The 57671-nt window shown below is 41.1% G+C and carries 50 protein-coding genes and 1 pseudogene (1 of these 51 running past the window's edge); 13 read left to right on the forward strand and 38 right to left on the reverse strand.

The features are described 5' to 3' along the window. From IQ230_RS11625 to IQ230_RS11635, 3 genes and pseudogenes are all read right to left on the reverse strand, one after another. Window positions 1-139: pseudogene (locus IQ230_RS11625) on the reverse strand (NAD(P)-dependent oxidoreductase); the annotation flags it as partial. Window positions 140-224: 85 nt separating this feature from the next. Next, window positions 225-1940 (reverse strand): GDSL-type esterase/lipase family protein, encoded by a 1716-nt coding sequence (locus IQ230_RS11630; protein ID WP_193932156.1) that lies wholly within the window; start codon window positions 1938-1940, stop codon window positions 225-227. Window positions 1941-1988: 48 nt separating this feature from the next. After that, entirely contained in the window at window positions 1989-3014 is a 1026-nt protein-coding gene (locus IQ230_RS11635) for an NAD-dependent epimerase/dehydratase family protein (RefSeq protein ID WP_193932157.1), read from the reverse strand. 145 nt (window positions 3015-3159) lie between these two features. On the opposite strand from IQ230_RS11635, the gene IQ230_RS11640 reads away from it, so the two are divergent. Both IQ230_RS11640 and IQ230_RS11645 read left to right on the forward strand, forming a co-directional pair. After that, entirely contained in the window at window positions 3160-3657 is a 498-nt protein-coding gene (locus IQ230_RS11640) for a helix-turn-helix domain-containing protein (RefSeq protein ID WP_193932158.1), read from the forward strand. An 11-nt stretch (window positions 3658-3668) separates the two neighbouring features. Further along, window positions 3669-4226 (forward strand): IS630 family transposase, encoded by a 558-nt coding sequence (locus tag IQ230_RS11645; protein WP_228054796.1) that lies wholly within the window; start codon window positions 3669-3671, stop codon window positions 4224-4226. A gap of 82 nt (window positions 4227-4308) precedes the next feature. Here the strand turns inward: IQ230_RS11645 and IQ230_RS11650 are convergent, their stop codons facing one another. The 3 genes from IQ230_RS11650 to rfbF all read right to left on the reverse strand — a co-directional run bounded on the left by IQ230_RS11650 (window position 4309) and on the right by rfbF (window position 7773). Beyond that, the gene (locus IQ230_RS11650) at window positions 4309-5556 is read right to left on the reverse strand and encodes a glycosyltransferase family 61 protein (RefSeq protein WP_193932159.1); all 1248 of its coding nucleotides are present in this window, start codon (window positions 5554-5556) and stop codon (window positions 4309-4311) included. A 143-nt stretch (window positions 5557-5699) separates the two neighbouring features. Continuing rightward, entirely contained in the window at window positions 5700-6932 is a 1233-nt protein-coding gene (gene lhgO, locus IQ230_RS11655) for an L-2-hydroxyglutarate oxidase (protein WP_193932160.1), read from the reverse strand. Window positions 6933-6999: 67 nt separating this feature from the next. Beyond that, a complete protein-coding gene (rfbF, locus tag IQ230_RS11660; protein WP_193932161.1) occupies window positions 7000-7773 on the reverse strand; it encodes a glucose-1-phosphate cytidylyltransferase in 774 nt (257 codons plus the stop codon). Window positions 7774-8487: 714 nt separating this feature from the next. Here rfbF and IQ230_RS11665 point away from each other — a divergent pair. Beyond that, window positions 8488-9885, forward strand: a complete 1398-nt coding sequence (locus IQ230_RS11665) for a heparin lyase I family protein (RefSeq protein WP_228054785.1) — start codon at window positions 8488-8490, stop codon at window positions 9883-9885. Window positions 9886-9911: 26 nt separating this feature from the next. Here IQ230_RS11665 and IQ230_RS11670 read toward each other — a convergent pair whose 3' ends face one another. The 10 genes from IQ230_RS11670 to IQ230_RS11715 form a co-directional block, all read right to left on the reverse strand. Continuing rightward, window positions 9912-10862, reverse strand: a complete 951-nt coding sequence (locus IQ230_RS11670; RefSeq protein ID WP_193932162.1) for a glycosyltransferase family 2 protein — start codon at window positions 10860-10862, stop codon at window positions 9912-9914. Window positions 10863-10911: 49 nt separating this feature from the next. After that, window positions 10912-11406: a glycosyltransferase gene (locus IQ230_RS11675; RefSeq protein WP_193932163.1), complete on the reverse strand. Its 495-nt coding sequence runs from the start codon at window positions 11404-11406 to the stop codon at window positions 10912-10914. A 129-nt stretch (window positions 11407-11535) separates the two neighbouring features. Continuing rightward, window positions 11536-11985, reverse strand: coding sequence for a PssD/Cps14F family polysaccharide biosynthesis glycosyltransferase (gene pssD / locus IQ230_RS11680; RefSeq protein WP_193932164.1), 450 nt, complete (start codon window positions 11983-11985; stop codon window positions 11536-11538). A 150-nt stretch (window positions 11986-12135) separates the two neighbouring features. Beyond that, window positions 12136-12996, reverse strand: a complete 861-nt coding sequence (locus IQ230_RS11685) for a heparin lyase I family protein (protein ID WP_193932165.1) — start codon at window positions 12994-12996, stop codon at window positions 12136-12138. Window positions 12997-13135: 139 nt separating this feature from the next. Further along, window positions 13136-13990, reverse strand: coding sequence for a sulfotransferase family 2 domain-containing protein (locus tag IQ230_RS11690; RefSeq protein ID WP_228054787.1), 855 nt, complete (start codon window positions 13988-13990; stop codon window positions 13136-13138). A gap of 82 nt (window positions 13991-14072) precedes the next feature. Next, window positions 14073-15197, reverse strand: coding sequence for a glycosyltransferase (locus IQ230_RS11695; protein ID WP_193932167.1), 1125 nt, complete (start codon window positions 15195-15197; stop codon window positions 14073-14075). Window positions 15198-15221: 24 nt separating this feature from the next. Continuing rightward, window positions 15222-16400 carry a glycosyltransferase family 4 protein gene (locus IQ230_RS11700; protein WP_193932168.1) on the reverse strand — a complete coding sequence of 393 codons (1179 nt, stop codon included), beginning with the start codon at window positions 16398-16400 and terminating at the stop codon, window positions 15222-15224. Beyond that, window positions 16393-17775, reverse strand: coding sequence for an O-antigen ligase family protein (locus IQ230_RS11705; RefSeq protein ID WP_193932169.1), 1383 nt, complete (start codon window positions 17773-17775; stop codon window positions 16393-16395). The genes IQ230_RS11700 and IQ230_RS11705 overlap by 8 nt, the downstream gene beginning before the upstream one ends. Before the next feature lie 4 nt (window positions 17776-17779). Beyond that, the gene (locus IQ230_RS11710) at window positions 17780-19846 is read right to left on the reverse strand and encodes a GumC family protein (RefSeq protein WP_193932170.1); all 2067 of its coding nucleotides are present in this window, start codon (window positions 19844-19846) and stop codon (window positions 17780-17782) included. Window positions 19847-19858: 12 nt separating this feature from the next. Further along, window positions 19859-20878: a glycosyltransferase family 2 protein gene (locus IQ230_RS11715; RefSeq protein WP_193932171.1), complete on the reverse strand. Its 1020-nt coding sequence runs from the start codon at window positions 20876-20878 to the stop codon at window positions 19859-19861. Between the two features lie 1437 nt (window positions 20879-22315). On the opposite strand from IQ230_RS11715, the gene IQ230_RS11720 reads away from it, so the two are divergent. Continuing rightward, window positions 22316-23218 (forward strand): DUF5677 domain-containing protein, encoded by a 903-nt coding sequence (locus IQ230_RS11720; protein ID WP_193932172.1) that lies wholly within the window; start codon window positions 22316-22318, stop codon window positions 23216-23218. Between the two features lie 58 nt (window positions 23219-23276). Here IQ230_RS11720 and IQ230_RS11725 read toward each other — a convergent pair whose 3' ends face one another. Further along, complete coding sequence (locus IQ230_RS11725; protein WP_193932173.1) at window positions 23277-23693, reverse strand: hypothetical protein; 417 nt, start codon at window positions 23691-23693, stop codon at window positions 23277-23279. A gap of 1834 nt (window positions 23694-25527) precedes the next feature. Between IQ230_RS11725 and IQ230_RS11730 the strand changes: the two genes are divergently transcribed. Continuing rightward, entirely contained in the window at window positions 25528-26757 is a 1230-nt protein-coding gene (locus IQ230_RS11730; protein WP_193932174.1) for a glycoside hydrolase family 10 protein, read from the forward strand. 144 nt (window positions 26758-26901) lie between these two features. On the opposite strand, the gene IQ230_RS11735 is transcribed toward IQ230_RS11730, so the two are convergent. Continuing rightward, a complete protein-coding gene (locus IQ230_RS11735; RefSeq protein ID WP_193932175.1) occupies window positions 26902-28380 on the reverse strand; it encodes a site-2 protease family protein in 1479 nt (492 codons plus the stop codon). 1176 nt (window positions 28381-29556) lie between these two features. On the opposite strand from IQ230_RS11735, the gene IQ230_RS11740 reads away from it, so the two are divergent. Then, window positions 29557-30861 (forward strand): ABC transporter substrate-binding protein, encoded by a 1305-nt coding sequence (locus tag IQ230_RS11740; RefSeq protein WP_193932176.1) that lies wholly within the window; start codon window positions 29557-29559, stop codon window positions 30859-30861. A 38-nt stretch (window positions 30862-30899) separates the two neighbouring features. Here IQ230_RS11740 and IQ230_RS11745 read toward each other — a convergent pair whose 3' ends face one another. From IQ230_RS11745 to IQ230_RS11765, 5 genes are all read right to left on the reverse strand, one after another. Then, complete coding sequence (locus tag IQ230_RS11745) at window positions 30900-32138, reverse strand: Zn-dependent hydrolase (RefSeq protein ID WP_193932177.1); 1239 nt, start codon at window positions 32136-32138, stop codon at window positions 30900-30902. 45 nt (window positions 32139-32183) lie between these two features. Further along, window positions 32184-32996 carry an ABC transporter permease gene (locus IQ230_RS11750; protein WP_193932178.1) on the reverse strand — a complete coding sequence of 271 codons (813 nt, stop codon included), beginning with the start codon at window positions 32994-32996 and terminating at the stop codon, window positions 32184-32186. A 5-nt stretch (window positions 32997-33001) separates the two neighbouring features. Beyond that, window positions 33002-33856, reverse strand: a complete 855-nt coding sequence (locus tag IQ230_RS11755) for an ABC transporter permease (protein WP_193932179.1) — start codon at window positions 33854-33856, stop codon at window positions 33002-33004. Between the two features lie 129 nt (window positions 33857-33985). Further along, window positions 33986-35158, reverse strand: a complete 1173-nt coding sequence (locus IQ230_RS11760; RefSeq protein ID WP_193932180.1) for an ABC transporter ATP-binding protein — start codon at window positions 35156-35158, stop codon at window positions 33986-33988. A gap of 250 nt (window positions 35159-35408) precedes the next feature. Next, window positions 35409-36362 carry a DMT family transporter gene (locus IQ230_RS11765; protein WP_193932181.1) on the reverse strand — a complete coding sequence of 318 codons (954 nt, stop codon included), beginning with the start codon at window positions 36360-36362 and terminating at the stop codon, window positions 35409-35411. A gap of 321 nt (window positions 36363-36683) precedes the next feature. On the opposite strand from IQ230_RS11765, the gene IQ230_RS11770 reads away from it, so the two are divergent. The 3 genes from IQ230_RS11770 to IQ230_RS11780 all read left to right on the forward strand — a co-directional run bounded on the left by IQ230_RS11770 (window position 36684) and on the right by IQ230_RS11780 (window position 38387). Then, window positions 36684-37394 carry a GntR family transcriptional regulator gene (locus tag IQ230_RS11770; protein ID WP_193932182.1) on the forward strand — a complete coding sequence of 237 codons (711 nt, stop codon included), beginning with the start codon at window positions 36684-36686 and terminating at the stop codon, window positions 37392-37394. A gap of 90 nt (window positions 37395-37484) precedes the next feature. After that, window positions 37485-37889 carry an allophanate hydrolase-related protein gene (locus tag IQ230_RS11775; protein WP_193932183.1) on the forward strand — a complete coding sequence of 135 codons (405 nt, stop codon included), beginning with the start codon at window positions 37485-37487 and terminating at the stop codon, window positions 37887-37889. A gap of 9 nt (window positions 37890-37898) precedes the next feature. Beyond that, on the forward strand, window positions 37899-38387 hold the full coding sequence (locus IQ230_RS11780) for a GNAT family N-acetyltransferase (protein WP_193932184.1): 489 nt from the start codon (window positions 37899-37901) through the stop codon (window positions 38385-38387). Window positions 38388-38514: 127 nt separating this feature from the next. Here IQ230_RS11780 and IQ230_RS11785 read toward each other — a convergent pair whose 3' ends face one another. From IQ230_RS11785 to surE, 10 genes are all read right to left on the reverse strand, one after another. Further along, on the reverse strand, window positions 38515-39267 hold the full coding sequence (locus tag IQ230_RS11785; RefSeq protein WP_193932185.1) for an aspartate/glutamate racemase family protein: 753 nt from the start codon (window positions 39265-39267) through the stop codon (window positions 38515-38517). Window positions 39268-39363: 96 nt separating this feature from the next. Next, entirely contained in the window at window positions 39364-40695 is a 1332-nt protein-coding gene (locus tag IQ230_RS11790; protein WP_193932186.1) for a flippase, read from the reverse strand. Between the two features lie 192 nt (window positions 40696-40887). Continuing rightward, complete coding sequence (secA, locus tag IQ230_RS11795) at window positions 40888-43683, reverse strand: preprotein translocase subunit SecA (RefSeq protein ID WP_193932187.1); 2796 nt, start codon at window positions 43681-43683, stop codon at window positions 40888-40890. 231 nt (window positions 43684-43914) lie between these two features. Next, complete coding sequence (locus IQ230_RS11800) at window positions 43915-44292, reverse strand: hypothetical protein (protein WP_193932188.1); 378 nt, start codon at window positions 44290-44292, stop codon at window positions 43915-43917. Window positions 44293-44408: 116 nt separating this feature from the next. Next, window positions 44409-44978 carry a diheme cytochrome C gene (locus IQ230_RS11805; protein ID WP_228054789.1) on the reverse strand — a complete coding sequence of 190 codons (570 nt, stop codon included), beginning with the start codon at window positions 44976-44978 and terminating at the stop codon, window positions 44409-44411. A gap of 95 nt (window positions 44979-45073) precedes the next feature. Then, window positions 45074-46201, reverse strand: coding sequence for a glycosyltransferase family 4 protein (locus IQ230_RS11810; protein WP_228054790.1), 1128 nt, complete (start codon window positions 46199-46201; stop codon window positions 45074-45076). After that, window positions 46198-46929: a class I SAM-dependent methyltransferase gene (locus IQ230_RS11815; protein WP_193932189.1), complete on the reverse strand. Its 732-nt coding sequence runs from the start codon at window positions 46927-46929 to the stop codon at window positions 46198-46200. The genes IQ230_RS11810 and IQ230_RS11815 overlap by 4 nt, the downstream gene beginning before the upstream one ends. 8 nt (window positions 46930-46937) lie before the next feature. Beyond that, window positions 46938-47843, reverse strand: a complete 906-nt coding sequence (locus IQ230_RS11820) for an AAA family ATPase (RefSeq protein ID WP_193932190.1) — start codon at window positions 47841-47843, stop codon at window positions 46938-46940. An 81-nt stretch (window positions 47844-47924) separates the two neighbouring features. Next, window positions 47925-48932: a bifunctional riboflavin kinase/FAD synthetase gene (locus IQ230_RS11825; protein WP_193932191.1), complete on the reverse strand. Its 1008-nt coding sequence runs from the start codon at window positions 48930-48932 to the stop codon at window positions 47925-47927. 74 nt (window positions 48933-49006) lie between these two features. Beyond that, entirely contained in the window at window positions 49007-49819 is an 813-nt protein-coding gene (gene surE / locus IQ230_RS11830) for a 5'/3'-nucleotidase SurE (protein ID WP_193932192.1), read from the reverse strand. Between the two features lie 159 nt (window positions 49820-49978). Here surE and pheS point away from each other — a divergent pair, with 159 nt between their 5' ends. Next, complete coding sequence (pheS, locus tag IQ230_RS11835) at window positions 49979-50980, forward strand: phenylalanine--tRNA ligase subunit alpha (RefSeq protein ID WP_099703955.1); 1002 nt, start codon at window positions 49979-49981, stop codon at window positions 50978-50980. A 155-nt stretch (window positions 50981-51135) separates the two neighbouring features. Continuing rightward, complete coding sequence (locus IQ230_RS11840; protein WP_193932193.1) at window positions 51136-51648, forward strand: phosphate-starvation-inducible PsiE family protein; 513 nt, start codon at window positions 51136-51138, stop codon at window positions 51646-51648. 5 nt (window positions 51649-51653) lie between these two features. On the opposite strand, the gene IQ230_RS11845 is transcribed toward IQ230_RS11840, so the two are convergent. Beyond that, window positions 51654-53075, reverse strand: coding sequence for a RecQ family ATP-dependent DNA helicase (locus tag IQ230_RS11845; protein ID WP_193932194.1), 1422 nt, complete (start codon window positions 53073-53075; stop codon window positions 51654-51656). Between the two features lie 421 nt (window positions 53076-53496). On the opposite strand from IQ230_RS11845, the gene IQ230_RS11850 reads away from it, so the two are divergent. Next, entirely contained in the window at window positions 53497-53751 is a 255-nt protein-coding gene (locus IQ230_RS11850; protein ID WP_193932195.1) for a DUF4212 domain-containing protein, read from the forward strand. Window positions 53752-53760: 9 nt separating this feature from the next. Next, a complete protein-coding gene (locus IQ230_RS11855; protein ID WP_193932196.1) occupies window positions 53761-55434 on the forward strand; it encodes a sodium:solute symporter family protein in 1674 nt (557 codons plus the stop codon). 121 nt (window positions 55435-55555) lie between these two features. On the opposite strand, the gene IQ230_RS11860 is transcribed toward IQ230_RS11855, so the two are convergent. The 4 genes in view from IQ230_RS11860 to IQ230_RS11875 are tightly spaced (at most 52 nt apart) and all read right to left on the reverse strand, a layout consistent with a single transcriptional unit that may run on beyond the window. Beyond that, window positions 55556-55942 carry a RidA family protein gene (locus IQ230_RS11860; RefSeq protein ID WP_193932197.1) on the reverse strand — a complete coding sequence of 129 codons (387 nt, stop codon included), beginning with the start codon at window positions 55940-55942 and terminating at the stop codon, window positions 55556-55558. Then, window positions 55939-56391, reverse strand: coding sequence for an NUDIX domain-containing protein (locus tag IQ230_RS11865; RefSeq protein ID WP_193932198.1), 453 nt, complete (start codon window positions 56389-56391; stop codon window positions 55939-55941). The genes IQ230_RS11860 and IQ230_RS11865 overlap by 4 nt, the downstream gene beginning before the upstream one ends. Window positions 56392-56443: 52 nt before the next feature. Next, window positions 56444-57232 carry a sulfotransferase domain-containing protein gene (locus IQ230_RS11870; RefSeq protein WP_193932199.1) on the reverse strand — a complete coding sequence of 263 codons (789 nt, stop codon included), beginning with the start codon at window positions 57230-57232 and terminating at the stop codon, window positions 56444-56446. Window positions 57233-57272: 40 nt separating this feature from the next. After that, window positions 57273-57671, reverse strand: the 3' end of a protein-coding gene (locus IQ230_RS11875) for a sulfotransferase domain-containing protein (protein ID WP_193932200.1). It continues 468 nt past the right edge of the window; 399 of the gene's 867 nt are visible here — the last part of the coding sequence; the start codon falls outside the window, past its right edge; its stop codon occupies window positions 57273-57275.

The raw sequence follows: 57671 nt of genomic DNA on the forward strand, positions 1-57671 counted from the left end.
CGTTTTCAATTCCGGCTTCGTTATAGGCGCGTTGGGCTTTGGCGACGTTGCGGTTGGCAATTGCTACCAGTTCCATCCCTGGCACCGAGTTGATGATTTGGTTGGCAATCCCCCTGCCCATGAATCCCGACCCAATCATCCCTACACGGATCGGCTTTCCTGCTTCTGCTCTTGCTTTTAGTGCTGTGTCTACTATGATCACTCTTAAGCTCCTTCAAAAATTATTAAGAAATATAGAATTGAGTAGCACTCAACGATGGCACGCCAGCTAAGGTTGCAATTGTTGTTGCCGAACCTGATCCCATTCCATCAGCATCAAATCTCAGGACACCCGTATTGATGTTATATAAAAAGTTGGCACTACTACCCAATGGTGTGGGATTCGTTCCGCTTGCAAAAACTCCCGTATCCACTGCTGTTGTGCTGAGTTTGACACCACGAACCAAACCACCAAAACCTGTGCTAGAAAATGTTAAGCGATCGTCAGCACCAAAATCGGTGATTAAATCGCTACTTTCTCTTGGTTCTTTATAAAAGAAATTATCTGGACCGCCGCCACCAGTTAGCGTGTCTCTACCAAGACCACCCCTAAGCGTGTTGTGACCAGCATCTCCGACTAACTTATCAGCAAAGTTAGAACCAATAATATTTTCGATACCTGTCAGTGTATCTCGCTTAACAAGTGTGTCATACCATGCGTCTCCTATCTTGTTGTATCCCGCAACATTAGGGTGAACGCCGTCTGGAACTAAGTCATTAAGGTTAAGACTGCCTCCAGCATTGACATAAGTAACTTTTCTACCTTGGGCAACTTTGTCTTTAACAAAATCGGGTAGCAAAGCATTAAAGTCTTTGGCAAGATTTGCTCGTGTAGTTCCTTTGTAAGCAGGATCAATTGGTGCAATTGAAGACACAAAAATACGTGTGTTACTTGAATCTTGACTGATGCGATCAATCAGATTGCTTAAATCGCCAGCGATCGTATTCAGCGAGTTACTACGAAGTACATCATTGGTACCAATCATCAATAAGACCATCTGTGGCTGATACGTTTTGATGATTCCCCGATCAACTAAGCTAGTAATTTGATCAATTGTCCAACCACCACGCCCTTCGTGGTTCTTGTCTCCTAGACTAGGTGGTCCATTAAATTGCGAACCAACAAAATCTACGCTTAAATTATCAGCACCTAGATTTTTCCATAGCTGAATTCGATAAGTTCCTGGAGTTGGCTCGACATTGTGTTCTCCTGCTGTAATCGAGTCACCTAAAGGCATTATTCTTGGCGTCGTAGTACCAAACACAGGTTTGAGGACAGTTCCATCTTTGAGGTTGGCAATAATACCGTTGAATGTGTAGGTATAATCAGCAGTATCTAAACCGGTACCACCATTGAGTTTGTTATTACCTCCTCGACCCTCAAGAATATCGTTACCAGCAAAACCGTTGAGTGTATCGTTTCTAGTATTGCCTACTAGTCGATCATTTCCGCTTGTACCATTAATAATTGCTGATATAGCAGGTGGTGTAACAGGAACGAAATTCATGAAGTCTATCCTGGCAGGTTCTCCAACATCCTCCACAGCTTTGATGTAGAATGTATCACCTTGGCTAATAGCTAACTGTGTAGCAATCGTGCGTAGTGTTCTAGTTTGCCTATTGGCTGAAGCACTACCTAGATTTTGGTTGGCACTCCAAGCATCTACGATCGCATGCTTTTGACGAACTTCAAATTGGCTAACACCATCATTTTCATCAAAGTAGCCGACAACTACGTTGTATAAACCAGAGGCACCTGCAAAATTGAACGAGGCAAAACCTGTTTCTGCTACATCACCATTGACTAAACTAATAACGCTTTGACCTGAAGCAGCGCTATTCGCTTCTTGACGAAAGCCTACCAAGGTCATATCTTCAGCTTCAATTCTAATTTCCGACACACTTGACTACCTTTATCTCTCAATCCTTAAAACCATCAGCATGGTGTTCTAATAAGTCCAAAAGAAGTTCTCATCGATTTGCTGGGTGTTAATTAGATACTCTAGTTGTTTGAGACGAGTGAACCCTCTAAATAGGAAGGTTTCTTTTGACATATCAATAAGAGTGAAATAATTGAATAGCTGTTGCGCGCCTAACAGAGCATTCCAGTCGCACTTAAATCCTGGCAGTGTTTTGTTAATTTTCTCAAACGAAACGCGATAGCTGCGATTGTCTGAACCATTCTCGCCGAAACTTAATTGACAATCTGGAAAAACATTGGCAACGATTTGTGCAACTTCTCGGACTCGATAATTGTTTGCGGTATCTCCCACATTAAAGATCTGATTGTGAATAATATCCCGTGGTGCTTCCAGCGCACAGGCAATTGCTTTGCAAATATCAAGGACATGAACCAGTGGACGCCAAGGAGTTCCATCACTTGTCATCTTAATTTCTTTGGTTGTCCACGCAAGTCCTGCTAAGTTATTTAACACGATGTCAAAACGCATTCTTGGAGAAGCACCAAACGCAGTGGCATTGCGCATAAATGTAGGAGAAAAACCATCATCTGCCATTGCCTGAACATCTCGCTCTACTAGCGTCTTGCATTCGGCATATGCTGTTTGTGGATTTACGGCAGACTCTTCTGTGACATCATCTCCAGTGGCAACACCGTACACACTGCAAGAAGACATATAAACAAAGCGGCGTACACCTGCTGCTTTTGCGAGTTCTGCTAAGCGCACAGAACCTTTGTGGTTGATGTCGTAGGTGATGTTGGGAGAAAGCTGTCCAGTAGGATCGTTAGAGAGTTCTGCCATGTGTACTACTGCATCGACATCTTGGAGATCTTCTGCAACGATCCGCCGGATATCTTTGTTGTAGGTTTTGGCAGTATATTCAGTACCATTGTATAACCAACCAACTTTGTAAAAACCAGTATCTACTCCTAAAACTTTGTGTCCGCGTTGGATCAGCATAGGAGCAAGTAAGGAGCCGATGTAACCTTCTGTTCCGGTGACAAGTATGTTCATAAGTTTGAAACTCTACACGTTAAAGGATATTTTCAGATGTGAGTAGGCGATCGTACTCTTGTTTCCTTCGCCTTTCAAGGTGTTATACCAATTCTCTAAAATGGAGTTACAAAAGAAGTCCCCCCTGCGTGTTGAGGACAAACTAATGACAGGTGTACTCAAACTAGACATTCAAGAATCAGCAGAAGAATTGAAAGCACTGCTAAGTCAGCAATCGAGTGCGGTTGAGCGCAGTAAAGTCCAAATTCTGTGGTGGCTGAAGCAGGAGCAGGTGAGGCAAGTCAACGAATTAGCCCAATTGAGTGGGTATCACCGCATCACAATCTCTCGGTGGCTGTCCCGCTATCGCCAGGGAGGACTAGAGGCTCTACTGGCGTGTAAGCCAAAACCAGGGCGTCCTCGAGCGATTGATGGAGAGGTGCGAGAGCAGTTAGCCCAAGAACTGGAAGACCCAGAGGGGTTTGCCAGCTATAGGGAGGTACAGCAGTGGTTGGCGGCAATGCATGACCAAGTTGTGCCTTACAAGACTGTGCATAAAACCGTTCGCTATGGTCTCAAAGGCAAGCTCAAGCGTCCTCGTCCTGTGTTTGAGAAGCAGGAGGTTGGGACTGTTGAGGCCTTTGAGGAAACCTTGGAGCACTAATTGACAAGCATCTGACTCAAGCGCAACGCCAGCAATATCAGGGACGGATTCACTACTGGTGTGAAGACGAAACTCGTCTGGGTCTATTCACAGTGCAGCATCGCCAACTGACGGGATTTGGCATCAAACCTGTCGGTGAGGTGCAATGGCAGTTTCTCTATCGGTGGCTCTACGGTTTCGTTGCACCTGAAAGCGGAGCCTCCTGGTTCATGGAGTTCTCCCATCTAGATCAAGCCTGTTTTGAGGTCGCACTCACGCAGTTTGCGGCTCAATTTCCTGACGACCTGCATGTGATCCAGGTGGATAACGCTGGTGCTCACCAAGCGGACGCCTTGACCCTTCCTGACAACGTCATCCTCTTATTTCAGCCTCCCTACTGCCCTGAGGTCAATCCGCTCGAGCGATTGTGGCAACAACTCAAGCGAGCGTTGGCTTGGATGCACTTTGGGTCTATTGCTCAACTCCAGCAAACGATTACCTGCTGGGTGAACCAGTTGTCGCCTGAGGAGGTGAAGTCTCTGACCCAGTGGGATTGGATAGTCGATGCTCTATGTGTAGCTGGAATTTAGAGAATTGGTATTACGTAGGTGATTTAATTTGGTACTGACCTGCAGATGTATTCCGTTCGAGAAATTGTTTATGAATTAGTATTTACTGGTTAACGGTTTTCAGTAGCATTCCAGAATTAGAGGTATCAAGAAGCTTAGTAACTAATGCCTGTAATTTCACAATATCAACTGATACTTCATTAAATTTCTTACTGTACTGAAATTGAGCTTTTTCACCTGATGTTAAGCATTCATAGTGAAAACCTAACGCTTTTGCTAATAGAAAATAGTTAGGAGCAGCAAATGTATCGAAAAGTTCGATAACGGTTAACTTCTGTGCGAATATCATGTTAACTAAACCAGCACCATGAGTCGCCACAACGATTTCTGCTTGTGAAAATAGCCGCACCTGGTCGGCAAAGCTTAAGTTTTCCAATATGTATTCCTTAAATCCATAAGGAGTCAAAGTTGCTATGACCTCATCCTCATTTGTTGCTTTTCTACCTACTGCTTTAGGCCGTGAAATGTAAATTCTTGAGGCAAAATTCTGTTTTTCACTACTGGTCGGAGGTAGATTATTGAGCATTCGCTCTCGGAGCCATAAACACGCCGCTGGTGAGGGTGTTCGCTGTTCACGTCGCGCCGATGCTACAATCAAATGCTTAACTTTTACTCTTGAGACTTTCCACTCAATACAATCGTTTGGCGCATATCCTAAAAGTCTCAGCGATTCTACTTGCCAACTCACTGGATTTGCTTGAATAACTAGTTTAGGCTTTCTTCCAGTTTGTTTTTGGTAATATTCAAGTGCCTCAAGTTGAATTAAGCAATCCGTAATCCAGTGATAATAATTTCGCGATCTCCAATTAATCAAAGAGTATGCTGTATCTAACTGCGGAACTCCCAATTGCGGCAAGCTCTTGAACAACAATGTTCGCGTTGGTAAATATCTTTTAAGATTACCGATACCTGGGAATGTTTGGGAAATTAAGTTTCCAGCACCATCAAAACCAACTGCGACTGATCCTATAAGCTGAGCATTAGCGACTTGGAAGACAAAGGGTTTGCTAAAATTAATAATGCCACTATGGCTTTTAATGACTTGAGGAACCTCATCGATATTTTCAGATGGTTCACTCGCGATCGCTGTTTCTTGAGAGCCGAAGCTCAAAACTTGGTATTTATCTCTCCTTTTCAAAACATCTTCCTGAGTCAGAATATTTAAGCCAACAATTTTCGTCAGAGGCGAAAACAACCACTGACGCAGCGTGTATTGACTTACTCCAGCAATTGCTCTCAAACGACCAACTAGAATTTTCTTCTTGATGATGTTGATTATAAATCGACTCATTATATTGCCTTATTAATTAAGGAAAACAGAGTAATTGCAATTCCATGTTTGTTTTGGTTATGTGTTTCCAGTTATTACGGAAATTACTAGTAGTCATCTTCCTAAGTAGATTTAAGGAAGCTGAAAAAATTGGTATTTTAGACTTAACTGTTCGTCGTAACTAAACAGCAATCGCTACTTGCAAGTAGCGATTGTTCAGGAATCTTTGAGGCAATTGCTTTACCAATTTCTAGCGAAGAAGTTGCCGCAGGCGAAGGAGCATTACATACATGCAGCGCATTTTGCGAAGATACTAGCAGAAAATCATCAACGAGTTGTCCATCAGGTCGTAAAGCTTGTGCTCGTACTCCTGCGTGGGTGGGTATCACATCAGCTTCTGTCACCTCTGGAATCAACCGCTGCAAGCTGCGCACGAACGCTGTCTTTGAGTAAGATCGAACCATCTCTTGCAGACCTTCCGAGGCGTGTTTTGCTGCCAACTTCCAGAAACCAGAATACGTCATTACCTCCGTCAAATCTCGCAAATTAAAATCTGTTTTGTGATAACCTTCACGCTTAAAACTAAGAACTGCATTAGGACCAGCATGTACCGTACCATCAATCATCCGCGTGAAGTGTACGCCTAGAAATGGAAACGCCGGATTAGGGACGGGATAAATTAAGCTGTTTACCAAATAGCGTTTTTCTGGCTTGAGTTCGTAGTACTCTCCTCGAAAAGGGACAATTTTTGCTTCTGGATTTGCCTTGGTTAATCGCGCAATGCGATCGCTATGCAATCCAGCACAATTAATCACAAACCGAGTTTCAAATGTGCCATTATTTGTTTCTAGTACCGTATAATCACTACGACTAGTAATTTTCTGTACCTGGGTATTTAGACGCAGTTCTCCCGCTTGTGCTTGAAAAATTTCTACGTATTTTTGACAGACTTGCTTATAATCAACAATTCCTGTCGAAGGTACTCGTAAACCAGCTAAGCACTGAACGTGTGGTTCAATTTCTTTCACTTGCTGTGCACTCAGTTGATTTACTTTCAGACCATTAGCCAAGCCACGTTGATACAAGTTCTCCAAAATTGGTAATTCGTGCTGTTCAGTTGCGACAATGACCTTGCCACATACCTCATGAGCAATATTATGCTGTTGACAAAACTCTACCATTGAGCGATTACCCTCGCGGCAGAACTGAGCTTTGTAACTACCTGGTTTGTAGTAAATCCCTGAGTGAATGACACCACTATTGTTTCCTGTTTGGTGGCTTGCCCAAGTTTGTTCTTTTTCCAAAACTACAATTCGAGCTGTAGGATAACGTTTCCCCACTGCGATCGCAGCAGCCAGACCAACAATCCCACCACCAATAACTGCATAATCGTACATAAGAATATTTTTGCCTTTGGAAGTTAAATCGCATTGTGATGATTGCTGTGAATTCTAATGGAGTTTCTTACCAGACCTTCCAAGGAGCCTGTCCTTTCTGCCATAAGTTGTCTAGGTAGTTTTTATCCCGTAAAGTATCCATCGGCTGCCAAAAACCATCGTGCTTGTATGCCGATAGCTGTTCTAAGTGCGCTAATTTTTCTAAAGGTTCTTGTTCCCATACTGTGCTGTCATCAGCAATGTAGTCGATGACTTCGGGTTCAAGGACAAAGTACCCACCGTTGATCCATGCACCATCGCCACCTGGCTTTTCTTTAAAGGAAGTAATCTTTGTTTGTTCTTCTGCTAGACAAATTGCACCAAAGCGTCCAGGGGGTTGTACCGCTGTTAGGGTAGCCTTGGTTTTTTGTTGTTTGTGAAACTCTAACAGCTGTGTGATGTTGACATTGCTCACTCCATCGCCGTACGTAAAGCAAAATGTACCATTACCTACATGTTCTCTGACCCGCTTTAGACGTCCTCCAGTCATGGTGGATTCTCCGGTATCTACCAAAGTTACGCGCCACGGTTCGGCATAACCACAATGCACATTCATCTGATTAAACCGCATATCAAACGTAACATCAGACATATGTAAGAAGTAGTTCGCAAAGTATTCCTTAATTACATAGCCCTTATAACCGCAACAGATAATGAAATCGTTGATACCGTGAGCAGCATAGATTTTCATGATGTGCCATAGTATTGGCTTACCGCCAATCTCGACCATCGGCTTCGGCTTGATAGCAGTTTCTTCACTTATACGCGTGCCCAATCCACCTGCCAATATTACTGCTTTCATGAGTTTTCCTCGTAGTTTTAAATTAGTAATTGCTTGTACTTACGTGAAATATTGAGCTAACAGTATTCAGCATCAATAAATAGCCATTTCATCAGGTGAAATAATGATAACAGTCTCTCAAATGACTACATTTTATAAACTTCTATGGGGAAGTATCTATATTAATTTTATTTAGTTTAATTAACATAATATCTCCATTTCTAAGTACTACTTTCATATCTTCTACTTTGCAATATACAAATATGTGTATTTACTGAATTTATATGTGTTGACAGTACTTTTCTTCTAAAAGAAAATACTGAAAAGAAATTATCTTTTCAAGATGAATCATTCACTAAATGTACACATCCTTCTACTAGAAAAAAACTGCTCGCGAGCGAAATGCTTATACAAGGCTATTATTTTCTCTGTGTATTTACTCTAGTAGTTTTACTGAGTTTTATAACTAAAAAACAACTCTTAAAGTGTAATTACAGAAATGTAAAAATCAGTAATTTCTCCCTTGGTTTTTAATTTTTTTAAAATTACTCTAAGTTGTACTTTAGTTTTGTAAAGCTGTATTAAAGTAGCGTGACTTCCTCAAGAAAGTTATTAGTTTACCTTTTCTGCTTTACTCAAATGCACTTTCTTGAAGACATCGTACAGTTAAAAGTAAAACTATCACTTTTTCAAAGGAATAATCTAAGTATGAAGGGTTGTAATTTTCTATATGCAATGCCTCAAAAGAACTTGTTTTTTCGCTTGTCCGGTTTACTTCTGAGTACAACTTTACTTCTATTGATGGGAGCAAATAAATCTGACGCAGCAATTATAGACTCAGTAAGAGAAGATATTGCCACAGCCCGATCGCGTGAGTTTTCAAAATCAAAGGGAGGATCTGCGTGCAACCGATTAGAAAACGTAACTACTTTCACAGGTAATACAGCTCATCCAGTTCGAGCAGGAAAACAAGCTTTTTTACACTGGGTAAATCGTTGTGGAGAACGTTCTGAGCTAGCAATGCAACGCACTGTTATTGGGAATACCTATTGGTACGGTTGGTCAATGTTTATTCCCTCGAACTGGGAAAACCCAGCGGATGATTACGATATTCTGACGCAATGGTCAATATATCCTAATGTTCCTGGTCGCAGAATGCCTTGCAGTGCAGTTGGTTCGTACATACTCAGAAGTGGTGACTCAATTAGCTTCAGACTCCAAAGGAAAGGCGAAAATTCTGACAGTGAATGTACTAGATACTCCTTAGCAAACCTCTCAGAGGTGCGGGGAAAATGGGTAGATTTCGTCATGCATACGAAATGGACTGGAAACAGCGACGGCTTTTTAAAGCTCTGGATGAAAGTAGGGAACGAACCATATGTTGAGAAGATCAACTACTCTGGGCGCACTTACTGGAATGACGAGGGCACTGGACCTTATTTTAAAATGGGCTTATATAAAGGCGATCCAAATTTTAAAGGTGCTGCTCCTCGCTATCTTTATACAGATGAATATCGCTTAGGTGATGCTAATTCTAGCTTTGAAGAAGTTGCACCCTCTGGCTCTTCGCAAGTACAGCCTCCACCACCTCCACCACCCCAGTTAATTTTTGAAGACTTTTCTACATCTGCTAACAATTTTACTGTTGATGCCGGTGGGAGTTGGAGTATAAATAGCGGTAAGTACTTACTGAGAAATACAAATTCAAGTTTGATAGATGTTCCTAACGGCAACATAACTGTTCATAAGACCTCAGTTCCTACTAACTTTACGCTTACAGCAGATGCAGGCGCAACCGCAGGCTCTAGTGATTGGGATGACTTCTCAGTTATTTTTAATTACCAAAACCAGCAAAACTACTACTATGCTAGTTTTAATGAAAGTGACAATGATGGCACTCACGGACTATTCAAAGTAGTAGGAGGAGTAGCAACCCAGATTGCTAACTTTGATAATACAATCAGGGGAGGAGCTACCTATAATATCAAAGTAGAAAAAAAAGGTAGTACGGTTAATGTGTACCGCGATAATGTATTGCAAGCAGCAGTTACAGACGCTACATTTTCAGGAGGTAGGGTAGGATTTGGTAGTCGAAATAATCCTGCAACATTTGACAATCTAAAAGTAGAGTAGCAATAATTAGCTTGTCTTAAATTTCCTCAAGTTTGAGCTTTCTTAGCAAGTTGTCTCTCAGAGTTGAAGTTTAAAAATAGCTGTAGTAAAGGCCAAATTGCAGCTTTAGTTAAATCTTTACTCAACCAAATTGAGTTCCAACGCATCCAGCGCAACATTTGTAGATAGCATTGCGTTTTCTCAGCAAAGTTGATTGGCGACCGCTTAATCGCAGCAAGATATTCTAAAAACCATTTCCACCTTGTCAGATGCAGCTTTCCTTCTTTAGAAGGATCATACCAAGCAATCCGTTGGCGGAAAGCACGATGCGCTCTTACTGATGTGTTTGGATGATCTCGTTTAAAGAAGAGATATTCAGGAATTTCATAAAACTCACCATTTAAAACGAGTTCTCCCAGCAAAACTAAGTCTGAAGATGGATAACTTCCCATGCGGGCTGTCTGTTTTAAGATGTCTGTTCTGATTAATCCGAAAAGTGGGTGACATCCATGCCCATACCGGACAATTTGATGATATTGCTTGAATCTTTTGTGGGGTTCTGGCGATCGCAGATTAAAATCATCAACGTATTTTTCTACTTGCTGTTCGTGTTCATTAATAATGATAGTTTTTGGATAGCAGAGAACTACTGCCGGATTACAATCTAGTATCTCAACACATTGCTGTAATAGTTCAGGAGCACACATATCATCGTGACATGCCCATCTGAAGTACTTGCTATTCGCAAGCTCTAAAACACGATTAAAGTTCCAGCCAGCCCCAAGATTTTGTTCGTTACGATAGTAACGGATGCGCGAATCTTGATCGGCATATGCTCGACAAATTTCTGCGGTTGCGTCAGTGGAGCCATTATCAGAAACGATAAGTTCAAAATCTTGGAATGTCTGAGCTAATAGTGAGTCTAATGCTTGTTTAAGATAGATAGCACCATTATATACAGGCATTCCAATACTGACTCGCGGTTGAGTATTGTTCATTATTCTCTCTCAGCTAAGGAGTCATGCAATGAAGCTTTCAAATTTAGAGTTATTTTTGCAGATTTAGAACTTTATACCTTGTAATCAAATGCTCTGCTAGTAAAGGAGCATCAAACAATTTGTCATGTAAGGGAGATGGTGGTTGTTTGATGTATCGAATTAACTGCTCAAGTTCGGTACAGTAATGTACACCAAATCTCTCGACAGCACGAGCAAATAGTAGCTGATGCTCGTCAATATGTTCTCCGTAACGTTTTAGTCTAGGGATGAGCACAAAACAAGCTCCCATCCCTGCTAACATTCGTGTGGAGCCTTGTCCTGCATGAGAAACAACTAAAGATGCTTGCTTCACTGCAGCTTGCATTTCAGCAGTCGTTAATGAAGATACGTTCGTAAGTAAAGGATGACTTAGTTGAGCAACAGACGTAGCACCATGCTGAAATAATACTGGCTCAACAATAATTTCTTCCTGTAAAAGAACTTGCAACCAATTAGCTGCTCGATCGAAAGGGAAGAATATCGTTCCAACTGTGAAGATAATCATGGCATAAACCTTTGCCGAAACCCTCCTGTAACTACCAAAACAAAATATAGATACAATCTCGTTTGCAACAAGTATTCCGGTAGTAGAAGTTCAATAGATATCGAAACGCGAAGTTCAACTGTTAGGCACTTAAGCAACAACACCTTTGTATTGAGCTTTGGGATAACGCTGTACGCATTCAGGCCATTGTACGTAAAATTCGTCTACGAGGTTGTAGACCATTTTCCCGCTTAGACTCAGTTCATTAGCACGAGTAATACTCTCAACAAATACCGTTTTTATGCCAAAAAACTTGCTAGCTAAAACAAAAGGCACAGCAAGACTTGCGCCAGTAGACATAACTAAGTCAGGCTTGCTTTTATCTAAGATAGTTAAAGCCTTAGTAAAGTTAACGCATGCTGGAAAAAGCATGCGAGCTTCTTGCATTTCTACCCAATTAACTACTTCTTTGTCGTATAAACTTTGCGTGTCCCATTTTGGATAAGTAACCCATTCTCGCGAATAAGCTGACCAAAAACTTTTGAGTCCCATCATAGTGGAGAAGTGTCCACCTGGGTTGCAAACCAATAACAACTTCATCTTATTTAACTCCAGCAGGAATTACGTAATGTGAATTAAGTGATCGACAACATTTTTCGACATAAAAAAGCAGGCAACTGCATCGCCTATTCAAATTTTTTTTACTACTAAAATGCAAAAAATGTTAACACAAACTCCTGCCAGTTCGCGTTAATTATGACACCTCAACCCTAACATTTCAGATAGTTTGGGAGCATACCTACAGGTAAGCAATTCTCTAGCAGGATTAACTGCTTGGAAGTTAGAAGTAGCATCTCCTAGGCGATATCCTCCGGTATACAAATATCGCGGAGCAGGACCTGGAAAATTTGGATTACCTTTGTATAATCCCATCTTGAAGTAAGGACCGGTTTTTGCATGGTTCCAATATGTAGAACCAATATGCTCAACCTTCAATTGATAAGGTTCATCGCCTATCTTCATCCAGAGTTTAAGATGACCGTCCTTGTTACCCGTCCATTTTGCATGCATAACAAAATCGACCCATTTCCCTCTCATCTCAGCGACTTTTGCTAAAGGGTATTTAGTACAAACGACTTCTTTTGTATCTCCCTGACGTTGAAACGCGAATGTCAACGTATCCTTGCTACGAGCAATGTAGGAGCCTGCTGCACCACAAGCTTCTTTGAAGCGGATCTGAGCCGGATAAACTAACCACTGATTGACAATATCGTATCCTCTTGAAGTATCTTGCCAACTGGGGGGAATATAAATTGACCATCCATACCAATATGTATTTCCCAGAACAGTTCGTTTCATTGCTAATTCAGAACGTTCTCCACAACGCGCTACCCAATGGAGAAATGCTTGTCGCCCAGCTATAGTACTATCAGTAACATTCTCTAACTTGTTACATGCATCTCCTCCCTTTGAATTTGAAAACTCGCGAGATCTAGCTTGACTAATGTCTTCAGTAACTGAATCAATGACTTTTGCCTGTGTTGTATATCCTGCTAAAGATAATAGAATAGTTGCACTGAAGACCAAACTGAACCAAGACTTGACTTTCATGACAGGTTCTTCTATGTAGAGCAATTGCTATTACAGTTTAGGTAAGCATGAGTGCATTATAGATAACTTCTAAAACTACTTATTAATGGTAGAAACTTATTGAAAGTATTGTTTATTGAAAAAATGAAGAAAACAACTTCTATGTAGCTTTTTTCACAAAGTTTTCTAACGCGTATTGATATACTTCAATATCTGGTTGACAAATTTCCCTAATTTTTTTTTCAATTTCGGGTGTAACAACAGCTTGTTGAATTTTTTTTGGTTTAGGACTTTGATTAAATCTCCTTATTTTTAATTTTTTGCCAAACTTTTTTTCAAATTGATTGAGAAAATCTGGTGTATATTCTAAGCAACCAACAACCTTAAATTTATGTAAATTCTCTTTAGCTCTAGCGATTGCTTTTTGGGAGCTATAATCTCCTGATTTATCCAAGCCACCAATACTCTTGACATATAAACATCCCCCTTTAATTGCACTATCTGATTTCAAAAAGTCAGAAAATTCTCCTTCTAGTTGGTGTTTCTTATATCGGTTATAAAAATAAGCTGAAATCCATCTTTTTACTGGTTCTCTCAAAACTGTAACAAACGCATACTTTTTAGCAAAATATTGATAAGCTGTATTACTAAAAGCAAAGTGTCCAGCAATATACTTAATATTTGGCTGACACATATAGTATAAAAGTAAGTCTTCGCGGAACTTAGCTATTAAATAATCGCTATATGCGGCTGTCGTTTCAGAAGACAGATCTATTTGAGAAATGATTTTTTGAGCAGCACTAGATGCGGCTTGCCCATTAAGATGAAATGTATTTTCGTCGAGAATGCTGCCTAGATGATGGTAACAAGACTTAATTGCTTGAGTAATTGATGTTCCTCCGCATTTATGGAGATGAACATAGACAATATTTTCTTGTAGAGAGCCGTCGAGGAAGTTATTGCTAATAGATGTTAGAACATCCAAGTATTTTACAGCTTTTTCAAAAGAAGGCATACTAACAAAGTTACTTACCATAGTTATTAATCAACAGTTACTAATCAGCTAAATGTGTAAGAAGATAAAATACTATTGCAGCTTAAAATTGTTGAATAAGTGAATCATAAATAGCTTCTAACTTAGAAGTTTGCTTGCGAATATCAAACATTTCGCAGGTGAATTGGCGTCCGTGCTGTCCCATTTTTTCACCTATAGCACAATCAGATAGTAGTATATCTAGCTTTTCTGCCAAAGCTACGTCATCTTTTTCTTGTACAAGAAAGCCTGTTTCACCATCTAAAATTGCTTCAGGAATACCACTATGCCAAGTAGAAACAACTGGTATTCCACACGCAGAAGCTTCGTTAATGACGATTGGTAGTCCTTCACAATCTCCATTTTTTGCAGTTTGGCTGGCTAATGCAAAAACTTCTGCGCCACGCATCAAATTTAATACTACTTCATGTGGTTGTGCGCCAAGAAAGCGTACCCGCTGCTCGATCCCAAGAGCTTTTGTTAAGCTATGTAGTGTATTACTTAAAGTACCTGTTCCTACCTGGATCAGCAAAACTTCAGGATGTTTGTTAGTAATTTTTGCGAAGGCGCGTAACAGGGTATCGATACCTTTTTTTTGTGTATGTCTACCAACACAGAGAATATAGCGTTCCTTAGATTTTTTACCAGGAGAAAATTTCTCTATATCTACACCAATATAGTGTTGGATAATTTTTTCTTTTGGGTATTTTTTTTCTAGAAGCTTATTTTTTATAAAGTTAGAAACAGCAAGAAACTTTGTAGCTTTTCTTTTAAGCTCTTCCTCATGAAAAATTAGCTGATAGTATAAGAACTTACCTTTGCGCCATAGTGCTGTACGTGAAATAGTAATATCATAGCCATGAAAAGTAACCATCAATGGAACTCTTAACTCTTCAGCTATGGACATAGCATACACACCATCGGGACCAAAATGGGCATGAATTAAAGCTAGGTTTCTTAAAGAATCAAAGTCTTTGAATAACTTGTGTGATCGCGTTAAAAGAAAAGCAGCTTGTTTAATACCTAATAAGTCATTTTGACTAACAGCAATGTTAGAAAATGGTATATCTTGCAAAAGAGTATTCGAGATGAAAGTAGGCTGATACCGCATCATATTGTAAGATTGCTCTTTGATAAAAGCTTCCGACGTAAGAGGAAAAACTCTTCGATAGATGCCGATAGTTTTCATACCTAGTAGCTCTCACCGCAACGATTAGTAAACTAGTTCAGTTTCAGGCAATTTAGTGGAATTTAGCCCTGTAATTTTCATTATTCGGCGCGTGTAACCGCTAATGCTGCAATGCGTCTCAACCCAACGTTGACCTTGAGCAAGAAGTTTTAAGGTGTTGGAAGTATGAGCAATATGTACAATTGTTTCAGCTGCTGCTGCTGGATCGTGCGGATTCACCGTCCACTCTGGAGCAAAATTATTAAGGATTTCCCCGATACCTCCGGTTCGGCTACCAACGACTGGTACACCACATGCGATCGCTTCAACCACAGTTCGTCCAAAAGGTTCTCTAGGAGCGAGAGTAACTACAACATCAGCATATTTATAGTAGTTCTCGATATCCAACGCGGGCGGTAGAATTGTAAAGCGGTCTGCAACTCCTAAATCTTCGGCTTGCGCAATCAAAGCACGGCTGCGAGTTTGCTCAGAAGATGTATCTTGTCCAATAATGACTCCGTGGTAGTGATGACCGGCAGCTTTTAACTGGGCTAGAACGATAGGAAGCAATCGCAAGTTTTTATCATTGACACGATCTTTGCTAATTCGCGAAGGTGTTAGAATAATCCGTGCACCTGAAGCTAGGATTGGTTGTAACTTTTGGGGAGGAGAACCAACTGGAGGGCGAGTGTTAAATAAGTCAAGATCTATTGGCGGATGTAGAATTCCTTGAACCTCACCCAATCTACCGCGAACATTTTCAGCCGTGAATTTTGAGTTACACAAGATGCGAGGTGCAAGACAAGCAAATACTGCATTGCGACTAAGGTTTCCCAGTGAATTGTGCGAAATTGCTAAGTCACGAAACATATAGTATACAGGACGACGACTCAAGCGTAGAGAAATAATGTGTAAGGCGATCGCAGGTAAAGTTTTACTTGTTGCACAATTTTCTAACAACAGTGGATAATCATGTGGTTGCTGACTCACCCAATTAAGTGCTCGTTGTACAAACTGGCGCTGATCTTGAGCAGGAATCGTTGTTAAACAATGCCCTAAATTTTTCTGCTGCAGATATTCCTCAATTAAAGAACCAGCTTGAGTCAGTATGCATATCTGGTTTGATTCACCGTATTGCTCAAATCCTTTGACCATCGCTAAGAGGGAAACCGTATTCCCCCCTAAGCTTTTACACCATCCTGGAATAACTAGAAGCTTATGCATAAGACATGAGCCTACGAGGGGCTTGATAGTCTTTACGACGAATAGCAACGCACAGTAGAATAATGAGCGCAGATATTTGCATATCGTAAATAATCGGTGACGTTGGTGAAAGCATCACGTAAAAGACTAGTATGCAAAAGCAAGTTATTGGTCTACCATTGCGTGTTTCATACAACCACACAAACAGAGACACCCAGAAAAATGCAAAAATGGCAGTGCCGATCATACCGTTTCTGTAAAGCAACGTTCCTAAAACAAAGCTGTGGGAACCGATAACAGCATTATCATTACCGCTCACACCAGCTATAACCTCACCAGGTGCTGGATGACCCCAAATCATCTCGTTTTCATTTTCTCTAATTCTCTGCAATGTTTGGCGATATATTTCAAATCGCACCTCACTTGAATTGTCACGTACTTCATTGATTGCTTGTGTTGACTGGGTAAACTGCGCTGTAATCAAGTTTGTTGCTTGCGGAACTGCAAGGGTTGTAAAACTCACAATCGCCATTAGTGCAAAAACAATTGTTGGTCCCCAAAGTTTTGTTAGATTACTGATGATGTAGTGTAAAATCAGCATCATCGGTAAAGCAACCCAAACTGCTCGCGTTCCACTCCAAAAAAGCAAAAACAGACAGCCAGAAAGTAAGCCAATTGACCACGCGCGATTTTTGACTTCTCGAGAAATTAAACCAATAAATCCTAGATAGATTGCGAAAAATTCTGGATAGATGAAAAAAAGACTATAGCGACGCCAACCATGGAGATTTCCGTAGTTTGCATAAGGTATCAAATAGTAAGGGTTGTTAATGACTTTAAAGCCACGAAGGTCTTCTCCAGTCACCATCGAGTGTATATTGCGAATTTGCAGTGGTAAGAAGAAAGATTCTGGAATCACAAAATGAGCAAGTAGCCAAAATGCGAGCATTTGCACAACACTCATGGTACATGCCCAAGCAACAACGTTAGCCCGAATTTTAATGTTGTTACTTTGGATATACCACAGCCACAAAGCTGGTACAAATGTCAAAATCAGTGGGGTAGAAAGTTTATCTCTTCCAGGTACTGAATAAGCAAAAAATATTGTTGCAACTTGGTAGACACCGAAGGCGATGAAAGCCATCACAGGAACCGTTGGGCGTTTGAGGCGAATTTCACCATGTTTATGCCATTCATAAATGGCAACAACCAACAGCAAAAGTGAGGACATATACCGATAAAGACCGGCAACCCACCAAATTGGTATCAGGAGAATATTAGCGCAAACAAAACGTTCTCCCAAACTTAGCGCTTGCCAACGAATCCAGACACCTGAAAACAAATAATTTGTTTTGGCTGGCATTGCGACAGATTTAGATGGGTAGAGATGAGACATGGTTTTATGCTTCAGTTTCCATTAATTCGCGTTGACGTCCATAGCGATAGCCAACATCTTTTGGTTCAACATAGTTAACTACCAGCCCCATAATTTGGGCATGATGCTGCACGAGCTGCTCAAAGCCGTCCATGACTGCATAGCGATCGCTCTTACCTGAACGCACCACAAACAGGACATTGCGCACAACTGAACTCATCAAATTTGTCTCGCTAGCTAAACCAATGGGTGGGCTATCAACAAGAACATAATCGTAACCACCTTCTGCTTGAATCTGGTCTAAATTCTGCTGAAATTTACCACGGGCAAAGTATTCGGGAATTTTGGCTTTTGATAAATTAGGTGCTGGCAATAAGTCTAATCCTAGACATACTGAAACTGGTGTTTGTTGACCATTCTTAGGTTGCTTCTGCAATTGTCCTAAGCGCCGACTGAGTTCAGCTTGTCGCAGATCGCCATCGACAATCAACACGCGAAAACCAAAGTTAACTAAAGCGAGAGCCAGTCCCAAAGTGATAGTCGTCTTACCTTCACCAGAGGTAGGACTTGTCACTAATAGACGTTGATGCTCTAACATCAAAACAGCAGAAGCAAGGCGTTGTAACTCGATTGCCACCTCACCCGACAAGTTGCGTTCCATATCGGTACGTTTGAGACGAGAAATCCGCCCCAATACAGGAAATTCTACTTGTTCGAGATCCTTCGGGCGCAGCATAGGATTGCGTGTTTCTAAGAAGAAAATTAAGCTGATACTGCCAAACAATGCTGCTAAGATGCCACCAAGGGCGATCGCGCGTTTGCTCGGTTCTTCGGGTTTAGGATCGATGACAGGAGCATCCAAAGTTTGAACGTTAGGATACACGCTGAAAGGATTTGTTTTTGTTTGTTCAACTTGACCAAGAATGCTCTTGTACACTCCCTCTGCAATCTCGTATTGCCGCTGCAAGTTGATCAGCTGCGATCTATTTTGAGTAATGTTGTTGAGTTCTGCGTTAACACGATTAATCTCGCTAGCAATTTGATTGGCTTGTTGCTGCAACCCAGCAGCATTATTTTGCGATCGAATCAGTTCAGCAATCATTTCGATGCGGCTGTCGCGAGTTCCATTACCACCCAGCGTCGGATCTATTTGATTGGCACTTGCTCCTGGAGCTGCGATCGCAATCTGTTGATTCATAATCTGCATCAACTCTTCGCGTTGAGACAGCAACGATTGTACTTGCGGACTTTCATCTGTATACCGACTTCTTGCTTCTGCCAAAGCAGTTTCAGCATCCGAAAGTTTTTGGCGAATTGCTTGGTATTCTCTGTTTTCTCCTAGACGAAGTGAATTCATTGCCTGTTGCGCGTTGATTCCCAAACGTTGAGAAGCTGCTTGTGCCTGAGCTTGATTCGCTTGAGCTTGTGATAACACATTGGTATATGTTGTTCTTAACTCGCGCTGTTGATTGATCAGCGATCTTGTTTGCTCCGTGACTTCAGTTAGCCCAGTTGATTGTTGAAAATTGGCTAACTCCGCCTGTGCTTTCGCTAATTGTGCTTGGGCGTCTTCTAAATCAGTTTGGGAAAACTGCTTGCGCACATTGGTATCTTGATGGCGCAGTTCGTTAAGGCGTAGTTGATAAACATTAATTAGGTTAGTTAACCGCTTTTGCGCAATTTCTGGACTAGAAGCTTTAACTTGTAAATTGATAATCGTTGATTGCTCTTGCGGTGTTGCACTAAATGCCAACTTGTAATCACTGAGTCGTGGATACAAGCTTTTTTCTGGATCAACAGCAAGTGCCCGTTCCATTACAGTATCACTGGTCAGAATTGTCATTTGAATCTGTAAAGGATTAAGCTCTCTTGAAAATCCTAGTGTCGTATTTTGCAGTTGACCTAAAGATCCTAAATTCGTATCCAACCGTGTTGTTGGTTGGGGAAGATTCAACTTAGCACTTGCTTTCCATACAGGAGCAACATTCGTCTTTGTATAGATGACAGCATACAATGTGCCAGCAAGGATGACACCATTCAACAGTAACAAGGGCATCCAGTGTCTACGGATGATATTGACTATGTGGTTCATATTCTTTCTCAGCTATTGACCGAATAACTTGAAACGCAAGTAGCCACGCAGTCCTAAACGCAGAACTGCTCTACCTTCAGAAGGAAATAGAGTACAAATGCCACGCCGTAACAATCGTTCTAGGGTATCCTTAGCGCTCCGCCCAATCTCCCTGCTTTCTCGCCATGAAAGCCAAATAATCTCCATTTTTTCTGTCCAAGGAACATTACCCTGCTGTAGTGCTGTGAGCGTGCGGTAGTCTACATCCTGTCGCATATTCAACCGGTCAGCTAACCCTACGTTTGCAGATGCCTGATTAATAAAATTGGCTGTATCTTCTCTTTCCTGAATCAAATACGACAAATTGTCATTGCGAGCTTGTTTGTTGTTACCGTGTATTCGATAAAACATCAACGGTTCGTTGATACAGCCCACCTCACCATAAAAAGGAACAACCACTGTTAAATATGTATCCGCTGCTGCAGCTTTTCGAGTAGGAATGGGTAGTGCTTTTTGCAATGCAGCACGGCGATATGCAAGTCCAGAGGTAATTCCCATTGCATATCTTCCCCATCGCAATAACAAAGGGCGCATATCTCCTTGGTTAAGCAAGGTAGAACCTTTACCAATGGGTAGCCCGTCTGTATTTACGGACGTCCAACAGTGGGAAATTTGAACCCATTCTGGATGTTCGTAAAAGCCTGCAACGACCTTCATTAGTTTGTCTTGATGAAAGTAGTCATCAGCATCGAGAAAACAAATTATTTCTCCATGCGCATGAGCAATTCCAGTGTTTAATGCCTCCCCCTGTCCAGCGTTCTTTTGAAAGATAGCTGTGAGGTTTTCTGTGTAAGCTTCTATAATTTCACGGGAATTATCTGTTGACTCATCATCAACAACGATCAATTCCCAGTTTTGATACGTCTGGTGTAAAACACTTTCAATGGCTTGATTTAAGAATCGACCGTAGTTGTAGTTGTTTATAATGACACTTACCAGCGGTGTCTTGTCAATGCTAGAAGGTGTTGATTGTTGTTGAAGTGTTTGAGTCATTGTCTTACCCGCAATATGAAAAGTAGAGGCAGGCAGTATTTTTGTGTAAGCGTTTAGCGAATACAAAATTCTCACACAGCAATGCTGAAGATAACTTCATGCTTTAATGTGGCAAATTAAGAAATAAAAGTGACAACATTTTGCCGTATTCATACGGTAATGCGATTAACTTGCTCACGACTTACTGCAAGATGTTTCGGTTTGATGAATTTGTGTAAGTTGGCAACTTACGGATGAGTTCTCGCAAAACATCTGTTTTTGTTCTTTCTGTTCGTTGGCAATAAGCTTCTAGTGCGCTCATTTCCATTTCTGAAACTTTAAAAGTAATCCACTGCTTCTGTTTGTTTGACACATCTATATACATGAAAAAGGGTTCCGAGTTCCTATCGTTTCGTTGTCTGTGTTAATGCGCCAGCAGGAAGCCGCTAGCAATCAACGCGGCAACTTTTCTGAACAAGCAAGAAACCCATGACCTATAAAATGTGAGGTCATGGGCTACTGATAAGTGTTATGACAATTGAATTCAATTATCTATTTGTCACTGGAAAGCTCTCCAGTCAGGTGAGGCAGTACTAGTTTATTTCTTTGAAACAAACGTTGACGCAAAAAGTCACACTTTTTCTGTTGACTTGGTCTGCTTAAGTGCACTCTTGGTGTCTTCTTCAACAGGCCACAACGTAGATGCTCCGCTGGCAGTTCTTATACGTATTAGGGTATTTACTACCCTTCCCAATTTTAAATTCTAAATCAAAATTATATACGTTTAATACTTAGTATGCTGTATGTCATGCTACAAAAAACTAAACTTTACTTAAAATTTCAGAACTCAATCATTAATTGTTCATTATTTATTTGACGAAGTTTCGGTCTAGTGATAAGCTCCTGAGCATTTAAGTTGCCTACCATAGTCATAGAGGAAAAGGAAACAAGCCCAAAGACAAAATGCAAGATGTCACCTTGAATTTGTACTTAGGTCACAATACTTATCAGAAGGATACTTGAAAATGAGATCAAATATTGTTGGCGTAGCCTAATAGAATTGGTAGCTAAGGCTTTTTTATCCAGAGAGGTTTTAGCTGAACGCTATACCTATCTTTTGATAGAAGTTAAAGAACATAAAACTGGTTGATCGTAAAAGAGAGACCTAACTAAGTAGCAGTAAATTACTTTAAGTTTTCTGCTTGTCGCCTATCTTAGGTAAGATACTAATAGAGCTAATGTATTTAAGAGGGATAGCCCTATCTGTTGTATAAGTGTTGTACATTTCAAACTTCACATTTGTGAACTAAGCTTTGACCAATTAAGTCTGTAGATTTGTCCTCATGTGATCTTTGTTAGCGATAAGATGTGATCCTGATCAAAGGCGGGATCGTCTCCCCCTCATATCATCTTTGGCGTGTGCTGCACAGAATGTAAAGTAGCTGAGTTGTGGCTTTGATGAATACAAAACTGCCATCTAATCAAGTTCAATTTTATTTGCCGAACTTAGACTCGCTTGAGAGTTCTGAGCAAGCTTTTGCTGATGCCTTTCTGAGAACTGCCCAAACGCTACACCAGTACTTGGCACAACTTCAGTCAGCTGTCAGAGCAATTCAAGGTTTTACAGACGAGCCTTTTAGCTCGGCTATCTTAGGGTTGTACTCCAAAGTGTGTAGCCACTACTATTCATACGTTCTACTGGAAATATACCAACAAGATCAAATCGGAATTAATTTTTTGGTAGAACAGTTATGTGAAGCTACTATTACGCTGATGTATTTGCTAGAGGAAGCAGATCAAGCTCTGTTTTATGAATACATTTCTGCTTCAATTGAGCAAGCTTGCTCCCTCTTGGTTGACGTTAAAGAGGAGCTAAAAGAGTCTCCTAAACACATAGAGTTACTAAGGCTAAAAGAAAAACTAGAGATTTTTGTTTCGACACACCAAGAATATCCTACTCGATACTCATCAGGTGCAAAACCAAAAAAATGGGGTTTTTCTACAGCAGATACGACAAATAAGCGTGCAGAACTTCTAGGATTCAGTTTTATTTGTAATCCAGCTCGGCAGTTTAGCTCGAAGGTTACACCAGCAAGTTGGTTAGATCTCTACCTCAATTATGCTCAACCCTCTCTTACTAATGCTAGTAACCAAGACAACCTATGTATTAACTTTACACGTCTGCGAGATACTTCCCATCTTTGTCTACATACTACCCAAAGTTTTTTAGAAGAAATAGTGCACCGCAATAACTTTAGTAGTTCAAGTTTGGCATCACAGCAAAATCGCCTTACTTCACTTTATGAATGGTTTCACAATGCTCACCGACTGTATCAGTTGCATCATTCACGCAATCGCTAAAGTAAATTGTGTTACTCATTTATTTGAAATTTGTGTTTTTACCAAGTGAATAGAAAGTCTAATCTCTACTGTAAATCAGCTTTGTTGAAGCCTGACGACTCATACGGTAAGTAAACTCACCAACAGAAGGATTAGGTGTTTCTGGATTAATTGTTCGAGTTGTTTTTCGCCAATCTTGGTTAGTTGCTAGTGAGACATTTAATTTACCATCAGGCTTTCTACAAAGTTTCATCCATAACTTGCCGTGTTCGCCACACAAAAACTCTTCAATCCAGACATTGTTATCAACGTATACGCCTTTTGCAGCTAACTCAATTGCACTTTGACGTGGCATATTTGCTACATTTTGTTGGATCTCTAATGCTCCTGTATAAAATAAAAAATATTTTGGGCTGCCTAAACGCCACAATCGCCGCTCGCAGTGCGGGCAATAAAAGCGTGGTACATTTTTACGACTACTACGTTTGCCAGGCATTAGAAACCTCTTACAACAACTACTGCTCTAGAAAAACTGATTTTTATACTGCAAGCTCAACACTAAATTTCACACCACTTCACAACTAAATAAGCAACAATACATATTTTTTATTCTTCGCTCTTTATACTACTTCAATACCAAGAAAGAATTTCCAGGAAATATGGGAAATTACAGCATTAATTTAGTAAAAATCAATTTAACTGGAAGTAATCAGGTTATGCAAAGTCACATAAAAATAAATTTTGCGGTCGTTATCTAGCTAAGATAGATAGCTTAATTTTTTCTACAAAATTTACATAAAAACCTCAAGTAAAGAACTAGAAATTAGACCCTTACTTTCGCTACTCACTATAATCACAACAAATCCTTATAAGGAAGCTGCTGTCAATACGTATTCTTACCCTCTTCCGAATACGTTACCTATGAATTCTGTTCGCGATCGCAATCTTAAAATAATAACTCGGTATACCCAAATATTACTTAGAACTTACTTTCTGCCACAACTAGTTGTTAAAAACTACCCCTTAATTTATTGTTTCTAATAACTTGCAACGTACTAAAAGAAATCAAAAGATTCTGCACCCTAAGTTAAATTTACGCAGATCTATCCCTCTTAACTAGGGTTGTTTAAGTGCACTCTAATGGTGTCTTCTTCAACAACCCACAGCGTAAAAACGCTGGGTAAACTGTCTAGCAGTTAGGACTTAGTTTTTTTGTAGGCAGGAAATATACTGAAATATTCTGTTTTTTTCAGGTGTTATTTACAGTATGTACATACCAACGCTAAAAAATCTGTATTCTGTTATACAAAATGCTTCTTGTATTCAATAACTCTTTTTTATTTAAGTACAAAACTCGCTTCCGTTCTGTACAAATAGCGGCATTTGCCCAGAAAAGCCTGCTATATTTTTCTTTTTTCAAAGTTGTTTCTTGATCGTGAGAAATAAATTCCCTTGTATATCTAACATCTGTGGTTCTCATAGTACTTTTTTGATTGACTCTGCTTCAAAATTAAGTTTGATGAGAAAAACTTAATTTTAAAAACTATATGAACTTCTCAGCACCAGTGTAGATATTTATGCAGCCAGTTTCAAAGCACTATTTAAAGTTTTGATGAAGTTGCGTTTAAAGATTTTATGAAGGCAAGATAATACTTTTCTTAAAGAAAAGTCTCTGATTAATATCTTGTAACGGAAAAACTCGATTGCGATTACAAGACTATCTTACCTAATTTTGTTAAAAGTAAGTTAAAAAAAAACAAATTTTAAAAGATTTGCTCTGGATTAGTGTATAGAGAGTTACTTTTAAGTAGTACTATTATCAAAGCAGTAGTAAGCAAGCAGCAATAACTTGTGCTCAACACACCGGTTAGCTTTAAAGAGTTGAGTAGTAGTTTTCACTCATTTAATTTTGAGTAAGAGAATAAAAGTAGAAGGTGCAGGGCTTGTAGCTAATGACAGACTTATTTATCGCTGTTAATTCATTTGGTTTTTGCTCTATAACTGTGACAGCTACAATGAAAATGCTAAAAACTCGCAATTTATGAAGAAAGATAAAGATTGTAAAAAACTGTAGATAAATTAACTTAAGTAAAGCTAGGTAAATAAGGTACTCAGTACTGTCGCCAGAGATTCTCCAACTCAGCTACACGCAGTTATCTTTAACTGCGCTTGGGTATGTATTTTTTAGAACTCAACCCTTGTCTACTTCAGGCATTAAAGACAATAGGCTTGTCATTTTCATGTGTAGTCACAAACCCTAACTTGAAAGCGAGTAGCAGCAATGAATCAAGTGTGACTCATGATGCTTATCTACTGATATCAATTGAAAAATGTTTAAGTTGTACCATCGATCGCAATATTTATGTGTCTTACTGTGTATTGTGAGCTTGACCGCTACTTTAATACTTACTCCTACATTCCATCAAAAGACTATTGCTAGCACTCGCACTCATTCTGCGGCTGAGTTACGAGGTGTCTGGTTAACAAATATAGATAGTGATGTTTTATTTGAGAGCGATCGCCTCAAAAACGCAATTGAGCGTCTGCATCAACTTAATTTCAATACAATCTATCCTACTGTGTGGAATTGGGGCTACACACTTTATCCTAGTCGAGTTGCCCAACGTGTCATTGGGCGATCGCTCGATCCTACACCAGGGCTACAAAGACGCGATGTTTTAAATGAAATCGTGCAACAAGCGCATCAAAAAGGGATGGCAGCGATTCCTTGGTTTGAGTTTGGCTTTATGGCGCCGGCTGATTCATTTCTTGCCCAACGCCATCCGCAATGGCTGACGAGTCGCCGCGACGGCAGTAGAAATTGGCAAGAGGGAACTCACGAACGTGTATGGTTAAATCCCTTCCGCCCAGATGTACAACAGTTTATTTCGGACTTAATTGTCGAAATTGTTGGTAATTACGATGTAGATGGTATTCAATTTGACGATCACTTTGGTTTACCGTCAGAGTTTGGCTACGATGCTTACACTGTAGCTCTCTACCAAAAAGAACACCAAGGTCAAAGCCCTCCCAGCGATCCCCAAGATGCAGAGTGGGTTCGTTGGCGCGCTGACAAAATTACAAACTACATGCAACGAGTCTTTCATACCATCAAGGCTAGGAAGCAGAAGTGCTTAATTTCTGTATCCCCAAATCCGCAACGAGTTTCTTATGACTTATTTCTAGCAGACTGGGAAAAATGGGAACGCAAAGGATTCATTGAAGAACTTATCTTACAGGTATATCGTAACGATATTAATGTTTTTATTAGTGAACTACAGTACCCAGAAGTCGTTGCTGCGCAACGACACATCCCAGTTAGTGTGGGAATTTTAAGTGGGCTGAAAAATCGTCATGTTCCCATCAAGCAGGTTCAAGAGCAAGTTGCACAAGTGCGCCGACGCAAATTTGCCGGAGTTTCCTTCTTCTTTTATGAAACTTTGTGGAATCTTTCTCAGGAAAAATCAAGCGATCGCCAATCTGTCTTCCAAAGACTTTTCTCAGCCGCAACACCGCGACCAAATATTTACAAGGGGCGAGGGGTGAGGAGTGAGGGGTGAGTGGCTATTGGGAACGTTGTAGAGTGGGAGTGTTGTAGAGATTGAGAGATTTGATTACTTTACTATTGTTCTCTCTTACCCAACTACCCCCCTACTCAACCACCCAACTACCCTACTACTTGCCTACCCTCTGCTCTTCTTCCCTCAACCACCGATCCCCAGGCGTCCTGCTAAAGCGGGAGTAAGAGGTAAAAGTGTAGCAACCATTAAAAATAAAGCCAATAGCCCTAAAGCTGCACGGGCGTCGTCGGGTTCACTCAGTTCATTTTGGCTGGGGCGTTCTAAGTCGCGTTGTAAGAAAACAATGACAACTGCCCAGTACAAAGCTAGGGGATTAGCAAAAGAGGCGATCGCCAGTACAATTAGTGTTGCGATCGTCGTGCGTCCAGCAGTTTTACGTCCATAAATTGCTTGCACAATTCGACCACCATCGAGTTGTCCTGCTGGCATTAGGTTTAACGCTGTAATGACCAACCCTAACCAACCAATAACGGTTAGTGGGTGAACTGCGACGACATTTTGTTGCAGTGCCGAACCTAAAATGACACGAGCAATTGTGCCTACTAAAATCGACCCTTGAAAAAACTCGGTCGGCACTTGAAATAAACTTTCGGGACGAGACAGGATCAAACCAAGAATTAATAAAGTAAACGATAAAATTCCACCAAAGGCAGGTCCAGCAAAAGCAACATCAAACAATATTTTCCGGTTAGGTAAGATTGACTGAAATCGAGTAATTGCACCGAAAGCACCAATTTGCAGAGTTGGGAGAAAAAATGGTGGACTTAGCCGCACTTGATAACGCTGTGCGAGTAACCGATGTCCGAGTTCGTGTATTAGTAAAACTGCTAAGATACCTGCTGCAATCGGTAATGGTTCTTGAAATCGCTGGATATTTGTCAAGAAATCAAAGCCTAGTAAAATGCCTCCAGCTTCCAGACAGGTTGCGATCGTAGCGATGAGTAAGACAACTGCTAAAATTGTTTGCGCTATGTTAGTAGGCTGGGGATCGTTGCGGCTAGGAAGAACAATGACAACAGGTCTACCATCAAGGTTCTCAACTAAAAATAAACGATAGCGATCGCCTAATTGCTGGTGTAGATTACTGCTTAATTTCTGAAAAACAGCTTCTGGTTCTCCCCGAAGATTACCTTTAAAGATAATTCCTTCTTGGTAAGGAATGGTTTCTGTCGCAAAAAAAGTATCGATCCCAAAAATACTACGTATTGCTCCCAAGTCTTCTTCAGCAATTGAAACTGCCTCAGGTTGTAGTTGTGGTGGAATATTTGATGCTTGATCGTCTTGAGTTGCATTAGCAAGGCGTTCACTTGCCCGCGATCGCAAGATGGCATCTTGACCAGCTGCTCTCAATTGCCTTCCCAAAAAAATATATACCACGGCTGAAGCAACTAACAAAAACAAGATCCCGACAATATTGATATAAATTCCAGTAGCAAATAAACCAAAAAATAACAGCCAAGGAGCCATTAACACTACTGACTGTAACCAAGCTATGACTCCTAGTTTGCCGTAAGGTCTAGCGCGATAAAAGCCCCAGCCTAATATGGTGAAAGCTGCTAATACAATCAGCCCGACTATAGAAGTTTCGGATGTTATGGACATTTTCTCCACCTTCGCTTCAACCTGCGATCAGCTCTAGACAGCTAGCTGTTGCCGATACTCTTAATAATTTACAGGACTTCCTTGCTTAGGAGTGAAGAGCTAGTAGTTGATCTCGATAGGTCATGTCGGTAAGTGCCTGTGGCTATTTGATTGAAAGCGTTTACCAGATTTCAATTTTGGTTCACTGCACAAGGCGAAATTGAGTGAACGAATCGCCATCGCATTCTTTAACTAGCAGCAGTGCAGTAATTGTCAAATGAGGAAAATCAGACATTGAGGCATTAAGTTTGTTATCTGCTATGACAGTGCATAACGTTTTGTTGCAAAATTAGTCACCAGAGGAAGGGTTCTCTGTATTCTGGATCGTTGGTACTGAAAAATTATGCTTTTTTCAGGTGTGTTATCAAAAAGCTGTTTTTCAGAGGTAACAATGTCATTAAGAGTAGTTATAGAAAGCAATATTGAAATGAAACTTCGTACTATCTGCTTGAGGATGCATTTTTAAGTTCTGACAATTGAAGTGTGCAGTGTAATAAGCTTAGAAATTGTTTAACGAACTTGAGAGCCAAACCTACATAAGATTAAATATTACGTAATGTAATGCTCATCTATCTTTTTAACTTGTGCTGGAATATTTCCATCATCATATAGATACTATGGGCGATCGCTACTTCTATCAAAAAAGATAATGACATCCAGCTCGCAAGTATTGCTACTTCAGTTACAAGTTGTCAAAGCACTTTATCCGTAGCACTTAGGTATAGTTCAAACACAAGCATTATGCAAGAATTGGGCAAACAATTTAGTCATTTGCCTGCAAATTGTTAATTGGCGGTTATTTCTAGAGTATGGCATTCAAATGTATATATATATACAGTTATTTGAAATAGAATAATTTTAGATAATATTTACCTGAACTCAAATTATCAAGGGTAAAAATGAACGTAAGTTAATGGGTTGATGATGAATGGTGAATTGCTATTAACTATGAACCAACCTAAATGTAATAGATAATTCTGCCCAGCTACGCATTGGTTATTTTTTAAAATTAAGAAAATCTTTAGATCAAACAATGTTAATTAGTTTGGCAAAGCTTCTTAGAATTAGCTTGTCATTGGTTTATATAAATTATTGTCATTAATAAAATTTTTCAGATAGCTTGCAATATCAACAACAATGAGTAAGATATCTCGGCGTCAAGTGCTTAGAACTGGGTTGGCTGCTGGTGCAATGCTAACTGCAACCCAGTGTGGTGGTAATAATACTAGTCAGCAGCCCACAACAGGACCAACAATTATTACAAATCAAATCAAAGATGTAACTTTACGCTTGATTGGAACAGGTGTTTCTCAAATTAATGAAATTCGAGCGCAAGCTGAGAAAGATTTAGGGTTTAAGCTTAGTATGCGTGCTCTAAGTACTGAGGAAAACAATCAAATTGCAATTACTCAGCCAAAGCAATATGACATTTTCGATGGAGAATATTTCAGTTTACCCTTAGTTATTCCTTCAGGGAACTTACAGCCAATTGACGTTAAGAGAGTTCCAGAATTTGACAAGTTAGTACCCATCTTTACGACTGGAGATTTATATCCAAACGCGCCTGTAAATACTTCACAAGGAACTGCACCGCGTAACGTGATGTTTGTAACAGGTCAAGATTCAACAGAATTTGCCAACCAACCCACAGAATTTGCTACACTTATTCCTTTCCAGTACAACGCTGATACATTAGGTTATCGCCCCGATCTTGTAGATGACAAAATTGTGTCTTGGGGACAACTTTTTGATCCCAAATACAAGGGAAGAACAGCACTTTTAGATATTCCCTCAATTGGCATTATGGATGCTGCAATGGTCGTGGAAGCCCAAGGGATCATGCAGTTTGGTGATAAAGGCAATATGACTCGCGAAGAACTTGATCGCATTACAGCAATTTTAATTGAACAAAAACGAGCAGGACAATTTCGCGCCTTTTGGAAGACTTTTGACGAATCAGTTAACTTAATGTCTGCTGGAGAAGTTGTTTTACAATCGATGTGGTCGCCAGCTGTGACTGCTGTTAAAGCTAGAGGTTTAGAGTGTGTTTATGCTCCACTCAAAGAAGGATATCGTGGTTGGGGTGGTGGTATTGGACTATCGCGTAATCTTTCAGGCATTGAACTTGATGCTGCTTACGAATACATTAACTGGATGTTAGACGGCTGGGTAGGTGGTTTTTTGGGAAGACAAGGTTATTACAGCGCGATCCCTGAAAATGCCCGCAAGCACATGTCAGCAGCAGAGTGGAATTTCTGGTATGAAGGTCAGCCAGCTTCTGAAGATATTATCGATCCTTTTGGCAAGAAAATTGAGTCACAAGGCGCAGTACGTGATGGCGGTTCCTTTAACGATCGCATGGGTAATGTTGTCTGTTGGAACTCGGTCATGGACGAACAAACTTACTTAGTACAGAAATGGAATGAGTTTGTCGCAGCATAATTTATAGTATTGGCAGGCGAGACGCCTGCGCCTACAATTTAATAAATTTCATCTAGTTTTAAGAAAGTCTGTAATAGCACATTTGCACCTTGAGTACACTGTTCTGGGGAAGTATACTCATCTTCAGCATGACTAATACCAGCAAGACTTGGCACAAAAATCATTCCCATATCCGCAAACCGACCAATTTCTTGGGCGTCGTGTCCAGCGCGACTCGGCAAATAAGTATAACTTAAGCCTGATTGCTGACAAACTTGGGCGATCGCTTCTTGAATATTCGGTGCAGCTAATGTCGGTAATACATGCAGCATTTGCGTCATTTCTATTTCAGTCTGAGTTGCAGCAGCAATGTCTCCCAGCTGATTTTTGATCTGCGCCACCATATCTTCTAGATGAGTCTGAGACATATCACGCAAGTCAATTTTCAAATCTACTTTTGCTGGGACAATATTTGCCGCATTGGGAGAAACGCAAAAATAACCTACTGTCGCTACCTGTTCTCCTGGTGTTTCTGTCGCTAACTTATTAACAGCCAAGATAATTTGCGATGCAGCTACCAAAGCATCTTTACGCATATTCATTGGGGTAGTTCCTGCATGATTAGGACGCCCCGTAACAGTGACATGGTGGCGATACTGTCCCACAATGCCAATTACAACTCCGACTTCATCCCCAGTACTTTCTAAAACACCACCTTGTTCGACGTGTAATTCTACAAAAGCAGCAATATCACCAGGCTGGCGCTTTGCGGTTGCCAGTTGCGACCAATCACCACCAATTTGCGCTAAACACGTTTCAATTGGCGTACCATCGTTGCGACGGTAGCACTTGGGATCGAGAACCGCAGTACCCGCCATTGCTTTACAGCCAAGAACGCTATTTTCTTCATCGGTAAAAACCATCACTTCAATCGGATGTTGCAGACGAATATTATTTTCTTGCAAGACGTGGACAACTTCGATTCCTGCCAAAACTCCGAGAACACCATCAAATTTACCTGCTACCGGAACAGTATCAATGTGCGAACCTGTAGCTAGCGCCCCTGCACCTTCTTTTCTTCCTGCATAAGTACCAATAATATTTCCTGCTGCATCAACTCGCACCCTCATTCCCGCTTCAACCATCCATGATTGTACAAGTTGTCGTGCTAATAAATCTTCTGGAGTGAACGCGACGCGACTCACACCGCCTCCTGGTAATTTGCCAATTTCTGCTAACTGCGCAATATTTCGATTCAAGCGATCGCCATTTACCACAGGTATCAATGCAACAGTCATAAAATCCTCTTGATTACGTTGTACTTTGTTGAACGAGTTGTATTACTAACCCTCTTGACGATGGGAAAGAAGTTGGAATGCTGCGACTGCAACTCCAATAAGTAAAAAAGAAAACGCTGTTGTCAGTGTTCCCAATGCATACAACGCTGGTGTTGTCACATTAGTTGTCATGCCAAAAATTTCTAGAGGTAACGTATTGTTTTCCCCAGAAATCAAAGATGTGCGGGTGAATTCATCGTAAGAAAGCGTGAAACCAAATAGACCTACACCAATCAAACTAGGAGCAATTAAGGGTAACAAAATTTGCCAAAATGTCTGAGAATCATTTGCACCTAAGTCGCGCGATGCTTCTTCATAAGAAGGATTAAATCGATTAAATACGCCCACCATAATCAAAAAAGCAAAAGGTAGCGTCCATGTCAAATGCCCTGCTAATGCCGAAGAATACCACTGATTGTCTATGCCCAGTAAACTAAATACAATTCCAATTCCCAAAGACACAAGAATACTTGGGACAATCAAGCTAGAAATTGTTAAATAAAATATTAAATTCGATCCCCAAAATTTGCTCCGAAATGCCATGCCAGCTAAAACACTCAAAGCAACAGTAATCGCCATTACTAATAAACCTAACAAAAAAGAACGCTGAAATGCACTAACAAAATCACCAACCCGTTGCTGTTGAAAAACTTCTCCCAACCAGTAAAAACTAAATCCCCGCATAGGAAAAGTTAACTGTCCTTCTGGTCCTTGTAGTGATAAAAGAAAAATTGCTGAAAAAGGTCCATATAAAAACAAAACAAATAATCCAAAAAAAGCAGCTAATAAATAAAAAGAAAGAGGTCGTTTTTTACTCATTTAATCTAAAGTTCTTTACGAATATCAACTGCGCGTAAGATTCCAAAAACAAGTAGTAGAGTCACTAAAAGTAAAATGACTGCATTTGCTGCAGCCATAGGATATTGCAAACTTCCAATCTGAGTCCGAATTAAATATCCAACAGAAGATGATTGCCCGCCACTCATTAATCTAACAGTTGCAAATTCACCCATAACAAGCGTCACAATAAAAATTGAACCGATCGCAATTCCTGGTACTGCTAAAGGTAAAATAATTTCTTTTTGAATTTGCCATCCTGAAGCACCTGCATCTTCAGCCGCTGCCACTAAAGCGCGATCAATACGCATCATACTGTTAAAGATAGGAGCAATCATAAATAAACTATAGAGATGCACCATTGCTAAAACAACAGCAAAGTCAGAAAACAAAAACATTTCTATCGGCTGATTAGTAACACCAAGTGCCATGAGTGTTTGATTCAGCACTCCTTCACGACCTAAAAATGGAATCCAAGAAATCATCCGAATGATATTAGATGTTAAAAAAGGAATTGTGCAGATTAAAAATAAAACAATTTGCCAGCGCAAACTCGTGACATGAAAGGCTAAAAAGTAGGCAATAGGATAAGCGATCGCTAGTGTTATTAACCAGACAATTGCTACAAATTTAAATGTATTGATGTAAGTTGCTAAATAAACTGGAGAAGAAAAAATAGCAGCATAATTATCCCAGGTGAATGCTGGAGACATCGAGTAACCAGTGAACTCCCAGAAACTCACCATTAAAATTGCAGCAATTGGAATTACTAAAAATAAGAAAAAAACTAAAGTTTGAGGTGCAACTAATAGATAAGGCTGTATATTTTTCCAGTTCTTCATATAAAATTTAATATTTAAAGTGGTAGAAAAAACGTTACATCAATCCTCTAAAATTCAGTATATGTAAGCAAGAGAAAATCATCAACTACGCCCTTCGTCATCCCAGAGCGGATTTTTGATTATACTCATTTAATGAGCTAGAAAAATACAGTCATCTGCTGACCAACGCAGTATTATAAGTTGACCTTCTTGTAAGGAACTGTTATGCCAATCATCAGTGCGAACTTTATAAAGCAGTTCTTGTCCTGTCTTTTCTGCCATCAAGGAAACTCGCGTGACATATCCAGTTAGTTCAACCGCAGTAATTCGTACTGAAATATGATTTTGCTTGGTAGATGGTATCGAAGTTGCTGCTGAGTAAGGCTCTAATTCAACCAAGTCAGCCCGAATGGAACACGCCGCTTCATTTCCTATCACAGCCCCGTATCCGCGACAAAAAAGCGAACCAATTCCTTTTACATCTAACTCAATCAAGTCGCTATTTGTATCAGCAATACAATTGATTACTTTGCCTGTAAAAATATTTTGATCGCCCATAAATTTAGCGACAAACTGCGAAGCCGGAGTACGAAAAACTTCAGCAGGAGTGGCAACTTGTTCGATATGACCGTGGTTCATGACAACAATTTGATCGGATAGTGCAAACGCTTCGTCTACTCCGTGCGTTACCTGAATGAATGTCATACCAAACTGTTTTTGAATTTTGCGCAATTCTCCGCGCATCCTCAGTCGTAGAGTTTCATCCAACGCGCTTAAGGGTTCATCGAGAAGTAAGACTTTGGGACGCGTTACTAATGCCCTTGCTAGTGCGACTCGCTGCTGTTGTCCGCCACTCAATTGCACCGGTTTGCGTTCAGCAAGATGACTTAAACCGATAAGTTCTAACATTTCTCCTACACGGGTACGGCGATCGCTTTGCGGAATCTTACGCATCTTTAAGCCAAAGTCCACATTTTGCCAAACGGTTTTATGCGGAAACAGTGCATAATTTTGAAACATCATCGCAGTGTCGCGCTTGGCTGGCGGTAAGTTATTGACGTGGCGATCGCCTATGAGGACATCCCCACTGGTCACATCTTCGTGTCCTGCAATCATCCGTAGTGTTGTTGTTTTCCCACAACCACTTGGTCCTAACAAGCAGCAATAATCTCCCGCAGGAATATCTAAGTTCAAATTCTCTACCGCAACAAACGAGCCATACTTTTTGCTGACTGAGCGTAAACTGACTCCCTGTGCTGTCAAACCCAAGTCGCAAACCGCATTAGTTTTTCCTACGCTGTTGATTTTAGTTCCAATGTTCATAGCACATTTCCTGCAAAATGCGGATAAAAAATTTTATACGATTTGTTAGCAATAAATTGTTAGTTACTGACAGTTGACTAATGCTGATGCAAGATTTTTATTAATTGTATTCTGTATACATTAAAGGCAGGCTTGAAAAAAGTTGTTATTAAACATACAAATAATTTCATCCTGTTGTCTTCAAAGGAAGGGCAGGCAAAATGCCTACCCCCACAAAAAGTTAAAAAATATCGCAGCGCAATAGGATTAATTATTCTGGCAGTACTTGATCGCTACGTGCTGATATTGCTAAGTAAACCCCTGCTAAAACTACGGCAAACGCGCACCAATTAGCTATACTCAAATTTTCAGCAAAAAACACGATCGCCAACACTGCCGCAATGACCGGAATTGTTAACATCGAAACAGCAACAAATCCAGAGGAAAATCTTGCCAAGCTATACGTGAGTGAACCTTGACCGATGACTTGGCAAACGATCGCCAAGGAGATAACGCAAAACCAACCACTCCAAGACGAAGGAAACAATGGCTCTTGAGTCAGTAAAACAACGGGCAATACACCCAAACTACCAATTAAACACGTCCATTGCATAATCACTGGCGTAGCAAATTTAAGGCGGAGTTGCTCTAAACTCAAAAGACACACTGCGGCTAACATCGCCGCGCCTAACGCCGCACTATCTCCAACCACATTACTATCCGCACTCTGAAAATCTTCAATGCCAATTGCGATCGCGCCACAAACTGCAATAGCCATCCCTAGCACAAATCTACCTGAGAATCTTTGACCAAGTACTACCCAAGCTCCTAATGTTGTAAAGATTGGCATCATATTATTAAGTAATGTGGAATTAGCAACACTTGTTTGTGTTAACGACCACGCCCACAGTGTTAGTGAAGCGGCAAAACTCGTTCCGGCAATTGTTAGTAAACTGCGATCGCGCCAGGTGTAAATAAGCAATGAGACAGGAATTTGCGTGCGTATTTGACTGACAAACCTGACTCCATTCCATCCCGCAAATGCGATCGCTGCCATACCTAAGCGATTCAAAGTTGTCGCATTCGAGCCAATTTCTTGCTGAGCAACGACAGTTAAAATTGAAGCAAACGCAATTCCGAGTAGAGCAATGCCCAATGCGATCGCTGCAAGTCCATTTGTGATAAGTTCTTGATTTGTATTGCCACCAAGTCGGAACTGCTCCATAGTGGGATCGCCATCATCGGAATCATCGGCTTAATATACACTGCTCGGTAGCCTCAAAAATGTATATAAATAGACTCTGTGGCAAGAATATGATACCCGTAGTGCTTTCTTAAATTAGCCACAAAAGAGCGAAGAAATGAAATGTCATATCTGCTATGACTAGGTTTTAGGTCTTTTCTTATGTAGTATTTATGAAAGAAGATATTTACTGTACTCTGTATACAGTTGCCGAATCATAAATTCAATTTTTTTGACGAAACCTTCTCTACTTAAGATAATTAGCGGTTGTAGCTTATCCTGTAAATAATAAGGAGTCATACTTTGCCCCTGTCACCGCGATCGCTCCAGCGTAATCAATCACTACAGGAGCAAACTTATCAAGCACTACGTACGGCTATCCTATCGGGCGAACTAACCCCAGGACAGCGGTTAGTCGAAACTCATCTTGCCAAAAAGTTACAGGTGAGTAGAACTCCAATTCGGGAAGCACTGCGGCAACTGCAACGCGAGGAATTAGTTGTCGTTGAGCCAAATAATATTTTACGTGTTGCTACTATTTCTATGAGCGATGCCGTACAGTTGTATGATTGCCGACTAGCACTTGAGCAATTATCCGTAGCAGAAGCCTGTGAAAATGCGACCGAAGCTCAAATCCAAAACTTAAACATGATGGTAATGCAAGCTGAAAAGCTCATAAATAGTAGACCATCTCAACTAACTAACTTTCAACTTCTCGATCTAGACTACCGTTTTCACCGTTTACTTGCCGAGAGTTCGGGAAACTTGTGGCTGCGATCGCTTTTGGATCAAGTTTTTGATAAAATGATGCTCCTGAGGATTCATACGATTCAAAATAATCGCGACGTGTTAGAAATTCGGACTGAGCATCGCCGGATTTATGAAGCAGTGCAAGCAAGGAATAGTGATGCAGCAACTCAAGCGATTAAAGCTCATCTTGTTGCGAGTAAAGAGCGAGTTGTGCGAGAAATGAAGAATTTGCAACAAACTCGTGGCATTGTTCAAGAAGGTTGATAAAATTTTAGGCTTTGGATTAATTAGGGGCAAAATTTGCGATCGCATTTATTTTTAAACTCATTTGACGGGTAATTATTGACAACAGATATGACCGAGACGACTTCAAATTCAGGCACAAAACGGATTTTTATTTGTGGTTCAGCGTTACGCGGACAACCCGACCATCAAAACCTACAATCTGCAAAGTTTATCAAAGAAGCAAAAACACAATCTCGTTATCGACTTCATGCAGCAGGTGACGGTTGGCATCCCGCAATTTACGAAGTAGAACAAGGAGGAATTTCGATTCCTGGGGAAGTTTATGAACTCACTCAAGAACAGTTTGATTATTTAGCCTCAACTGAACCACCAAATATGTATCCGAGTGATATCGTTCTAGAAGATGGTGAAATTCTCACTGCTTTTCTTTATCCGCAAGAGTTAGTAGACAAATATAATTGGCCTGATATTTCCCATCACGGTGGTTGGGCAGCTTATAAAGCTGCAGGCTAAGATGTAAGAATGCGATCGCTTCCCTGCAAAATTCGCGTAGCAACTCCGCAAGAAGATTCCATCATTGCAGAGCATTTCTTTTTGTTGTGGCAAGATATTATTTCTGCTGATTCTGTTAAATCTGACTGGCGAGAAATTACGCTAGAGTTTATCGAAAGCGTCCGTCAAGAGTTGTCTTACCAAGCTTTTGTCGCTGAAGTTGATTCTAAAGTCGTTGGTTCTGTAGGTTGTCAGTTATTTGCTGGACTTTACCCCAATGTTCTCACCGAGCAGTATCGTAAAAGTGGCTACATTTGGGGTGTTTACGTTGAGCCAGCTTACCGCAGGCAAGGTATTGCAAAAAAACTTACACTAGAAGCACTCAACTACCTCAAATCTCTCGGCTGTACAAGAGCAGTTCTTCATGCTTCTCCTCTAGGTCAACTTGTATACTCTAGCTTAGGCTTTACCCAAAGTAATGAAATGTGCTTTGATTTAGGGAATCGTAATTTACATTAACTGCCTGCATAAATGCGAGTGCGAATAGAATTCGCTTCTATATAAACAAAGTCCACCTCCGTGGACTAAATCATAAAATTCTGACTGAGAGTGTGCGCAGGCACACTTGGTTTGAATAGCCCCGACTTCAGTCGGAGGGCATTTGATTCACAAAAGCAAAAGCGTGAAGCATTCCCGTATATGGCTTAGCGATGGGATAAGCTAAATCGCCCTTCTTACTTGTATTCAAGCCCAAGCTTACTAAAGCCTCAACGAACTTAACTGCAACACTCACACCATCAATCACAGGAACACCTAAGTCTTGACTGAGTTGCGCTGATAAGTCAGCCATACCGCCACAGCCTAAAACGATCGCTCCTGCACCATCTTCTGCTAAAGCTTGACGACATTCATTAAAAATCGTTTTTCTGGCGTTAGAGTTTTCATCTTCAAGTTCGAGTACAGGCAAATCTATCGCCCGAATTCGACGGCAAAAGTGCGTCATACCATAGTTTGCAACTAAATGTTGAGCAATGATCCGCGTACGACTTAACGTTGTCACAATCGAAAATCCAGTAGAAATGAAACTTGCAGCGTGCATGGCAGCTTCCGCAATTCCCACCACCGGACCTTTTGCTAATTCCCGCGCAGCGAGTAACCCAGGATCGCCAAAGCAAGCAATCACATAGCCATCAATACCTGCAGCTTCTCCTTTTTTGATTTCTTCAAGAATGCCGATAACACTCAGTGCTTCATCGTAGTGTCCTTCAATTGAAACAGGTCCCATCTCTGGGTTACACGCAATAATCTCAGTTCCAGAACTTGCTACAGCGATCGCAGTCTCAGCAATCTTTTGTGTCATGCTTGCAGTGGTATTAGGGTTGATGACTTTAATTTTCATTGATGGTTTTTTGCCTGAATGCCTTGAGAACTAAAAATGACAAGTCCTAAATGCGAGTGATTAATGCAAGAAATCTGATATTCAGGACTCTAACCGTTACGCTTGAAAAGCTGCCAGAATTGAGGGGCGAACGTTTAGATGTTTCACGACTAGAGTATGAAGCCAAAAATTCCACAACATCATTGAAAATGCAGTGGCTAGTGCAGCACCGACAATACCTAACCAGTGGATGCCAATTAAATTTAAAACTACGTTGACAATAGCAGTTGCTCCCATTACCAATGCTGCCTGAGTTTGGTGTCCTGTCATCATCAATAAATATCCTACTGAGCCTGTACCAACGTTAACAAGTTGCCCTAAAATGAGAACAATCAAAGATTCTCTAGCGACCGTGAATTCTGAGCCAAATAATTGCAGCACAGGCGTAGCAAAAATAATTAGACCTATACCAATAACTAACGCTGGATAAAACATCCATCGAGCAATTGTAGAAATTAATTGTTGCAATCCTCGGCGATCGCCTTGAGCATATAGCCCAGCGATCATCGGAGCAGAAATTGCATTTACGGCTTTGAGGATAAAGTTAACCCAAAGCGATGTTTTCAGCGCAGCACCATAAACACCAACCGCTTTGGCTCCAAGCATCACTCCGAGCATCAATGTATCAGTTTGACTCAAAATAACAGATGAGCCATCAAATAACATCAATGGTAGTGCAACTCTCCACCACTGACTCATAGCATAAACTGGCTTAGCTTGCTCAACTTCGGTATTTAACTTTTGCTGGAAAAGCAACGACTGAAGGATTAAAACTATGAACATGGATAGAATCGATAAGCTAATGACTACTGTGCTACTCAAGCTTTGATGTAATTGCCAAACGAACGCAATGCCAATTAAAACTAAGGGATAGATAATTAGCTCTGGAGCATAAGCAAGCGTCATTTGCTGGAAGGCTCTAATAATTTGTTGCAGAAGATTTGCCAATGCGATCAAAGGCACAATCCAAATACCAATGATGAGTGTCTGCGAATAATCTAATCTTTGATGCAGCACTAACCACAACAAAACAGCTGTGCTGAATGCTACTGTAATTAAGCTAGCAATGAGCGTTTGTTGCCAACTGCCTCGGATAATTCCCCGCAAATGTGCCCAATCTTGCTTAATACGGTATTCAGGAATAAATCGTAAAACAGCAGTTGGTAATCCTAAACCTGCGATAAATGCCAGAGAAAGACTCAGGGCGATCGCAAAATCATAAATGCCATACTCAGTAACTCCCATCCAACGAGCCAGCAAAATTTGGGATGCATAGATTGTGCCAATACTCATAATTTGCACACTTAGCGCTACTCCTGCACCGCGTACCAATGTTGTTAAGAAGTCAGGCTGACGTTTTATCCACAATTTAAGACGTAATTTAGGCATTACCTAGATTAAGTAGACAGGTGAACAGGCAGGATGTCCATCCCACAGTGATTTGATGGTTTATGTAGAGTAGGCTTCTAGCCTACCTCAATGCCACATATAAGTAAAAAGAAAACCCACGATGGTGGGCTTCTCAGAAATATGCTTATTAATGGCTTGCGATCTTTAAATGAGAACACCTAACAAATTGGATTAAACCATTCCTGATGGTGCTTGCATCGCTGGTTGAACTTGCGGCTGGAATTGGAACAATGAGTATACCACATTTCGGCGAATATTAGTCATCATATCCAAGAACAACTCGTAACCTTCGCTCTTGTACTCAATTAGCGGATCTTTTTGTCCGTAACCGCGCAATCCTACCGATTCGCGCAATGCATCCATTTGTTGTAAATGTTCGCGCCATAAAGTATCAATCTGCTGCAAAATAAAGAATCGCTCAGCTTGACGCATCAATCCTGGTTGAATTTGATCGACCTGTGCTTCCTTAACATCATACGCAATCCGCACTTGCTCGTGGAGGAAAGTTTTAATCTCACTTATCGAGAGATCTTCCATCTGATTTGGTTCTAAATCAGCCAGAAGATAAACAAATTCCTTTACCTTACTCACTAAATTCGTCAAATCCCACTCTTCTGATGGCAAATCGGGATTAATATAATAATCCACAATTTCATCCATCGTTTTTTCGGCGTACTTAATCACCAATTCCTTCAAGTCCAAACCTTCGAGAACGCGGCGACGTTCGGCATAAATTGCCCGACGCTGGTTATTCATCACCTCGTCGTACTCAAACACCTGCTTACGGATGTCGTAGTAGTAAGTTTCGACTTTCTTTTGTGCGCCTTCTAAACTGCGGGTCAGCATCTTAGACTCAATGGGCATATCTTCTTCAACCTTAAAGGCACTCATCAAGCCCGCAACGCGATCGCCTCCAAAAATCCGCAGTAAGTTATCTTCCAAACTCAAGAAAAAGCGCGTCGATCCTGGGTCGCCTTGTCTTCCGGCGCGTCCCCGCAATTGGTTATCAATACGGCGTGACTCGTGGCGTTCCGTTCCAATGACATGTAAACCACCAAGTTGCACGACTTCATCATGTTCGCGTGATGTAAATTTCTCGTATTCGCATAACAAAGCATTATAAACTTCCCGCAGCTTTTGAATCACAGGATCGTCAGTCGGTGCTTTTTCTGCTGCAACTGCGACTTTATCTTCAGCCGCGAGTTCAGGTAAACTGCGTTCGCCGTACTCTCTTACTGCAAATTCTACTGCTGTTTTCAGTTGTTGCTCTAATTCTCGCGATAGCTGAGTTGGGAAAATCTGCGGCGATGCTTTCCACGTTTTTACTTTCTTGCCAGGAACAAAACCTTGACCGCTACCACTACTTGATGCGGGTAGACCTGATGCTCTTTCTACTGCAAAAATATCTTCATCTTCGGGTTGCACAATCCGAGGCATAAAGTATTCGCGTAGCTTGAGTCGTGCCATGTAATCCGCATTACCACCGAGAATAATATCGGTTCCGCGACCCGCCATGTTTGTTGCAATTGTGACAGCGCCTTTACGACCAGCTTGGGCAACAATTTCTGACTCGCGTTCGACGTTCTCTGGTCGGGCGTTGAGTAAGTTGTGCGGTACGTTGCGTTGACTTAATAATGCACTGAGATATTCCGATTTTTCGACACTCGTAGTTCCCACCAAAACAGGGCGACCTTGTTCGTGCATTTCGGTACATTCTTCGGCGATCGCCTGCCACTTGCCTCTTTCTGTTTTATATACCACGTCAGATACGTCTTGACGTCTAGTAGGACGGTTTGTCGGAATAATCGTAACTTCTAACTTATAAATTCTTTCAAATTCTGCTTCCTCAGTTTTCGCTGTTCCGGTCATCCCTGCTAATTTGGGATACAGTAAAAACAAGTTTTGATAAGTAATTGTTGCTAAAGTTTGTGTTTCTGGTTGAATTTCAACTCTTTCTTTTGCTTCGATTGCTTGGTGTAGCCCATCACTCCAACGTCTTCCTGGAAGAACTCGTCCTGTGAACTCATCCACAATTATGACTTCATCGTTACGGACGATATATTTAACGTCTTTGACAAACAGTTCTTTTGCCTTGAGTGCGTTAAAGATGTAGTGTGCCCAAGGGTCATTAGGATCGTATAAATCTTTAACTTGCAGCATTTCTTCTGCTGCTGCGAAACCTTCATCCGTTAAAATGACGTTATGAGCTTTTTCATCAACTTCGTAGTGTTCTTCTTTTTGTAATGCGCCTGCGACTTGAGCAGCTTGTAAATATTTTTCTGTTGGACGTTCAACTTGCCCTGAGATGATGAGTGGCGTCCGCGCTTCATCTACAAGAATTGAATCAACTTCGTCAATCACACAGTAGTTAAAAGGACGTTGTACGACTTCCTGAATGGAAGAAGCCATATTATCGCGTAAGTAGTCAAAACCTACCTCGCTATTCGTGACATAGGTAATATCGCAATCGTAGTTTTTCTTGCGTTCGGATGGTCCCATACCTGCTTGAATCAAGCCGACACTCAGCCCCAAGAAACGATGAATTTGACCCATCCACTCGGCGTCACGGCGTGCCAAGTAGTCGTTAACTGTGACAATGTGAACACCTTTTCCTGAAATGGCATTGAGGTAAGCAGGAAGCGTTGATACCAACGTTTTGCCTTCTCCAGTTTTCATTTCGGCGATCTGACCTTGATGTAGGATTGTTCCACCGAGAATTTGAACATCAAAGTGGCGCATTCCTAGCACTCGTCTTCCAGCTTCTCGCACTACTGCAAACGCTTCTGGCAGCAGATCGTCCAAGGTTTCGCCTTTATCCAACCGCTGCTTGAACTCTGCTGTTTTGCTACTAAGTTGCTGATCGGAAAGTGCTTGAATGTCTTCCTCAAGGAGGTTGACTTCTGTAACGTAAGGCTGGAATTTTTTGAGCTTACGAGCGTTAGGGTCGCCCAGCAAGTTTTTCAGCATGGTAGGGTTCGGGAAACTTTAGAAATTATTCTGATTTTTGAGCATAAAGATGAAGTTTGTTAGGCTGCAAGTACTTGATTTTTGATTGAATACACGTCTACAAGTGAACTGCAGCTAAAAACTCAAACATCTTCCAGTCTGTCTTAGCTAGACGCTCTAAGTTTAGACTATATCCATCGTATCATCTTGATTTAAGCTAGGGTGGCAATTAAGGTGCGGATCGCCCTGCAACTAAAATCGAATTCCTACTTGACCGTTGACTCCTCGAACTGAGTTATAGCCAACACCGACAACTAAGTTACTAGCTGTGTCTACCTGTAAACCACCCGACAAAGCTATACCTTGATCGTCAGAATATAGCCCAATACCAACGTAAGGAGAAATCACAGGTAGACCAAAAAATTTGAGCACATCCACGCCAGAAGAACTATCTGGTCCTCTGCCTAATTCAACACCCAAATCAAAGACTCTTGCGCCCACAGAAAAGGTAACATCACCTTCCCTGCCACCCACAGAAACCCACGGTTGAGGAATCAGTTGGGCATTGACTGGATGAGGTGCGGCTAACACAACTAAAGCTGAAGTCGCTAAAATTTCTTTAATTCTCATCTCTCACACTCCTCATCAAAATCTTTGATTATCACTAAATTGAAAAAATCACAATTTAAATGTGGGGTAGGCATCTTGCCTGCCCAAAACTACATCCTATCTGAACATATCACTGCTTACTGTACTGCTTCCCACTCAGGTGATAGACGCCGGAAATTGTATTCTGTTGCACCAGAATGACAACTCACACAGCTACTGACATCAACGGGGCGGGGTAGTTTAACGTTAGGATGCAAGGCTTTAAGATAACGGGATTCTCCAACGCGATATGGTATTGGTTCTTCCTTGAGTAAAGGACGCGAGAAGTTACGTAGATAGTTCCAAATCAGTAAGCGCGGTGGATCGACTAGTTGAGGAAGCGTGACACCGTAGTGCTGCGGATCTTGCAATAGCCTCTGCCATGTTTGTGTTGGCATAACTGCAGGTGGTAAAGCAATATGGCAACTCGCACAATTCTCTAGATAAAGTTCTTGTCCTAATTGAAAGCGCGACGGCACGATATCCACAGTACCAATTTCTTCGGTGGCTGCCTCTTGTTTAGGAGAAGGCTGGGCATTAGTGGCGATCGCTAGCCCCCAACCCATCAGGATACTCCACAGCAAAATGACTAGTAGAAAAAATTGCGATCGCCTCCGGTGCTGCGCTGCGCGCGATCGCTTCCTAGTCCAGTGTGATTTTTGCATCATCCGATCGCCCCCTCATCACATTCAAGCTTTGCTGACTATAGCAATAGAACAATTCAATAGTATTCGCTGAGTTGCTGATAATTCACACTTTTTACTCAGTCAAGAGGACGCGGTACAATCAATCGAGATCGGGAAGCAGTTGTTGTCACTTCATACCACAGTCGTTCATATTTAGTCGCCATAACTTCTGCACTAAAGTTCTTAACAGCTACTTCTCGACCGCTTTGACCAAAGCGCCAGCGCAATTCTGGATCGTCTCGTAAGCGATAGATCGCGCTTGCCAGTTCATCAACATCATCTTGATCGATCAAAATGCCAGTCTCGCCATCAATAACTGCTTCTGACACACTTCCTACACGAGTCGCAATCACAGGACGCGCTGCTAGCATTGCTTCAACGATCGCCAGCGGAAACCCCTCAGACCGTGATGGTAAAACAAACATATCAAAATTCGCTAAGTAGCTACGCGGATTGTCAACCCACCCTGGCATACTTAAGCGATCGCTGATGCCTAATTTTTGTGCAAGTTGTTCGAGTACTTGACGTTGTCCACCTTCACCGAGAATAACGACTTGCACTTTTTCAACTTTAGCTAATGCCCGTAGTAATACATCATGGGCTTTCATGGCATCTAATCGTCCGACGCTACCTACAACAATTTCATGCTTGGGCTGTGGTGGTTGAGGAGGTACAATATCTGGTACGCCGTTGGGTATGGAAATAACTGTATTGCGTCCTAAAGCATAAAAATCTTCTATTTGTCGGGCGCTTGCTTGACCTACTGCAACATGAGCATCAACCCGCAAAGATAGCATTCGCGTTCGTAGTAAAGTCGTTGGATCGGTAGTTCTTAGGGGTAATTGATCGACACGCACAACTCGCGTGTTAGGAAGTAAAAGCGCAGCAAATAAGCCTGTTGCACCTTGCCACGGCGTACAAAGGTTCAAATGGACAATATCAGGACGTAAGCGGTATAGTGCTGCATAATGGGCGGCAAATGACCAGGGATGATTAGGTGTAACAACAACACGCGCTGCTTGGGGACGACGCGAGGCGATCGCATCCACAACTTGCTTTGAAGTTCCCATAACAGTAACAGCGATGCTATCTGATACCTGGGCAACAAGATGACCAAGACTAATTTCTGCACCACCAATTCCCTCAGAATCAGTGTAGGTCACTACACGCAGCGGACGATTTATGTTAGTTTGAGTAGCTGTCATTTGATTGCTAATACAATCATTCTGCGGCTATCCAGTGACATTGGTTCACCGTTATTTCCATAACCTTGTACTTCTTGAAAACCAGTTTGTAACAACCAATCGCGTAATTCAGTAAAAGTAAAGTGACGTACAAAGTAATTCATTTGCCGCACTTGTCCATCACGGATGATAATTCGTTCAGTGTATGTTCGATTAGTAAATACATCAAAGCGAGTACAATCAATTAAATAATTACAATCACGCTCTGTCACAGCATTAGCCTGAAATTCTTTTAATATTCGGTACAAGCTTTGCAATTCTATTAATAACTTACCACCAGGTTTGAGAGCGCGGTAAGCTTCGGCAAGCACTTTACGATTGTCTTCATCGTCAAAGTAGCCAAAAGCGGTGAACCAGTTAATAATACAATCAAAGTGTTCTGTCCAAGGTAGCGATCGCATATCACCTTGAATGTATTCAACATCAATACCTTCTTGAGCATCTTGACGCGCTTTTTCTAGAAACAATGCTGTAGCATCCAATCCTGAAACACTACAGCCGCGCTGTGCAAGTAGATTTGCAATCCTTCCATGTCCACAAGCTAAATCGAGTACGGTCATTTCAGCTTGCAGTTGCAACAAAGTCCAAATTAAATTGACTTCACGCTCGTTGCGTTCTGATGTTAAATGCGGTTCATAGAAGTACAAATAGTCTTCATTGAACAAAGCGGTAAAATCAAATTCAGACATCACTCAGTTTAGGGAATGGGAACTGATCGCAACAGTCTTTCTACAACAGATTTAGCTTTGCGTCCGCCAGCAGGAATCAAACGATGACACAAGACATGAGGTGCTAGATATTTAATATCATCAGGAGTTGCGTAAGTGCGATCGCACAAATAAGCTAACGCCTGTGTTGCTTTGTGTAATGCTACTGTACCACGGGGACTCACGCCTAGCATGATATCTTCATCTTCTCGGGTTGCGCGTACAAGATCGATCATGTAACGTTGTAATGATTTTTCCACTTTGACAGCCGCACAACTGCGGCGTAATTCTGCAACTTCTGCTAATGTGATGCAAGGTTGTAAATCAGCTACTGTAATGCCTTCTTGTAACCGTTGCAACATAGATAACTCTTCTGCTTCACTCGGATAACCCAAGCTCAAAGACAAAATAAAGCGATCCATTTGGGCTTCAGGTAAAGGAAAAGTTCCTTGATATTCAATTGGGTTTTGGGTTGCAATGACAAAAAAAGGACTCGGAACTCGCCGCGAAACTCCATCAACGGTTACTTGTTCCTCTTCCATCACTTCTAATAGCGCCGATTGCGTACGCGGTGTTGCACGGTTAATTTCATCTGCTAGTAGTACATTTGTAAATACTGGACCTGGAAGATATTCAAATTCCCCTGTTTTAGGATTCCAAATATTAGTTCCGGTAATATCTGTCGGTAATAGATCAGGAGTGCATTGTAAGCGCTGAAACTTACCCGCAACCGAACGTGCTAATGATTTTGCTAGCAGAGTTTTACCTACACCAGGAACATCTTCTAGCAGTACATGACCTCCAGCAAGCAGGGAGACTAAAACTAAGCGAATTGGTTCAGCTTTACCAACAATCGTACGACCTAGGTTCTGCGTGAGAATCTCGATTTTTTTCATGCACTACTACAGTTTTTCAATAAGCAATTTAGAGTGTTGAGGATCAAGAATAACCTTGTGGCAACCACACTCAGTAGTTCATCACTTAGTGTTCCCTTGTAGTACCTCTTTTGCAGCAGTGCAATCAAATTGAATTTGTGCCTTTAATTCATCTAATGAAGCAAACTTTTGTTCTGGGCGTAAAAATTTTTCTAGCTGTACAGTTAATGTTTTGCCGTATAAATCTCCCGACCAATCAAATAAATATACTTCTACGGATGGATGCGTACCATTGATCGTAGGACGATTACCAATATTCATGACGCCTTGATAATTATCTCCACCTTGAATAAAAACCTGAACTGCGTAAACTCCTTTACTTGGGAGAAATTTCTCAGGTGGTACTGCGATATTAGCAGTAGGAAAACCAATTGTTCTACCTAACTGCTGTCCTTTAACTACGGTTCCCGTGAGAGTATAAGGACGTCCTAGTAATTCTGTAGCACATGGTAAATCGCCATGTTCGAGTGCTTGACGGATTGCAGAACTACTGATGCGATCGCCTGCACGCGCATGAATCGGAACAATCGTTACTGGAATGCCAAAACCCGCCGCGATCGCTTTTAAATCTTTAGCAGTACCACAACGCTGCTTACCAAAACAAAAGTTTTCTCCGACACTAATTTCTTGACAACACAACTGCTGAATGAGAATTTTTTCGACAAAGTCTTGCGGGCTTAAAGCCGCTAAATCCTTTGTAAATGGCACTCGCACTAGTTGTTCTATGCCTAAGGATTGTAATTGCTTTACCTTCTCATCTAAAGGTGTTAACAGCGATCGCTTTTTCCCTGTAAAAAACTCTTGTGGATGTGGATTAAAAGTTACAACAGTACTATAAATATGTTCGGGGCGATCGCTACTAGATACTTGTTGTGTTTCAGCAGTAACTGATAAAGGGTAAGACAGTAAGGATTTTACTTCCTCCTGGCTTTTGATGCGATGCAAAATTGGACGAATAACCTCTTGATGCCCAAGGTGAATGCCATCGAAGTTTCCTAGGGCAACCGCAGTTGGTGTCAAAGCATTAGTTAGAGAAGAAGTAACCCACACGCTTTACATTTTGACATAAATAGGTCAATGGTAACAGATTAGGAGAAATCAGGGGTCAGGAAGCTTTTTTTCTGCTAACTTTGATTCTTGTTTTTGTTAAATTCCCACTTGGACAACGGATGCAGCGCATCAAGATAAGTCAAATTGTAGTGTAGAGGTGTAATTGTAATGTAATTGTGACGAATTGCCTCAACATCAGTTGGAATATCCTGCGGTAAATCCAAGCCTTGTTTTGCTGGTGTGACATCTTCAACCAACTCCCCAGCTAACCAATAATAAGTTTTACCACGAGGATCGACACGCTTTTCAAAGATATCAACATAGCGACGAATTCCCTGACGTGTGATTTGCACCCCTGCAATTTCTGCTAATTCGACCGCAGGAATATTAACATTGAGTAACATGACTTCAGGTAAAGGGTGACTTGCGATCTTGTCGAGTAAATCAACTGCAAATGTCGCAGCGGGTTGAAATGCTTTAGAAGTAAAACTTGTCAACGACAGTGCCACACTAGGTATACCCTCAATGATACCTTCCATAGCGGCGGAAACAGTACCAGAGTAGAGAATATCAGTGCCTAAATTTGCACCCTGATTGATACCGGAAAGCACAAAATCTGGTGGACTATCAAGCAATGCCCATAACGCTAGCTTCACGCAGTCAGCAGGAGTTCCCGAACAAGCCCAAGCTTTGATACTTGAGTGAAATACCGACTCAACAAGTTCCGCACGAATTGGTTGATGTAATGTTAATCCATGTCCAGTTGCCGATCGCTCGCGATCTGGACAAACAACAGCAACTTCGTGTCCGGCTGCTGCTAAAGTATCGGCTAGAGTACGAATCCCTAGCGCGTAAATACCGTCGTCGTTACAAATAAGTAATTTCATGAAGTTTCAGAGGTCGGAGGTCGGAGGAAGAATTAGTTACTAGCCACTAATCACTAGTCACTCGCCCGTCTCCCCTACTCCCTTTTAAACTGATACGATACACTTAATATTGAATTGAAATAGCTGGCTTTCAGAGAATTACTGTTGAATACAACAAGCATGAGCAATCAGCCTAGCACTTTAAAGGCTCAACTGGAAACTTTACGACAAGAAGGCATAAGCGCGATCGCTGCTGCTGATTCCTTGGATCGATTAGAGGAACTTCGAGTAGTTTACCTCGGTAAGAAGGGTCAACTATCAGGATTATTGCGCAGCATGGGGCAATTGAGTGCTGAAGAACGTCCGCAAATTGGGGCGATCGCCAATGTTGTTAAAGAAGCTTTACAAGACGAACTAGAAAACCAGCGTCAGAAATTACAAGCGGCTGCAATTCAAGCACAATTAAAAGCAGAAACGATTGATGTCACCATGCCTGGTGTTTACCGCCCGCTTGGTCGCGTTCATCCGCTTCATAGTACAATGGATAGGGTGCTGGATATCTTTGTTGGTCTAGGCTACACTGTGGCTCAAGGACCAGAGATGGAAACTGATTACTATAATTTTGAAGCACTCAATTTCCAACCAGATCACCCTGCACGCGATATGCAGGACACTTTGTTTCTTCCTGATGGAAACTTACTACGAACACATACTTCCAACGTGCAAATTCACTACATGGAAGATAACGATCCGCCAGTAAGAGTTGCAATTCCAGGACGCTGCTATCGTCGCGATACTGTAGATGCTACCCACGCCGCAGTGTTCCACCAAATCGAAATTTTGGCAATCGATGAAGGTTTGACTTTTACCGACCTCAAAGGAACAGTTAAAATATTCCTACAAGAATTATTCGGTGATTCACCAATTCGCTTCCGCGCAAGTTATTTCCCCTTTACTGAACCTTCCGCCGAAGTAGACGTGCAATGGAAAGGTCGTTGGTTAGAAGTAATGGGTTGTGGTATGGTTGACCCAAATGTGCTTAAAGCTGTAGGTTACGATCCTGAGGTTTATACAGGGTTTGCTGCAGGAATGGGTGTGGAAAGGTTGGCGATGGTATTGCACGAAATTGATGATATTCGTCGTTTCTACAACAGTGACTTGCGGTTTCTACAACAGTTTTAGAGTAGTAGTAGCTAATAGTGAAAGCATTTCCAATTGAGTTATGAATGCCCAATTCAGGTTGTTAATTATTCACTGTTCATTGCTAACAGAATACTTATTCGTTAGCTATTAGTCAACTATTTAAATGAAAATTAAACCAGCAAGGAGGTAACTTCATGCTGAAGATTTTAGAAAAAAATACAAGATATTTTCATAATTGGTTTGACAAAGAGCGTATAGTTTACAGTCTAGAACTTGTACAAAATCTGATTGTGATTTTGTTGTGTATTAGCTTGTTTTGCATTATGCTGATTCGGCTGACTGATATATTTATCGCACTACTGCAGCCCTTAAAATTCCAAAGTATAACTTCAGATATTTTATTTATTTTAATTTTAGTTGAGTTATTTCGTTTACTCATTATTTACTTGCAAGAACAACGTATTTCTGTAGGTGTAGCAGTAGAAATTTCTATAGTTTCTGTGTTAAGAGAAGTAATTCTTCGAGAAGTTTTAGAGATTCCCTGGCAACAGATTTTGGCAGTGTGTGCTTTTTTGTTGGTTTTAGCAGTACTGTTATTAACTCGTGCTTGGATGGCAAAAATATTTAATACAATTGCACTGGAAAATAATCAAAATATTGCTGACAAGTTGACAGAAAATTCTCTAGAAAAACGTATACCAATTTAATAAAACTATTTTAAGCAGCGATCGCAATGTCCACAATTAAATGCTGCTTGATCGAACCCAAATGCACTTAAGAGAAATCGCCAGCGACACGCACGAGTGTTCAGATATTCATTAATTTGATGCGCGACATTGAGTTGTCCTGGAGATTGTAAGCGGGTCTGATGAATAATGTAATTGAAAGGATCTTGCCATTCAAGTTGACCATTACTGTGAAGTAGGGCAAGGGCGATCGCACTTTCAGCATCTCGCGGAATTTCACCTTGTTTAGGCAATTTTTTGGCTAATTGCTGCGCTTTAGTGTATTGCGATCGCACTGATGCAATAAAAAATTCTTGACGTTGCTTGTCTTGGGGATCTAGCCATCCTGTCGGTTCACTCACAAGTGTTAAGGCGATGCTTGGTTTACTATCGCGCCCTGCGCGTCCAATTTCTTGGACATATTCTGAAAGCAATAACGGTGCATGAAAGTGAATTACCCAGCGAACATCGGGCTTATTAATCCCCATGCCAAACGCTGAGGTACAAATCACAAATGGTATTTTGCCACTTAGCCAGTGGTTTTCAATTCCTCGACGTTCTTCTGGGCTTAAACCTGCATGGTAAGCAGCCGTAGTATAACCTTGTTGGTTCAACCATTGGGCTAAACTTTCGCTATCTCTGCGCGTACGCACATAAATTAATCCAGCTTTTGGTCTAGCTTGAATGAACTTTAATACCTGTTGTCGTCTGCCTCGCGGTGTCCACACGGTTTGAACTTTGAGGTGGAGATTTGAACGATAGGGATTTTGGCGAAAAACTTGGGGTTGTTGAAGTTGTAAAACTTGCTGAATCGTATTTTGTGCCGTTGGATCGGCGGTAGCAGTAAATGCAGCGATCGCAATTTTTGTTCCTTGTGGTTTTGATTGTAACAATGCAGGTCGTACTGCACCCAAACGGCGGTATGCTGGGCGAAAGGTATCTCCCCACTGTACTAAACAATGCACTTCATCAAGAATCAGGCTGTTGATCTTTACTTGCGGTTGACACAAGCGTTCCCACACAGGTGTGCTAAGCAGTGTTTCAGGTGAAAGATAAAGTAACTTGAGCTGCTGTCGTTCTAATTGCTGTAAAATTTGTTTTCGTTGATACGTTGGCAATTCGCTGTGTAATAGTGCAGCTGCTAGGCGGCGATCACGTAATTCTTTGACTTGGTTTTCCATCAAAGCGACTAACGGCGACACTACCAGCGTTAAACCAGGTTGCAGTAATGCCGGAAGTTGAAAGCAAATCGATTTACCCCCACCTGTAGGCATAATGATGAGAGTATCTTGCTGCGATAGTAAGCTACAGATAATTTCTTCCTGGGGTTGGCGGAATTCTTGATATCCCCAAATTTTTTGTAAAGTGTCTCGCAGTTTTTGCGTGGCGATCGCGTTTGACTGATTCATCAGTAATAAGGTGGATTGTCAGGATTTACTTTTAAGGTTTCCCCAAAATGAAGTAAATGCGATCGTATTGCTTGGTAACTGAAGTCGCAGCTTAACAAACCTGATCCACCTCCGTAAACTCATAAAATCAGAGTCGTATAAAACGATCGAGGTAAAACTCGTTTATTCATACCAATAAAAAGATGATTGCATCCAATATTCAACGATCTCATCTCGTATCTCCTCTGCTTCTTCTGTTAAGCGTGTATTCACACTGAAAACTTATTAACTTAACAAAATTCCTTTCTCTCAATCCAACTGATACAATATCTTGTCTTGCTCGCAACATACTCCAAACAACAAGACTATTGATACCTAAGTTATCGATATGACTTATTAAGAGTGTGCTTGTACGTGCATATTGAATTTATTTTTGAGAAAAATGGATAAAAACCAAAGTCAAGCTTACTGGCGGGCTAATAAAGCTTTAATCCGAAATCTTTTAATTGTCTGGGCGCTAGTATCACTTATTTTCAGCATTTTACTCGTTGAACCATTAAATGCAATACAACTTGGTCGAGTCCCCCTTGGTTTTTGGATGGCACAGCAAGGCTCAATTTTAACGTTTGTCGTGCTGATTTTTATATATGCTGTCCAGATGGATCGGCTCGATCGCAAATACGGAATTAGGAAATGAGGGTAAATCATGTCAGTTGAACTTTGGACGATTGGATTTGTTGCCCTGACTTTCGCTTTATATCTTTATATTGGTTGGCTATCGCGCGTTCGCGATAGTTCAGGTTTTTACGTTGCTGGGCAAGGAGTTCCCCCAATTGCAAATGGTGCAGCAACAGCGGCGGATTGGATGTCGGCAGCTTCGTTTATTTCGATGGCGGGGCTAATTTCCTTTTTGGGTTACGACGGTTCAATTTATTTGATGGGTTGGACTGGAGGTTATGTATTATTAGCGTTACTGTTAGCGCCATATCTGCGGAAGTTTGGTAAATATACTGTGCCAGATTTCGTAGGCGATCGCTATTATTCCAATGTTGCTCGTTTGGTTGCAGTTGTTGCAGCTTTGTTCGTATCTCTTACCTATGTTGCGGGACAGATGCGCGGTGTCGGTATTGTGTTTAGCCGCTTTTTGCAGGTAGATATTGCCACGGGTGTCATTATTGGAATGGTGATTGTAGCATTCTTTTCTGTATTGGGAGGTATGAAAGGAATTACCTGGACGCAGGTAGCACAATACGTTATCTTGATCGTGGCATTTTTGATTCCGGCATCGGCGATCGCACTTTTACTCACAGGAAACCCAATTCCGCAACTCGCTTTCACTTTTAGCGATATCGTTGCAAATTTGAACCAGGTTCAACTCGATCTGGGTTTTCAAGAATATACGCAGCCGTTTGCGAATAAATCACAGTTGGACGTACTGTTCATTACGATTGCCTTGATGGTAGGAACTGCTGGATTACCTCACGTCATCGTCCGTTTTTACACAGTTCCTGATGTTCGCGCTGCGCGTTATTCAGCAGGTTGGGCATTACTGTTTATCGCCTTGTTGTATACAAGTGCCCCTGCATTAGCAACGTTTGCGCGATATAACCTAATTAATTCTTTGCATAATCAAACCATTGAGGAAGTCCGTCAGCTTGATTGGGCAAACAAGTGGGAACGAACAAAATTACTGGCATTTGACGATCGAAACAACAACGGGCGGTTTGAATTAACACCCGATTCTGCAACCAACGAAATTACGATTGATCCTGATATTATTGTGCTTTCTACTCCAGAAGTTGCCAACCTGGCACCGTGGGTGATTGCTATTGTTGCCGCTGGAGGATTAGCAGCAGCATTATCTACCGCGTCAGGATTACTCTTAGTGATTTCGAGTTCAGTAGCGCACGATATTTACTATCGTATCCTCAAGCCAGACGCCACAGAAACACAACGAGTATTTGTTGGGCGAATTATGGTAGGGCTTGCAGTGGCGCTAGCAGGTTACTTCGGCATTAATCCTCCAGGATTTGTCGCGCAGGTTGTTGCTTTTGCGTTTGGTTTAGCCGCCGCTAGCTTTTTCCCTGTGATTATTCTTGGCATTTTTGATAAACGAACAAACCGTGAAGGTGCGATCGCCGGAATGGTAACAGGTTTACTCTTTACAATCTTCTATATTGTCGGCGTTAAATTCTCTGGAATGACACCGTGGTTCTTTGGCGTTTCTGCTGAAGGAATTGGTACTTTGGGCATGATCATTAACTTTATCGTCACCATAGTTGTCTCGCGTTTGACACCACCACCACCACTAGCAGTACAAGAAATGGTTGAAGACTTGCGATCGCCAGCCGGAGAATTACCTCCTGAAGCTGTGCATTAGGGTAGTTGGGTAGGCGGGTAAGAGGGAAAAATAGCAATTAAATCTCTCCCACACTCCTACTCTCCCACACTCACACACTCCACTAGGCAATCACTCTTTTTATCTCAATTACCAACTACCCCTAAATCACTGCAATACACTCAATCTCTACCAATACATCTTTGGGTAAACGCGACACCTCGACACAGGCACGGGCAGGGGCGCTAGATTCATCAAAATACTGGCTATACACAGTATTCATTGCCGCAAAATCATTCATATTAGCGAGAAACACTGTCGTTTTCACAATATCTGAAAACGTTGCACCAGCAGCTTCTAAGATTGCTTTAAGGTTTGCCATAACTTGTGTCGTTTGCTGTGATACATCCTCACCCACGATTGTACTTGAGTTTGGATCGAGGGGAATTTGACCGGCAACAAAAATCATTTGACCACTTGCAGCAATAGCTTGATTATATGGTCCTACAGGTGCAGGAGCCAGATCAGTACGAACAATTTTCCGTGTCATTGTGTATTTGATTCTGGATAAGATAAACGAGGTCGGATACCATAATGGCGATAACGCCAATAATCTCGCAAGATGCGATCGTGATCAAAGCAAAGATGCGTTGGCATCCGCCAAGATTCAAAAATCCCCAAGTTCTTTGCATCATCTCCAGCTTGTGGTTCGCCTGATGCAGTTGCTAAAAACACAACACTAAGTGTATGCTTGCGCGGATCGCGATTTGGATCTGAATACACCTGAAATTGTTCAATAAGTTCTACTTGCAAGCCTGTTTCTTCTTCAGCTTCGCGTAGCGCTGCAGTCTCTACAGATTCCCCATAGTCAACAAAACCTCCAGGAATTGCCCAACCTAGCGGTGAATTGAGACGCTCAATTAATACAATTGGTCGATGCGGTTTATCAACTAACTCAATAATAATATCAACTGTGGGAACGGGATTGCGGTAGTTCATTAATTCATAAGTTTTCTAAGAAAAGATTGCACTAAAGTTCTATTTTCTTCACCTATTGAGAACTCATCAGTGGGTATCCAAGACGTTGTAATTCTACTCCAGCGATCGCCTCATATTTAACTAGATTTTCGCCCACAAGAATATCTTGCCATTTGAGCTTACTTGTAGTACTACCTGCTTCCAACTTCGGATAATGTTCGACAGGATGTAATGATATAGCGCGTTCTACATCATCTGGCGTAACAGACAAACCAATAAACTCTGCTATTAAGAGTAGTTGTTCTGCAGTTGATTTTTTTAAATCCTCATAGTAAGTAATTTTGTAACTTTCAGGCGATCTTTTTGCCAACCCATCTAGCCAACCTGCTACATGAACGTGCCACTGACAAGGCCAAACATGATTATCAAAGTAGATATCAATAGGAGGTATATCTGATTTAATTTTTCCTTCTTTCAATTGAAGGTAATAATAAGATAAGAGTGCATCTCTTCCATCTCTAACAACATAGATTACTTTTGCAGGTATATCGACAAAAGGAGTATGGCTTTTGACAATGAGCGGTTTTATACTAGGTTTTCTTTTCTTCTCTAATTTATATTTATGAACGTCAGGTACTGTACTCTCTGTTAACCGCCATCCCCCTCTTTTTTGATGAATTAATGCAGTTAGTAAGCGTCGTAGCCAAGTATTACCAGATCTTGGGAAAGATATTAAGTAAGTTTCATGACGAGCCACTCTAGGAAAAAGGTATGGGCGATCGTAGTATGTACCAAGGACTAAACGTTTAATCTTATCATCAAGCGAACTATAGGCAGAAAGCGATAATCCACGCGCATACATACTCTTTCCTCTGGTGGTTTATAGACCAAATTATTTACAGTTATTCGTATTTTAATATTAGGAGTAGATCTTTAAACTTCGTATTAAGAAAATCTTGAGTTTCCTGACTTAATTTTTCTTTGTGATCTCCTGGAGTGGCTTTTCTAATATGTTTAAGTTTATTTTCTTCTACTTGATTACCGCCTCCTTTCATCTCAAATAATGTATTTCTATCTTGCTCATTAATTGAAATTTGAAGGCACTCTCCTAATTGTTTTACCCATAAATCAAAGTTTTGCATGAAGTCTTCATATCGCAGCCATTGAAGATTTTGAGTTTTAATTAATTTGCAGTACTCATCATACATACGATAAAAGCGATCAGCCCTTTCAATAACATACTCATCTACTGATTGTTTTTGAATTCTTTCTCGAAACTCTAAAAACTCCTTTTTGCGTTC

The organism is Gloeocapsopsis crepidinum LEGE 06123 (assembly GCF_015207655.1).
In the GTDB taxonomy this organism is placed as follows: domain Bacteria; phylum Cyanobacteriota; class Cyanobacteriia; order Cyanobacteriales; family Chroococcidiopsidaceae; genus Gloeocapsopsis; species Gloeocapsopsis crepidinum.

Bases quoted from the DNA above. Each gene is read 5' to 3' on its own strand.
- IQ230_RS11635 (WP_193932157.1), bottom strand. From the start codon at position 3,014: ATGAACATACTTGTCACCGGAACAGAAGGTTACATCGGCTCCTTACTT.
- IQ230_RS11640 (WP_193932158.1), top strand. From the start codon at position 3,160: ATGACAGGTGTACTCAAACTAGACATTCAAGAATCAGCAGAAGAATTG.
- IQ230_RS11650 (WP_193932159.1), bottom strand. From the start codon at position 5,556: ATGAGTCGATTTATAATCAACATCATCAAGAAGAAAATTCTAGTTGGT.
- lhgO (WP_193932160.1), bottom strand. From the start codon at position 6,932: ATGTACGATTATGCAGTTATTGGTGGTGGGATTGTTGGTCTGGCTGCT.
- rfbF (WP_193932161.1), bottom strand. From the start codon at position 7,773: ATGAAAGCAGTAATATTGGCAGGTGGATTGGGCACGCGTATAAGTGAA.
- IQ230_RS11665 (WP_228054785.1), top strand. From the start codon at position 8,488: ATGCCTCAAAAGAACTTGTTTTTTCGCTTGTCCGGTTTACTTCTGAGT.
- IQ230_RS11670 (WP_193932162.1), bottom strand. From the start codon at position 10,862: ATGAACAATACTCAACCGCGAGTCAGTATTGGAATGCCTGTATATAAT.
- IQ230_RS11675 (WP_193932163.1), bottom strand. From the start codon at position 11,406: ATGATTATCTTCACAGTTGGAACGATATTCTTCCCTTTCGATCGAGCA.
- pssD (WP_193932164.1), bottom strand. From the start codon at position 11,985: ATGAAGTTGTTATTGGTTTGCAACCCAGGTGGACACTTCTCCACTATG.
- IQ230_RS11685 (WP_193932165.1), bottom strand. From the start codon at position 12,996: ATGAAAGTCAAGTCTTGGTTCAGTTTGGTCTTCAGTGCAACTATTCTA.
- IQ230_RS11690 (WP_228054787.1), bottom strand. From the start codon at position 13,990: ATGCCTTCTTTTGAAAAAGCTGTAAAATACTTGGATGTTCTAACATCT.
- IQ230_RS11695 (WP_193932167.1), bottom strand. From the start codon at position 15,197: ATGAAAACTATCGGCATCTATCGAAGAGTTTTTCCTCTTACGTCGGAA.
- IQ230_RS11700 (WP_193932168.1), bottom strand. From the start codon at position 16,400: ATGCATAAGCTTCTAGTTATTCCAGGATGGTGTAAAAGCTTAGGGGGG.
- IQ230_RS11705 (WP_193932169.1), bottom strand. From the start codon at position 17,775: ATGTCTCATCTCTACCCATCTAAATCTGTCGCAATGCCAGCCAAAACA.
- IQ230_RS11710 (WP_193932170.1), bottom strand. From the start codon at position 19,846: ATGAACCACATAGTCAATATCATCCGTAGACACTGGATGCCCTTGTTA.
- IQ230_RS11715 (WP_193932171.1), bottom strand. From the start codon at position 20,878: ATGACTCAAACACTTCAACAACAATCAACACCTTCTAGCATTGACAAG.
- IQ230_RS11720 (WP_193932172.1), top strand. From the start codon at position 22,316: ATGAATACAAAACTGCCATCTAATCAAGTTCAATTTTATTTGCCGAAC.
- IQ230_RS11725 (WP_193932173.1), bottom strand. From the start codon at position 23,693: ATGCCTGGCAAACGTAGTAGTCGTAAAAATGTACCACGCTTTTATTGC.
- IQ230_RS11730 (WP_193932174.1), top strand. From the start codon at position 25,528: ATGTTTAAGTTGTACCATCGATCGCAATATTTATGTGTCTTACTGTGT.
- IQ230_RS11735 (WP_193932175.1), bottom strand. From the start codon at position 28,380: ATGTCCATAACATCCGAAACTTCTATAGTCGGGCTGATTGTATTAGCA.
- IQ230_RS11740 (WP_193932176.1), top strand. From the start codon at position 29,557: ATGAGTAAGATATCTCGGCGTCAAGTGCTTAGAACTGGGTTGGCTGCT.
- IQ230_RS11745 (WP_193932177.1), bottom strand. From the start codon at position 32,138: ATGACTGTTGCATTGATACCTGTGGTAAATGGCGATCGCTTGAATCGA.
- IQ230_RS11750 (WP_193932178.1), bottom strand. From the start codon at position 32,996: ATGAGTAAAAAACGACCTCTTTCTTTTTATTTATTAGCTGCTTTTTTT.
- IQ230_RS11755 (WP_193932179.1), bottom strand. From the start codon at position 33,856: ATGAAGAACTGGAAAAATATACAGCCTTATCTATTAGTTGCACCTCAA.
- IQ230_RS11760 (WP_193932180.1), bottom strand. From the start codon at position 35,158: ATGAACATTGGAACTAAAATCAACAGCGTAGGAAAAACTAATGCGGTT.
- IQ230_RS11765 (WP_193932181.1), bottom strand. From the start codon at position 36,362: ATGGAGCAGTTCCGACTTGGTGGCAATACAAATCAAGAACTTATCACA.
- IQ230_RS11775 (WP_193932183.1), top strand. From the start codon at position 37,485: ATGACCGAGACGACTTCAAATTCAGGCACAAAACGGATTTTTATTTGT.
- IQ230_RS11780 (WP_193932184.1), top strand. From the start codon at position 37,899: ATGCGATCGCTTCCCTGCAAAATTCGCGTAGCAACTCCGCAAGAAGAT.
- IQ230_RS11785 (WP_193932185.1), bottom strand. From the start codon at position 39,267: ATGAAAATTAAAGTCATCAACCCTAATACCACTGCAAGCATGACACAA.
- IQ230_RS11790 (WP_193932186.1), bottom strand. From the start codon at position 40,695: ATGCCTAAATTACGTCTTAAATTGTGGATAAAACGTCAGCCTGACTTC.
- secA (WP_193932187.1), bottom strand. From the start codon at position 43,683: ATGCTGAAAAACTTGCTGGGCGACCCTAACGCTCGTAAGCTCAAAAAA.
- IQ230_RS11800 (WP_193932188.1), bottom strand. From the start codon at position 44,292: ATGAGAATTAAAGAAATTTTAGCGACTTCAGCTTTAGTTGTGTTAGCC.
- IQ230_RS11805 (WP_228054789.1), bottom strand. From the start codon at position 44,978: ATGATGCAAAAATCACACTGGACTAGGAAGCGATCGCGCGCAGCGCAG.
- IQ230_RS11810 (WP_228054790.1), bottom strand. From the start codon at position 46,201: ATGACAGCTACTCAAACTAACATAAATCGTCCGCTGCGTGTAGTGACC.
- IQ230_RS11815 (WP_193932189.1), bottom strand. From the start codon at position 46,929: ATGTCTGAATTTGATTTTACCGCTTTGTTCAATGAAGACTATTTGTAC.
- IQ230_RS11820 (WP_193932190.1), bottom strand. From the start codon at position 47,843: ATGAAAAAAATCGAGATTCTCACGCAGAACCTAGGTCGTACGATTGTT.
- surE (WP_193932192.1), bottom strand. From the start codon at position 49,819: ATGAAATTACTTATTTGTAACGACGACGGTATTTACGCGCTAGGGATT.
- pheS (WP_099703955.1), top strand. From the start codon at position 49,979: ATGAGCAATCAGCCTAGCACTTTAAAGGCTCAACTGGAAACTTTACGA.
- IQ230_RS11840 (WP_193932193.1), top strand. From the start codon at position 51,136: ATGCTGAAGATTTTAGAAAAAAATACAAGATATTTTCATAATTGGTTT.
- IQ230_RS11845 (WP_193932194.1), bottom strand. From the start codon at position 53,075: ATGAATCAGTCAAACGCGATCGCCACGCAAAAACTGCGAGACACTTTA.
- IQ230_RS11850 (WP_193932195.1), top strand. From the start codon at position 53,497: ATGGATAAAAACCAAAGTCAAGCTTACTGGCGGGCTAATAAAGCTTTA.
- IQ230_RS11855 (WP_193932196.1), top strand. From the start codon at position 53,761: ATGTCAGTTGAACTTTGGACGATTGGATTTGTTGCCCTGACTTTCGCT.
- IQ230_RS11860 (WP_193932197.1), bottom strand. From the start codon at position 55,942: ATGACACGGAAAATTGTTCGTACTGATCTGGCTCCTGCACCTGTAGGA.
- IQ230_RS11865 (WP_193932198.1), bottom strand. From the start codon at position 56,391: ATGAACTACCGCAATCCCGTTCCCACAGTTGATATTATTATTGAGTTA.
- IQ230_RS11870 (WP_193932199.1), bottom strand. From the start codon at position 57,232: ATGTATGCGCGTGGATTATCGCTTTCTGCCTATAGTTCGCTTGATGAT.